Consider the following 57,671-nt stretch of genomic DNA (forward strand, 5'->3'; position numbering starts at 1 on the left):
TCAACCAGGTGCAATCGCACAGTGGACTCCTCCTGGCCGAAGGAGCCCTCAGCGCCGAACAAGTCCGCGCACTGCCCCGGGCCCGGCACGCCCTCACCGCCCGGCTCGCTCCCTGCCTGCCGGCCCTCACAGAAGCCTTCTCCGTCCCCGAAGAACACCTCGCCACCCTGCCCATGCTGACAACCCCCTGACCACAGCCCCTGGACCACCACCGGACCGGCCCACACCGGGCAGAGTCGCCCCCGGCAAGGAACCACGGCTCTGCCCGGACGCAGGAGTCGGCCTGATCGTTGGGACCAGCCGTCCTGGCCCGAGACCTACAGGGTGTCCGGTTCAGCGGTCTAGAGGCCGCCCAGTCCGGCTGGGTCGTCCGGTCGCCAGGTCGAGGGTTCGGCTCGGCGAAGGACCCGTGCGAGGTCGAGCGGCATGCCGGGGCTGGACAGGCCGTCGGTGGCCACTGCGCGCAGAGCTGCCGCATCGCGGAGGGAGGGCAGTGTCTGCGGACCTTCGTGATCAGAAGTCCGTCCGGCCGGAGTTGCTTGCTCGGAGAGGACCCGTCGTCCCTCGTCTGTCGGTCCGGTGGGCAGCGGTTGCGCGCCGACCCGGGCCAGGGTGAGCAGAGCGGGGAGCACGGCGCCGGCCGCGACGGCCGAGGCCAGGCCCGCCTGGTCGTTGTGGCTCGTATCCCAGACCACCAGTGCGGCCATGGAGAAGAAGGCCGCCCCCGCGGCCAGGAGGATGAGGGTGCCGAGCCAGCTCTCGACTCGGGCACGCCGTGCGGGGTGAGCGATCAGTCCTTTCCGGGCGAGGCCGTCGCCGATCCTGCGGACGGCCACACTCCTCTTCGTCCGCTTCTCCACCCTCCTCGGCCGCACCGACCGGCCCCGTCGGCAAGCTGCGAGGGCGGCCTTTTCGACAGAGTCGTACACCTCCGTGGCAGTGGTGGCGGTCCCGGTCAGGACGATCCGGTCGTTCGCGACGCCGATCAGACCAGCCCGCCACAGAACCGCGATCGCGGCCTGTGCCACCCGTCGACGCCCACCGCACAAGAACGCGAGCTCGTAGAGAGGCAGCTCCACCGGCCCCGGGGACGCCGCCACCGGCAGTAGCCGCAGCCGCCTGCGAGCGCATACGACGCCAAGGACTGCCCATCCCACGAGGCACCAGGCACAAAGCGCACAGCCCACCCACATGCCATCCACCCCCGGTCCCGCATTCTCCCCCGCTCGAACACACCCCGCCAAGAGGAGCGGACCGGCAGACCGCCCTGCTGGCCACCAGATGGCCAGCGCCCTCTTGCACACGGCGAACGCCTACGTCGCCGCGGCTCTCTCCTGTTGCCATGGAGGCACGGATCACAGAGGTCCCTGCCGAGGGCGTGGAGCTCCCCGGTTTCGGTGCCGTGTTACGTGTGAAGGTTCGTCCGGGGCTGGACAAGGCCGTGCCGGCCGCCGGTGTCGCCATGCTGATGGTGGCGACCGTGGCACTGAGACTTGTCGAGAAGGGCGACTCGGGGGTGGATGACAAGCTCGGTGACCTGCTGCCGGGGGTGGTGGCGAAGGATCTGGTGACGCGGGCCGACGAGATCACGGTGCGGCAGCTGATCCGGCGCAGGCTGACCGAGGGCAGACCGCAGGCCGCGGTGTCGGCGGGCGTCATGGTGTGTCGCCGGAGTAGTGGAAGCGGCAACTGACGCCTGGCCCCGGGTGGCGGGGCTCGCCGGGGCGCGGGTCGTACAGGGCGCGGCCGCCGGGCCACCGGGAGAGCTCGGTGGTCAGGGCGACACCGGCGTCGACATCCTCGGTCCGCCAGCCGTGGATGTCCAACAGCAGGCCGTCCAGCGGACCGCCGACCAGTACGGCGTAGGTCCGGTGCGGGAGCGGGCCGGGATAGGGGTCGTCGTGCTCCGCGCCGTAGACGCGGCCGTTCAGCAGCTGCTCGTCTCCGTTCATCCGATCAGCCTCCCAGCCGCCACCGACAACCGGCCGACGTCGGCGGGCCCGCCCGGGCCGAGCCTGGGGCAGCGCGGTCAGCGCCCGTCGGCCCTTCGCCCGGGACGACGTCCACGGCACAGTCACGGTCGCCTCGATCCGGCTTCGGCTCCGCCCCCTGTTAGCCGGTCGTGCCGTCGAGTATCTCGCGCAGAATGTCCAGGTGGCCGTTGTGGCGGGCCGTCTCCTCGGTGAGGTGGAGGAGGATCCAGCGCAGGTCGACGTGGAGGCCGTTGCGGATGGTTCCCTCGGCCCGCTTGTCCAGGTCGTTCCCCGCGACCAGTTCGCGGTAGCGGGCGCTCTGTTCCGCGTACTCGTCGAGCAACTGCGTGAGGGGGAAGTCGACGGCGATACGCATCTCGCGGTCGGGGTCCTCGTCCGTCATGGGAGCCCGGTCTTCCTCGCCGAGGAAGACCACCTGGAACCAGTAGTACTCGACCCAGCGGAGATGGTTGATCACTCCGCTCATGGTCATCAGCGGTGAGCCCGGCAGGAGCGCCTTACGGGCGTTCTCCGCGGAGACCCCGGCGCACTTGGCGCGGGCGGTGTCCCGTGCGTAGTCGAGGAACGTGGTGAGCTGGGTACGCTCGTCCCATGCGGGCGGCGTGTCGTTGATTGTGGTCATCGCGCAGAGCGTCCCCGATCACCGCGCCCGCTGTCGAGGCGTTTATCGACGGACTCCACCTGCTCGCCACCCAGCGCCTTCTCCAGCGGGGAGCCACAGCGACGACGGGCCGCCCGGTTCGAGCCGCCGGACAGGCCCTAGTCTCCCCCGCCTCCATCACCGCCCCCGTCCCCGCCGTCTCCCCCGTCGCCACCGTCGGAACCCCAGCCGTCCCCGCCGCCCGGTTCGTTGTCGTCGCCACCACTGCCCAGGTTGCTGAACCAGGGACGGTCCCAGGCGTCGTCGGTGGCGACCGGCTCGCCGGAATTGGTGTGCGGGCGTCGGAGCCGGAAGCGGGCCGTGCCCGTGTTGTCGCCGAGGCCGAAGGTGACCGCGAAGGCCTGGGCCAGGACGGTGTCGAGGGGGTCCGTGCTCTCGTAGTGCACGGCGGCCAGGGGCAGCAGCACCGTGCCGGGTTCGAGGTCGGGGCGGCGCGGTGGTTGCCGTATCAGAGCGACCCGTCGCTCGTCGCGCAGCAGCCAGGAACTCTTGGAGTCCGCCCGTCGCAGCTCCCAGACCCCCTGGGGCAGCCGCGCCCGCGCATAGCTCTTGGTCTTGCGCAGCTTCTTCCGCAGGACGAGCACGGCCGATGTGTCCCCGACGTTCATCCGCAGCCCTTGCGCCTGGTCGGCGGTACTGCTCAGCAAACCGCGCGGCGCCCGTATCCGAACGCGAGGAACACCCGGCCCCCACACGTCCACGCGCACCAGTCGGCGGTCCACCGCCACGCTCACCTGGCCGGCGGGCCCATGCGCGTACCGTCGGGCCATCCACAGCGGTACGTCCTCCGCCCGCGCCTGCTCCGCCAGGGCACGCACCCGCTCGGGCCCGCCGCAGTGCTGTACCGCCAACGATCCGATTTGCCGCGCGAACTCGGCCGCCCGGCGTACTTTCACGGGCACGGCCGTACCGGTGACGCGGGTGACCGGTACGAGGCCGCCGCCGGCGGCCAACTGGTCCAGCGGACGTTCCGAGCCGCCGCCACCGAGCCAGTGGCCGCGCTGGAACGCCTCCGCCATGGCCGGCAGGTTCAGCTCGCCCAGCGGCGTGACGTTGCCGCCTCGACGTAGGGTTTCCTCCGTCAGCACAACGGTCCGCGCCAGCGGATTCCACGACTGTTCCTCATAAAGCGCCTGGCTCATGCCATCCCCCGTGTCCGTGCAGTACGGCGACCGAGCTTATCGGGCCCTGAGCCGGACCGGCCGGGGCAGCGCCCGAGGGTGGACACTTCTCCCCCGCCGGGCGTTGCCTGATTTCTGTGGGGGATGCCGCCACCGTCTTGGCACCGGGCGTGGAGCCCACTGGCCCGCCGCAGTGCATCAGGATCCGGGAGTCGGGACCCGGCTCCAGCAGGAACCCCATCACCATCATCACGCACGAAAATCCGATCGGCCGAGGACCTTCAGCTCACCGAGGACACGTTCGAGGTGGCCTGTCCAAGGGGACGACTCTCCCGAACAAGAACCCGGGCCGCCACCGCTCCAGAAGACGACGTCCTTCTACGCCCCGGCCCTGATGACCGACCCAGTCAGCTTTCCCATCCAGTGCCGGGCTTCGAAGAGGGGTGTGGTGGCGCCCCCTATGGGCTCGAACGACAACTTTCGCTTTTCCAGTTCCTCGCTCTCCTGGAAGGACAACGAAGGAGCACTCTTGGTGCAGCCCGATGGCTGCTTGCTGTCGGCGAGTTCCGCGGGCGCGGTGCGCAGCAGGGTCGGCTCCTGGGAGAACACCTGCGCCTTGTACACGCACTTCTCCCCCATTTCGCTGATGGACACAAGACGGATGTCGCGTTTCGTCGCCCCCCGCCCCATGGTGACTTCGAAGCGGTAGGTGCCGTCCTGTCCCCGGCCGTTCCACGAGCCCCGATATTTCTGCGGCAGCGCGCCCTTGGCGGGCGTTGCCTTTTCGAACGTGTCAGGTTCGTAGAGGGTGTTCCCGTCGTTGCGGTGATCGTAGTAGCCCGTGTCGTCCTCCCACTCGTAGTTCCCGTCCCATGTGGCTACGAACGCCCCCGTACCGTCCAGGACGGAGGAGCCGTAGTCCTCGGTGTTGTGCTCGCACTTGCCCGCCTCGGACTTGGGGCTTGCGCTCTTCAACCGACTCGTGCCGAGCTTGATCGAGTCGCTTTTGGAATCGGTGATGGTGCTGTCCCAGACGCACAGCCGGTCCTCGTTCAACACGGAGTACTCGGCGGTGTCCTCCGCGCCGATGACCAGTCGTGCCGTCACCCCCTCTATGGGGACACCCCGGTTGTCCTTCAGATCGAGAGCCGCCTCCCAGCTTCCCCGCAACGTTTTCGGAGCACTCAGCGATGTCCCGCTCTGCCACGGACGGAGCGCGAGCAATCCGCCGATGGCGACGAGGGCCACGGCGACTGCCGCCCCCGCGACGACGGCCGGGCGGCCTCGCCGATCCAGGGTCTGCGCCGGACCGTCGTGCGGGCGTGCTGTCTCGTCGTGTTCCCGCCCGACCGTGTGCGCGAGCGCGTCCGGCGGGGAGGCCGTGGGCGGTTGCACAGCCCGGGGTGTGGGCGCAGGCCTGGCAGGCACCGGCGGAGCGGGGCCTTGGTCCGACGCGAGGACCGTGCGCGGGCGCAGTGGGTCGAAGTCCAGCAGCTGCGCGGCGTGCCGCCCCAGCTGAGCGAGCAGCACGCCCGGTAGCCATTCAAGGGCCTCTGCCGTGGTGGTGCGGGCGGCCACCTGCTCCGGCGTGGGGCGCTGTGCCGGGTCCTTCCGCAGGCAGTCCCGCACGAGGTCGAGGAGCGCCTGCGGCAGCCCGTCCAGGTCCGGCTCTTCCTCGGCGACCCGGAACAGCTGGGCGTGCAGCCCGTTTCCGATCGACCCGAAGGGCTGGCGCCCCGTGGCGGCGTAGGCGAGGACCGAACCCAGGCAGAACACATCGGAGGCGGCGGTGACGTGGAGCCCTCGCACCTGCTCCGGCGACATGAAGCCGGGCGAGCCGATCACCATGCCCGTGCGGGTCTGCAGGCTGTCCCCACTGACGGTGTCCAACGCCCGGGCGATACCGAAGTCGATGACCCGGGGCCCGTCCACGGTGACCAGGACATTGGACGGCTTGAGGTCGCGGTGGACGAGGCCCGCCTCGTGGATGGCCCGCAGGGCGCGCGCGAGCCGGTTGGCCAGGACCCGCACCGACTGCTCGGGCAACGGCCCGTGCTGCTCCGCCACGACGGCGTGCAGATCGGGCCCGGGGACGTACTGCGTGGCGACCCAAGGTGTCTGCGCATCCGTGTCCGCGTCGAGCACCGCCGCGGTCCAGGTCCCTCCGACCCGCTTCGCCGCGGTGACCTCGCGTGCGAACCGCGAGCGGAATTCGGGGTGCTGGGCGAACTCGGTCTGCACGACCTTGACCGCGACAGTGCGCCCGCCTTCGGACCGGGCGAGGTAGACCCGGCCCATGCCGCCGGCACCCAAGCGTGCGATGAGGCGGTAAGGGCCTATGTGGGGCGGGTCTTCGGCGGTCAGCTGATCCACGAAGAGGGAGAGTAGCCCAACTCCCCGACGGCCGTGTCCGTCGTGCGCTCAGAGGTCGTTTTGACCGACATGCGGCGACCCGCCTGTGCGAAGGTGGGCAACGGCCCGGGAGCGGGTAGGTGGCACACCCCTCGGACAGGTGGACAGGTGGACATGAACGACAAGGACATCGCGGCCTTCACCGCCCTCGCGGATCCCGCCGTGTATGTGGTCACGGTGGCGGTGGACGGACAGCGAGCCGGCTGTCTGGTCGGCTTCGCGAGCCAGTGCTCGCTGAGCCCCGTGCGCTTCTCCGTGTGGCTCTCCAAGGCCAACCACACCTACCGTCTGGCCCTGGCGGCGGACACGCTCACGGTCCACCAACTGCCGAGGAACCGGCTCGACCTCGCCGAGCGCTTCGGCTCCGAATGCAGCGCCGAGACCGACAAGTTCGACGGCTTGGCGTGGTCCGAGGGGGCGGAGGGCACGGTCGTCCTGACCGACGCTCTCGCCTGGTTCACCGGGCGTATCCACGACCGGTACGACGGGGGCGACCACGTGGCCTTCGTTCTCGACCCGATCGCCGCCCACACCAAGGCGACCATGGACGACCGGGACGGCCGGGCCGTGCTCACGCTGCACGACGCGGGCCACATCACCGCAGGTCACCCGGCCTGACCCAACGCGGCGCCACCGCCCGGAAGCCCTCGACCCACAGCGCCCACCCTCGCGGGTCCCGACGCGACGCTCACCCCGCCGGGCGGCGCCACCGTCCCTCTGCCCCGGCAGAGCCGACGGCATCGCCGGCACCGTCTCGCCCGAGCCGCGCCAGACGCCGCAGCGCGGGCAGTGCCCCGGTGATCGCGCGGCGCTCCTCCGGAGTGAGCAGCGCGATCAGCGGCGTCAGCTGCTCGGCCCGTTCCCCGCGACGCGACTCGCCGACGTCCCGACCCTTTTGGGTGATGCGCACCAGAACGGCGCGGCCGTCGCGCGGGTCACGTCCGCGTTCCACGAGGCCGTCGCGTTCCAGGCGCTTGACCAGCTGGGTGAGCCCCGGCTGGCTGAGCTGTTCGCTCGCGATCAGCTCGGTCAGCCGTTTCGGGCGGTCGTCGCAGGCCAGGGCGTCAAGCACCGACAGCGTGCTGAACGCGTGGTTTCGCCGACGCGGCAGGCGGATGTAGAAACGGTTGAACTCCTCGACGACGTCGATGAACTGAGTCACATTCAGATCGTTCCAGGAGGCACGCACGCGGGGAGCCTATAGCTTGCGGAGTGGCGATGTATTGATAACTTACAGAAGTTGCTTATGGTGTTCTGGGTGGCCGCCGTTGCGGCGCGCCGCGACATGCCCGGCTGCCCTCTCTTCACCGTGGAGCCCCCAAAACCGTCGTGAGAGGAACGCATGACTGTTCGTGTAGGTATCAACGGCTTCGGCCGCATCGGGAGGAACGTCTTCCGGGCGGTCGCCGCCCGGGGTGCGGATGTGGAGATCGTCGCGGTCAACGACCTGGGCGACGTACCGACCATGGCCCACCTGTTGGCCTACGACTCGGTCCTCGGCCGCTTCCCGGAGGAGGTCACCGCCGAGCCCGGCGCGATCCGGGCCGGCGACAAGACGGTCAAGGTCCTCGCCGAGCGCGACCCGGCCCAACTGCCCTGGGGCGACCTGGGTGTGGACGTCGTCATCGAGTCCACCGGCATCTTCACCAAGGCCGAGAAGGCCCGCGCGCACCTCGACGGCGGCGCCAAGAAGGTGATCATCGCCGCGCCCGCCGACGGGGAGGACGTCACCCTCGTCCTCGGTGTCAACGACGACGCGTACGACCCGGAGCGGCACGCGATCATCTCCAACGCCTCCTGCACCACCAACTGCCTCGGCGTCCTCGCCAAGGTGCTGCACGAGAGCGTCGGCATCGAGTACGGGATGATGACCACCGTCCACGCCTACACCCAGGACCAGAACCTCCAGGACGCCCCGCACAAGGATCTGCGCCGCGCCCGCTCGGCGGCGATCAACGTGGTGCCGACGTCCAGCGGCGCGGCCAAGGCCATCGGTCTGGTCCTGCCCGAACTTAAGGGCCGGCTCGACGCGTTCGCGCTGCGCGTCCCCGTGCCCACCGGATCCGTCACCGACCTGACGGTCACCACGAGCCGCCGCACCACCGTCGAGGAGATCAACGAGGCGTACGCCAAGGCCGCCGCCGGCGCGTACAAGGGGCTGCTCTCCTACACCGAGGCCCCCATCGTCAGCTCCGACATCGTCACCGACCCGGCCTCCTGCATCTACGACGCCGGTCTCACCCGGGTCATGGGGCCGCAGGTCAAGGTCGTCGGCTGGTACGACAACGAGTGGGGCTACTCCAACCGCCTCATCGACCTGGCCCTCAAGGTCGGCACCTCGCTCTAGGGCCTGCCGACAGCCCGGGGGTCCGTCGACGGTGCGCCCGGCTCGAGCCGTCGCCGCAGCGGGGTCTTGAGCCGGGCGGTCACCACCGGGTCTGATTGCCGGAGTCCGCGCGACGGGAGAGCGCGGGGAGCGCCTCGGTCCCCCCTGGACCGCCGGTCCGCGAAGTGGTCACCCTAGAAAAACAGCGCACACTTATATAATCTCGTTGACGCATTGATGGTCGGCGCCTCGCGAGGGGTACGCGGTCCGCACCAACTTTCCGTGACGCAATGGCGCGTCTTGCTCCGACATTTCCGCGACCTCGGCGTTGCCGGCTCCGTCGACCTGTCCAGGAAATTGCCTTTGCTGTCGATCCGGGGTGCTTCCAGAAGAATGCGGGAGATCCTCGGGGAAATGAGCATGCCCGCATGAAGGAACTTCCGACGCTCCCGTTCGACAATCCGTCCGTCATGGGCATCGCGCCCCAAATGCGCGCACTGCAGCAGGAGGGGCCGATCACCAAGGTGCGGGCCGCCGGTGAGGACGCCTGGCTGGTCACCCGCTACGACGAGGTGCGCACCCTGCTCGCCGACCGCAGGCTCCGGCTCAGCAACCCCGACCGCGAGCAGTCGGCCAAGAGCGCGGCCAGAGGCTTCATGGTCGCCCTGATGGCGGGGGACGACTGCGACACCGAACTCGCCAGGCACGGACAGATGCGCGAGCTGCTCGTCCCGCTGTTCACCACGCAGCGGATGCGCCGCATGCAGACCCGGATCGAACACCATGTGGACGAGCTGCTCGACGAGTTGGCCGCCGCCGCCCCGCCGATCGACCTGCACCGCGCGCTGTCCTTCCCGCTGCCGACCATGGTGGTCTGCGATCTGCTCGGTGTGCCGCTGGCCGACCGGGAGCGGTTCGGTCAGTGGGCGAGGGGCACCTTCGACCACAGCGACGACCAGCACTCGGCGAACACCTTCAAGAAGGTCGTCGACTACATGATGGAGCTGGTGGCCCGCAAGCGGGCCGAGCCGGGCGACGACATCCTGTCCGAGCTGATCGCCGCCAAGGGCGGCACGCTGTCCGACTCGGAGATCGTCGACTTGGGCAGCGCCGTGCTGCTGTTCGGCTACGAGACCACCATCGTACGCATCGACCTGGGCACACTCCTGCTGCTGCGCAACCCCGTCCAGCGCGCGCAGCTCATTGAGGACCCCGGCCTCGCGCCGGCCGCGGTCGAGGAGATCCTGCGCCTGGGCGTCGGCGGCAAGGGGTCCAACGCGCTGATACCCCGCTACGCGCACAGCGACATCACCGTCGGCGACACGGTGATCCGGGCCGGGGACGCGGTGAAGCTCGCCATCGGCGCGGCCAACATAGACGAGCGGGCCTACCCCGCGGGCGACGTGCTGGACCTGCACCGGGACAGGCCCAAGTCACACCTGGCGTTCGGACACGGCGCCCGCCACTGCATAGGCCGCACGCTGGCCCGGATCGAGCTGACCGCCGTGTTCGAGAGGCTGTTCCAGCGGCTGCCGGACCTGCGGCTCGCGGTCCCAGAGGATTCCCTGCGATGGCAGGAGCACCGGATCACCGGCGGGTACGACGAAATCCCGGTGACATTCTGAGCGGTATCGGCAGAACCGTCGCACACCCGTCAGCGGAAACCACCGCGTGAAACGAACACCGCATACCGCAGGTGAGTTGACGACCCCTCAGGCAATTTGAGGGCTGGAAATGCATCGCCGGGCTATATAGGCTCTTGGTCGATCGTTTCGGGCCGTCGGTCCGCCCGGAGGTGTGACGCTCCTTTCCCCACGCGCCAGATATCACGAGGACAAGGAACCATGACGGACACTTTCAACGACTACGTCGACTGCACACCTCTTCTCGACGACCGTGAGGCCCTCGACCGGTTCTATGAAGAGCACGGCTATCTCTATCTCCGTGGCGCCCTGAACCGCGAACTGGTGCGGACCGCCGCCGAGCAGATGCTCCAGGGCCTGATCGCACTCGGCCACGCCGCGCCCGGCACCACCCTCGACACCCTTGCCATCGACTCCTTCGAGGCGGTCGACGAGGTGGCGATGCACGAGTACGTCAAGTACGACGAGCTGTGGAACCACCCCACGACCGTCAAGCTGTGGGAGCAGGTCTTCGGCGAGCCCGTCTTCGTCTTCAAGTCGACGACGATCCGCTACTACCCCTCCGCCGCGGGCTCCGCGGAGCCGAGCTTCCTGACACCGCTGCACCAGGACGGCTTCTACATAGGCCCCAACAAGGACTTCCGCACCGCCTGGATACCGCTGCTCCCGACGAGCCCCGACATAGGCGGCGTCGCCCTCGCCGACGGCAGCCACAAGAGGGGCCCCCGCGAGCACGTCGTCACCGAGAACTTCCGCCGCTTCGGCCACCCCGTGCGCGGCATCCCCGCCGAGGAGTTCGGCGCGGACGAGCAGTTGCTGTTCTCGCCCATGGCACCGGGCGATGTGCTCCTCTTCCACGCCTTCATGTGCCACAAGTCCATCCCGAACGTCTCCGTGGCCCCGGCCGGCATGCGGATGTCGATGGACACCCGCATCCAACCCGCCTCCTCGCACCGCGGGTTCAACTCCATGACGCCCTGGCCGGAGTCCGCCAAGGACGCCTCCAAGGGCATCCTGTCAAAGATCACCGGCACTCCGGCCACCGCCGAATGACCGAGTCACCCCCGCATCCGCCTCAACCGTCCCCCACGAAAGCCCGGGTAGGCAACGCATGACGAACCGCGAGGGCCCGCCCTCCGTCAAGGGGTCCGACGCGGCCCCGGAGCCCTTTGCCCGTAGGGAGCCGGACGCCTCGGGGCTCACCGGCATCGCCCTCGTGGTGGTGCTCACCGGCTACGCCCTGTCCATCGTGGACGCCTCCATCGTCAACGTGGCGCTGAACCCGATCAGCGACGACCTCCATGGTGGCCCCGCCGCACTGGAACTGGTGGTGTCCGGCTACGGCCTCACCTACGCCCTCGGCCTCGTGCTCGGCGGCCGGCTCGGCGACGCCTTCGGCAGGCGCCGCCTGTACGCCTACGGACTCGCCGCGTTCACCCTGACCTCGGCGCTCTGCGGGCTCGCCCCGACCATCGAGTTCCTCGTCGCCGCCCGGCTGCTCCAAGGCGCCGCCGCCGCCATGCTCGTACCGCAGGTGCTCGCGACGATCCAGGCGGCCACCCAGGGTCAGGCACGCGCCCGCGCCATCGGCATGTACGGCGCGACCGCCGCCCTCGGCATGGTCGTCGGACAGATCCTGGGCGGACTCCTCGTCTCGTTGGACGTCGGGGGAATCGGCTGGCGAGCGGTCTTCGCGATCAACGTGCCGATCGGTGTGGCCGCGCTGCTCGCCGTCCGGCGCGTCCCCGCGACCAAGGCGGACACCAAGCCCGGCTTCGACCCCAAGGGCACCGCCCTGTTCGGCCTCACCATGGTCTGCGTCCTCACCCTGGTCGTGGCGGGCCCCGACCTGGGCTGGCCGCTGTGGCTGTGGTCACTGCTCCTGGTCGCCGCGGCGAGTGCGCTGGCGCTGACCCGGGCCGAACGCGGCCTGGAGGCGCGAGGCGGCTCACCGCTGCTGTCCCCGACGGTGCTCTCACACGCGGGGATGCGCAGGGGCCTCGCGGCCATGGTGCCGTTCTCGGCCGGCTTCGGCGCCTTCCTGTTCGTCTACGCACTGGTCGCACAGGGCCACTTCGGCTTCGACGGCCTCGAATCCGGCGGCGGCCTGGCGCCGTTCGCCGTGGCGTTCTTCGCGGTGACCCTGTTCACCCCGAAGATCGCGGCGGCCCTGGGCGCCCGCATCGTCACCCTGGGCGCCTGCGTCCAGGGTGCGGGCCTGCTGCTCCTCGCGCTGGTCATCCGGTTCGGCTGGCCGCGCCCCTCCCTGACGCTCGTACTCGTCGGGATCGGCCTCTACGGCGTGGGCGCCGCGCTGACCGGGCCGACACTGTTCCGGATGATCCTCGCCGACGTACCCCCGGCCCAGGCCGGGATGGGCAGCGGTGTGCTGGTGACCAGCCAGCAGATGGCGACCGCGCTGGGCGCGACCGTGGGCGGAACCCTCTATCTCTCCATGAGCGACTGGCAGTCGACGATGCCTGCGGCCGTGGCCGTCCTCGCCCTCCTCGCAGGCTGTTCGATGATCGTCCTCGTGATCAGCCTGAAACTCCCTGACCCCAGGTGACACCGCACCCCGTGCACGACGCGTACTGACCCAGACCCTCTCGCAGGCAGCGGCGCGCCGTCCTTCGGCGTACCCGCGCACAGGAGTGGAGGCAGCCAAGTGCAGTTACGGACGGACACAGCCGTGGTGACCGGCGCCGCCAGCGGCATCGGACTCGCCCTCAGCGCCCGCTTCGCACAGGCCGGCATGGCCGTGGTCATGGCGGACGTGGCGGGCGGCGCGCTGCGCGCGCGGGCCGCCGAACTCACGGCGCGCGGCGCCCAGGTCACCGCCGTGAGCGCCGACCTGACCGACCCGGACGCCGTCGCGCACCTCGCGGACACCGCGTTCGACGTGCTCGGCGACATCGACGTGGTCTGCAACAACGCCGGGGTCCTCGGCCCCGTGGGGCAGCCCCTGTGGGAGGTGCCGCTGGAGCGGATGCGGCAGGTCTTCGAGGCCAACCACTGGGCGCACGTCCTGGTGTCCCGCGCTTTCATCCCCCCGCTCCTCGAACGCGGCAGGCCCGCCCACCTGATCCACACCGCCTCGATGTCCGCCTTCGCCGTCGGCGCGGGCAGCGCCGCCTACGCCGCCTCCAAGCACGCCGACCTCGCGGTCGCCCGCAGCCTGCGCGCCGATCTGCGGGACACCCCGATCCGGGTGTCGGTGCTGTGCCCGGGACGGGTCGACACCCCCATGGTCCAGGGTCTGACCGCGCCGCGCGGCGCGGGCGGCGACACCTCCGTGAGCGCCGAGGACGTCGCCTCACTCGTGTGGGAGGCCCTCGGCTCCGACCGCTTCTACCTCTTCAGCAACTCCGACGCCCCGCTGCGGCTGCGCGATCAGTTCGACGACGTATGGCGTCATGTCTCCCTTCCGCCCCCTTCCCCCGAGGAGGAGCTGTGGCACACGCCGAGAGCGACGACCGAAGCGATGAAACACTGACCATCGACCTGGAGGCGGTGCGGGAGAAGTACCGGCAGGAGCGCGACAAGCGCGTTGCCGGCCGCACCTACCAGTTCGCGCGCGGCGACTTCAGCGGCTACGCGCGCGACCCCTACACCGAGCGGCGGGAGCGCGAGCCCCTCACCGACGAGGTGGACGTCGCCGTCGTCGGCGCCGGCATCGGCGGCCTGCTGACCGGCGCCCACCTGCGCCAGGAGACCGGCCTCGACCGCATCCGGCTGATCGACGAGGCCGGCGACGTCGGCGGCACCTGGTACTGGAACCGCTTCCCCGGCGTCCGCTGCGACGTCGAGAGCTACATATACATGCCGCTGCTCGAAGAGACCGGCACGATACCCACGGAGAAGTACTCCACCGGACCCGAGATCTTCGCCCACCTCCAGCGGATCGCCCACCAGTACGACCTCTACCGCGACGCCCTCTTCCAGACCGCCGTCACCGAACTGCGCTGGGACGAGGCCGCCGAGAGGTGGCTGGTGAGCACCGACCGCGGGGATCTGTTCCGGGCGCGGTACGTGGCCATGTCGATCGGCCTGATGCACCGCCCCAAGCTCCCCGCCGTACCGGGCCTCGAGACGTTCGCCGGGCACTCCTTCCACACCAGCCGCTGGGACTTCGACTACACCGGCGGGGACAGCACCGGCGGCCTGACCGGTCTGAAGGACAAGACGGTCGGCGTCATCGGCACCGGCTCGACGACCATCCAGCTCGCCCCGCACCTCGCCGAGTGGGCCGAGCGGCTCGTCCTCTTCCAGCGCACCCCCGCCACCGTCGACGTGCGCGGCAACCGGCCCACCCCGCACGGCTGGGCGGACGGCCTCGAACCGGGCTGGCAGCAGCACCGGATGGAGAACTTCCACGCCCTGACCTCCGGCATCCCGCAGGACGAGGACCTGGTCCAGGACCGCTGGACCCAGACCACGGCCAAACTGGCCGCCGCGATCCTGCCGACCGGTGACACGGGCGGCGATCCGAAGGAGCGGGCGCTCGCGGCCGAGCGGGCGGACTTCCTCAAGATGGAGGAGTTGCGGGCCCGCATCGACAGCGTCGTCACCGACCCCGCGACCGCCGCCGCCCTCAAGCCGTACTACCGCGTGTACTGCAAGCGGCCCTGCTTCCACGACGGCTACCTCCACACCTTCAACCGGCCCAACGTCACCCTCGTCGACACCCAGGGGCGGGGCGTGGAACGGCTCACCGAGGCCGGGGTGGTCGCGAACGGGCGGGAGTACCCGCTCGACTGCCTGATCTTCGCCACCGGCTACGAGCACGAGTTCGCCGTCCCCTACACCGAGCGCGCCGGGTACGACATCGTCGGCCGCGACGGCGTGAAGCTGTCGCAGAAGTGGGCGGACGGGGCGCGCACCCTGCACGGACTCCAGGTGAACGGCTTCCCCAACTGCTTCATCCTCTCCAAGATCCAGGCAGGCCGGCACGTCAACATCGCCTACATGCTGGGCGAGCAGACCCGGCACCTCGCGTACATCGTCAAGAGCGTCGAGGAACGCGGGCACCGGGTCGTGGAGGCGTCGGAGGCCGCCGAGAAGGAGTGGGTCGAGGAGATCCTCCGGCTCGCCAGCAACGATCTCGACTTCCTGGAGAACTGCACCCCCGGCCTCTACAACAACGAGGGCGACCCGAGCGCGATGCCCCGGCTCAACTCCAGCTACGGCGGCGGCTCGGTGGAGTTCGTCGACATCCTCAGGCGCTGGCGCGCGGCGGGCGACCTCGCCGGCCTCGAACTGCGCTGACCACCCGACCCTTCTGCGAAAGGCGGCAACGCCCATGGACGTCACGCCGATACCCGGCGCCGCTCTCGGCGCCGTCGTGGACGGCGTCCGTGTCACCGGCGACATGGACAAGACCCGGATCGAGGAGATCCGGGCGGCGCTCGACGCGCACCTCGTCCTCGTCTTCCATGGCCACCCAAGGCCCTCCGACGAGGAGTTCCTGGCCTTCGGCCGCCACTTCGGACACATCCCGAAGACCGGCCTGACCAGCGGCGCCCACCCCGACCACAACGAGATTCTGATCGTCTCCAACCTGATGGAGGACGGCCGCAAGATCGGCGTCGGCGACGCCGCGTGGATGGACTGGCACACCGACTACTCCTTCCGTCCCCGCGTCTCCCAGGTCGGCTTCCTCGAAGCGCTGGAAGTGCCGGCCTCCGGTGGCGGACGGACCCTCTTCACCGACATGTACGCCCTGTACGAGTCGCTGTCGCTCGAAGAGCGCAGGCGCCTGCACTCCTACCGCGTCCGCCACGCCCTGCGCACCGGGTACGAGGAGACCATCGAGGAGAAGCTCCAGGGCGAGGTGTCCCTCGGCGAGAGAACCGAACCGATCCAGCCCGAGGACGGCACCTCCACCGTCCACCCGCTGATCGCCCGCAATCCGCGCACCGGCCGCCAGTCGGTCTACGTCAGCACCCTGAACACCAAACGGATCGTGGATCTCACCCCCGACGACAGCCGCGAACTGCTCGACGAGCTCCTCGCGCACGCGGGCAGACCCGAGTTCACCTACGCCCACACCTGGCGGCCGGGGGACATCGTCATGTGGGACCAGCTCGGCACCATCCACGCCAAGGAGGCGTTCGACCCGGCCGAACGGCGCGTCATGCGCCAGGTCGTCAGCATCTTCGACGACCCGACGGCCCCCTGGCGCGCGCAGGTCGCCGCATGAGCGCCCCTCCCGCTTTCCTCAGCCACAGCCGGGTCACCCTCACCCCGGCCCTGCGGGCCGCCGTCGACCGGCTCGACCGCCGCTCACGCCACCAGGCCGCCTACCACTTCGGCTGGATCACCGCCGGGGGCGCGCCCACCAGCGCCGACCCGGGAAAGGCCGTACGGCCCGCGCTCGCGCTCCTGTCGGCCGAGGCGGTCGGCGCGCCGCCGGAGGTCGCCCTGCCCGGCGCCGTCGCCGTGGAGCTGGTGCACAACTTCTCCCTCGTGCACGACGACCTGATGGACGGTGACGAGGAGCGTCGCCACCGGCGCACGGTGTGGAAGCTGTGGGGCCCCTCCAGCGCCATCCTGACCGGTGACGCCATGCTCGCGCTCGCCCAGGAGGTGCTCCTCGACAGCGGCTCGCCGACTGCGGCGCCCGCCGCCCGGCTCCTCGCGCGCACCACCCGGCACCTGATCCGCGGTCAGGTCCAGGACCTCGGCTTCGAGCAGCGCAGACACGTCACGGTCGAGGAGTGCCTCGACATGGCCGCCGGAAAGACCGGTGCGCTGCTGTCGGCGAGCGCCGCGATCGGCGCCGTGCTCGCCGGGGCAACGGAGACGACGGTGGACGCCCTCGCGCTCTACGGCGACCATCTCGGCATCGCCTTCCAGCTCGTCGACGACGTGCTCGGCATCTGGGGCGACCCGGCGGTCACCGGCAAGTCGATCCACTCCGATCTGCGTTCCCGCAAGAAGTCCCTGCCGGTGAGCCACGCCCTGAACCAGGAAGGGCCGCTCAGCGACGAACTGGCGAACTGGCTCGCCACCTCCGGCGACCCCGACGAGGAGGAGCTGCGGCGGGTGGCCGGCCTGATCGAGGGCGCGGGCGGCCGGGACTGGGCGCTGGCCGAGGCCGCCCGGCGCATGGCGCTGGCCGAGGACGCGCTGGGCGACGTCGACCTCGACGCCGGAGCGCGGGCTGAACTCGTCGCGCTCGGCCGGTTCGTCGTCGACCGGAAGGTCTGAACCCCGGCCGCCCCCCGCTCCGTCTCCGCCCTCTCCCCCGCCCCGCTCCGTACGCACACCCGACACCAGGGGCAGCGCCGCCCCGGTGCACCTCATCCCCCGAGCACCTCCGCGTGCCCTGTTCCACAGCCAGGGAGTCCCCATGCCCCAGGACGTCGACTTCTCCATACCGCTGCCCGGCCGCCGCAGCCCCGATCACGCCCGCGCCGAGGCCGAACACATCGCATGGCCCCGCTCCTTCGGCCTGATCACCAGCGAGGCCGCCGCGGAGCGCCACCGCAAGGGCGGCTACGCCGACCTCGCCTCCCGCTTCTATCCCTCGACCAGCGGCGCCGACCTCGACCTCGGCGTCGACCTGATGTCCTGGTTCTTCCTCTTCGACGACCTCTTCGACGGGCCGCGCGGCGAGGACCCGGTGCAGACCAAACAGCTGACCGACGTCGTGGCGGCCGCCCTGGACGGACCGCTGCCCGCCTCCGCGCCCCTGATCGCGCACGGCTTCGCCGATGTCTGGCGGCGCACCTGCCAGGGGATGTCGAAGGAGTGGTGCGCCCGCAGCGCCCGGCACTGGCGCAACTACTTCCAGGGCTATGTCGACGAGGCGCACGGCCGCCGCGACGCCACCCCCTGCGACTCCGCGAGCAGCTACCTCGCCATGCGCCGCCACACGATCGGTGTGCAGCCCACCGTCGATCTCGCCGAGGCCACCGGGCACTTCGAGGTGCCGCACCGGGTCTTCGACAGCGCCGTGATGTCGGCGATGCTGCGGATCGCCGTCGACGTCAACCTGCTGCTCAACGACATCGCCTCCCTGGAGAAGGAGGAGGCACGCGGCGAGCTGAACAACATGGTCCTCATCCTGATGCGCGAGCACGGCTGGCCCAAGAGCCGCAGCATCGCCCACATGCAGGACGAGGTGCGCGTACGCCTGGAGGAGTTCCTGCTCCTGGAGAGCATCCTGCCCAAGGTCTGCGACGCCTTCTCCCTCACCGCGGACGAGCGCGAGGCCGTCGAACGCTACCGCCTGGACGCGGTGCGGCCCGTCATCCGCGGCTCCTACGACTGGCACCGCTCATCGGGACGTTACGACGCCGAGTTCGCGCTTGCCGCAAGCCGCCAGGGGTTCCTCGAAGAACTCGGCAGCGTCCGCTGACAGACCACCACCCGAACCCCACCATCCCGAGGAGAACCCCCATGGCCCAGCAGACCACCCGGACCGAGCAGCAGACCTTCGTCGCGGGCACCGCACCCGGAGCCGTGCCCCTGGTCGGTCACGCCTGGCAGATGATGCGCCGTCCGCTGCAGTTCATGTCCTCGCTGTCCCGGCACGGCGACCTGGTGAAGATACGCCTGGGCCCCACCGAGGCCCACGTACCGACCCATCCCGCTCTCCTGCGCCACGTCCTGACCAGCGACAACGAGTACGACAAGGGCGGCATCTTCTACGACCGCGCCCGCGACATCGCGGGCAACGGCCTGGTGACCTGCCCCTACGCCGACCACCGGCGGCAGAGAAGGCTCATGCAGTCGGCGTTCACCCGCCCCCAGCTCAAGCGGTACGCGTCGGCGATGCACGCCGAGATCGAGGCGAGCGCGGAGCGCTGGAGCGACGGCCTGGTGGTCGACGCCTTCCCCGAGATGTACGGTATGGCCCTGCGCACCGTGGGCCGCACGCTGTACTCGACGCCGGTCAGCAAGGAACTGGCCGACAGCGTGGAGCGCGCCTTCGACGCCGTGCTCAAGGGGCTCTTCCGGCAGATGTTCCTGCCCGCGGCCGTACGCAAGCTGCCCGGTCCGGGCAACCGGCGCTACCGCGCCAACCTGGACTACCTGCACCGCACCACCCAGACGCTCATCGACGACTACCGCCGGGACGGCGTCGACCACGACGACCTGCTCTCCGCCCTCCTCGACTCCCGCGACGAGGACGGCGGCAGGCTCGGCGACCGGGAGATCCACGACCAGGTCATCACCGTGATGGCGGCCGGTACCGAGACGGTGGCGGCCACCCTCACCTGGATCTTCTACCTGCTCTCGAAGTACCCCCGGATCGAGCGGGAGCTGTACGCGGAGATCGACGAGGTCCTCGCGGGCAGGGCACCGGAGTTCGACGACGTCGCCCGGCTCCAGCTCACCGACCGCATCATCACCGAGACCCTGCGGCTGTACCCGCCCGCCTGGCTCTTCACCCGGCTGACCACCACGGAACTCGACGTCGCGGGGCTGCGGCTGCCGGCCCAGAGCACGGTGGTCTTCAGTCCGGCCGCGGTCGCGCTCGACGCGCCCTCCTTCCCCAAGGAGCGCCGGTTCGACCCCGACCGCTGGCTGCCCGAGCGGGTGACGCCGCAGGCCCGCCAGTCGTTCATGGCGTTCGGCACCGGCGCCCGCAAGTGCATCGGCGACCTGTACGCCCGCACCGAGGCGACCCTCGCGCTCGCCACCATCCTCAGCAAGTGGCGGGTCACCTGCGAACCGGGTGTCGACGTGCGCCCCGTCCCGCTCGCCACCGTGTACCAGCCGCGCCGCCTGCGCCTGCGGCTGACCGCCCGCACCCCGTGAGCGCGGTGACGCGCACGGCGGTGCGGGTCGCGGACGTCCGGAGCGGCTGAGCCCGTCGGCCCAGCCGCCCTCGTACCGCCTACCGCGCGCCGCCCGGGCGGCGCGCGGCGGCCCGCTGGGCCCTGCGGGAGACACGGCCCTCGGAGGCGGCGGCGGGGGCCGCGGCCGCCGCGTCCGGGGCGATGCCCAGTTCGCCGCTGAGGTCGGCGACGAAGGAGCGCACCGTCGGGTACTCGACGAACGCCGACGAGCGCACCGGATGGGCCAGTTCCTCGCTGAGCTTGGCGATGACCTCGATCAGGATCAGCGAGTCCAGGCCCATGTCGAACAGATTGGTGTCGAGGTCCACGGTCCGCGGGTCGGGCGTGCCCAGGACCGCGGCGATCTCCTGCCGGATGAACCCGGTGAGCAGCGCGCTCTTCTGCGCGTCCGTGGCCCCCTCGAAGCGGTCCCGCAGCGTCCGCGCGGTGGGCTCGGCGGCCGGTGCCGCGCCGCCGTGCGGCTCGATCCAGTGCCGTACGCGCTCGAAGGGATAGGTGGGCAGCGGCACCCGGCGTATCCGCTCGCCCTCGTGGAACGCCGCCCAGTCGACGTCCTCGCCCGCCGTCCACAGCCGCCCGACGAGCGCGAGCAGGAACTCGGTACCTACGGGCGCCGGCCCCTGCGGCAGCAGGGCGATGGCGGGCCGCCCGGCACCGGCGGCGTGCTGCGCGCCGATCTCTTCGAGGAGGCGCAGTGCCGCGTCGGGCAGCGCGGTGCGGTCGGCGGCGACCACGGGGGCGGTGATCCCCCAGCCGGCCAGGGTCCGGGCCGTGGCGTACTGGACGGCGAAGTCCGCCTCCGGGCTCTGCGCGCCCAGCAGTTCGTCGGCGGATGTCCCCAGCTCGGCGGCGCAGCGGTCGAAGTGGTCGCGGAAGGCCGCGGTCCGCGTGTAGAGGGCCGAGGCGTGTCCGGGCGTGCCGTCGCCGGGGGCCAGGTCCAGGACGGGCCGCTCGTCGGCGGGATCGGCGGTCAGGATCCGGTCGGCGTCGCCCAGGGCCAGGGCGAGCGCGGCGTCCCGTACGTCGCCGGCGACCAGTGCGCGCCGGTAGGGGTGCGTGCGGCGGCCGAGCGCCAGGGTCTGGGAGACGGCGGACAGGGCCAGGTCGCGGTCCTTGCGGAGCCGGCGGGCCAGCTCGGCGGCGGCCGTGTCGAGGGCGGCCGGGGTGTTGGCGGAGAGCACCAGGAGGCGGGGCCCGGCGTCCTCGGCGTCGGGGGTGGGGGTGAGGGCGGGCGGCTCCTCCACGATGACGTGGGCGTTGGTGCCGCCGATGCCGAAGGAACTCACGCCGGCCCGGCGCGGTGTGGCTCCCTCGGGCCACTGCCGGGTCTCGGTGACGACGTGGAAGGGTCCCGCCGCGAAGTCGATCTCCGGGTTGGGGGACTCGAAGTGGAGGCTGGGGACCAGCGTGCGGTGCCGCAGCATCAGGACCGTCTTGATGAGGCCCGCCATGCCCGCGGCCGTGTCGAGGTGGCCGACGTTGGTCTTGACCGAGCCGATCGCGCAGGAACGCGGGGCGAGGGTGCCGCCCTCGCGGCCGAAGGCCTGGTTGAGCGCGGCGATCTCGACCGGGTCGCCGAGCGGGGTCGCCGTGCCGTGGGCCTCCACGTACGAGATGGTCTCGGGGTCGACGTCGGCGATCTGCTGGGCCTCGGCGATGACGGCGGCCTGCCCCTGGACGCTCGGCGCGGTGTAACCGGTCTTGTCCGAGCCGTCGTTGTTGACCGCGGTGCCCTTGATGACGGCGTGCACGGTGTCGCCGTCGGCCAGCGCGTCGGTCAGCCGCTTGAGGACCACGGCGCCCACGCCGTTGCCGATGACGGTGCCCTGCGCCTTGGCGTCGAAGGCCCTGCAGTGGCCGTCCGGCGAGAAGATCATCCCCTCGTGGTGGAGGTAGCCCTCGCCCTGGTCGGCCTGGATGTGGGCGGCGCCCGCGACGGCCATCGCGCAGTCTCCCGAGAGGAGGCTGAGGCAGGCCAGGTGGACGGCCACCAGCGAGGTCGAGCACGCCGTGTTGGTGCTGACGCTCGGGCCGCGCAGGTTCAGCTTGTAGGAGGTGCGGGTGGCGACGAAGTCCTTGTCGTTGGTGATCATCATGCGGTAGCGGTCCACGGAGGACGCGGTCCGGTAGCGCTCGCCGAGGTTGTGCAGCAGGTAGGTGTTGAGGCCCACTCCGGCGTAGACGCCGATCTGCTGCTCGCCGCGGCGCGGGTCGTAGCCCGCTGTCTCCAGGGCCTCGTGCGCGCACTGCAGGAACTGGCGCTGCTGCGGGTCGATCAGCTCCGCCTCGTCCCGGGTGATGCCGAAGAAGCCGGCGTCGAACGTGTCGGCGTCCGCGAGCACCTGCCCGGCCTTGACGTACCGGTCGTCGGTCAGCAGGTGTTCGCCGACCCCCGCCGCGCGCAGCTCCTCGTCGGTGAAGTAGGTGAGGGTCTCCCTGCCCTCGCTCAGCACCTGCCAGAACGCGTCGGGGGTGTCGGCGCCGGGGAACCGACAGGCGAGCCCGATGACGGCGATGTCGGAGTCCCGGGCCTCGAATTCCTGCTGCTCTGTCCGCTGGTCGTCCATGTCTTCTCCTCAACCCACCTTGATACCGAGGTCCGCCGCGACCGCGCGCATGTCCAGGAACGTCTCCGCGATGAACCGCGCGCCGTCGTCGGTGGTGTCCATCTGCTTGAACAGCTCCACCAGCGCGGCGCGATGCTGCTCGCGGTCCCCCTCGCCCGCGGCTATCTCCAAAACCACCTTCTTCAGCTTCTCCTCGACCTCGGGCAGGTTCAGGGAGCGCGGGAACTTGATGCTGAAGGTGGAACGGTCGTAGTCCTTGTTGCGGCTCACCGCGCGCGTGTAGCTGGACGCGTTGAGCTTGTAGAACATGCAGTCCCAGTTCTTGAACGAGTAGTAGTTCAGGAGGGGGAACAGCGTGCAGTGCGTCTCCATCGGCGAAGAGGCGTACAGCCCCTTCTCCTTCAGCTCCGCCACCATGCGGTCGGGGTCGTAGTCGTGCCGCATGGCGATGAACGGAAAGACGATCTTGGGAAGTTCGTCGTCCTCGGCGAAGAGGATCTCCTCGATCGCGCCGTCGAAGAGTTCGCTCGCCAGCTCGGGCCCGAAGGACTTGTAGAAGCCGCGCACCACTTCCCTGACGTTCGACTCCATAGTGAGGATCTGCTGCGGATCGGCGCACAGGGCGATGTACGGGATGCGCTCGCGGAAGGCGTACAGGATGGCGCGGATCACGAAGAACGTGCGGCAGGAGACGCAGGGCAGTTTCTCGTCGAGGTACTGACCCGGTTTCTTCGGGCGCGGCCGGTTGAAGACGTCCCGCATCATCTTCTTGATGTTGTCGTCGTCCGCGTCCACCACGAACGTCGCCGGCAGCTTCTCCTGCGCCAGCTTGATGTTCTGCGCGGCGTGCGTGCTCTCGAAGGGCACGTCGAAGGTGTAGGCGAGCGTGCGCTTGCCGTATTCGTTGACGAACTTGTCCAGCATGTACGTGCTGTCCTTGCCGCCGCTGTACATGAAGAGGCAGTCGAACTCGCCGCGCGGATTGGGCGGCGCCGCCTGGAACTGGGCGAACACCTCGTTGGTGTACTTGTAGTTGACGATCAGGTCACCCGCGAAATCGAGGTTGCAGAGATTGCACACCTGCTGGTCGTCGAGGACGACCCCCGGGTGCCCGTCCTTGAGCGAGCAGATCTTGCAGCGGACGATGGTGGGTTCCACGGTGCCTCCTGGTGAGTGGTGTCGGCCCTGCGGCCTGCGGCGGGCTCAGCGTTCGGCGCCGGACCTGCGACGGCGCGCTCCGAGCAGCGATCTGTCCCGGCCGCCCTTGTGCCGCCCGCCCTCCGGCGGCCGGGGCGGGGCGCCGTCCTCGGCGAGGTGACGGGCCATCGCACGGATCGTCGGGTGACGGAACATGTCGAGCCGGCTCAGTGAGGGGCGCAGTTCCGCCCTGAGCCGCGCCACCACATGGGTCAGCCGCAGCGAGTCGCCTCCCGCGTCGAAGAAGTTGACGTCGGCGCCGACGTCCGCGAGGCCGAGCGCGCTCCGCCAGATCGCGGAGATCTGCTGCTCCAGCGCGCCGCGCGGCGCGGCGTCGGCCGAGTGCCCGTCGAGGGCGGCCGCGCCGTGCGGGGCGGGCAGGGCCCTGCGGTCCAGCTTGCCGTTGGGCGTCAGGGGTAGCGCGGGCAGCGGGACGACGGCCGACGGCACCATGTACGCGGGCAGCCGCGCCCGTACGTGGGCGCGCAGCTCGGCGGCGTCCGGGACCCGCGCATCCCCCTCGGCCACGGTGTAGGCGACGAGCCTGTCGCCGCCCGGCTCGTCGTCGCGCACCACCACCGCGGCCTGGGCGATGGCTGGGTGGTCGCGCAGGACGGTCTCGATCTCGCCGGGCTCGACGCGGTAGCCGTGCAGTTTGACCTGGCTGTCCACCCGGCGCAGATACTCCAGGCGGCCGTCGGGCAGGTGCCGCACCAGGTCGCCCGTGCGGTAGACGCGGCCGGGCGCGAAGGGGTCGTCGAGGAACCTGGCCGCGGTGAGGTCCGGCCGGCCGTGGTAGCCGTCGGCCACCCCGTCACCGCCGATGTACAGCTCCCCCGGGCTGCCGGGCGGCACGGGCCGCAGCCGCTCGTCGAACACGTACATCCGCGTGTTGGCGAGCGGCCGGCCGATCGTGACCGGCCGGCCCGCCTCGACGCGGTCGAGGGAGGACCAGATGGTGGTCTCGGTCGGCCCGTACATGTTCCAGACCCGGTCCGCCCGCCGCACCAGTTCGGCGGCCAGGTCGCCGGGCAGCGCCTCGCCCCCGCACAGGACGCTCAGCCCGGCGCCGCCCTGCCAGCCCGCGCCGATCAACATGCGCCAGGTGACGGGCGTCGCCTGCATGACGGTCGGCCGGTAGGCCTCGACCAGAGCGCGCAGCGCGAATCCGTCGGCGGCCGTCTCGGCGGGCGCCACCCGCACCTCGCCGCCCGTGACCAGCGGCAGGTACAGCTCGAGTCCCGCGATGTCGAAGCAGGCCGTGGTCACCGCGAGCAGGGAGTCCCGCGGGCCGAATCCCGGCTCCTTCGCCATGGAGCACAGGAAGTTGGTCAGGGCGCGGTGGCCGACCCTGACGCCCTTGGGCAGGCCGGTGGAGCCGGAGGTGTAGATGACGTAGGCGAGGTCCTTGGCGGAGGCGCGGTCGGGGAAGTCGTCCTCGACGTCCGCCTCTTGTGCCTCGTGCAGCTCCTCGCCAGGGCGGATCTCCACCGGCTGTGCCGGGCAGTCGGCGGGCAGCGCGGAGGAGAGCGCGGGCTCGGTGAGCACCAGGGCGGCGCCGGAGTCGTCGAGCATGTGCCGGATGCGCTCGGGCGGGTAGACCGGGTCGAGCGGCACGTACGCGGCGCCCGTCCGCAACACCGCGAGCAGCCCCGTGATCAGGTCGGCCGAACGGTCGAGGAACACCCCGACGAGGGTGCCGGGACCGGCGCCGAGGTGGGCGAGGCGGCGGGCGAGCCGGTTGACCCTGCGGTCGAGGCCGCCGTAGGTGAGGACGGTGTCGCCGAACCGGACGGCGGGTTGCTGCGGCCGCCGGGCCGCCCACTCGGCGAACAGCTGGTGCACGCACCGGTCGGCGGGGTAGTCGGCGGCCGTGTCGTTCCAGGCGTCGAGCACCAGGCGGCTCTCGTCGCCGGACAGCAGCGGAAGGAGCCCGGCGTCTTCGTCGGGCCGCTCGGCGGCCGAGTGCAGGAACCGCTCGAAGCGTGCCGCCAGTTGGTGGGTGGCGGCCGCCCTGCTCTCGTCCGCCGGGATGAAGGCGACGGCGCGGGGCATGTCACCGGGCCCGCCGATCCGTACGGTCAGGGCGGCCCCGGCCGGGCGGTGCGCGGTGCCGTGGCCGTCGCTCAGGTCCACGGTGACCGGCAGCGCGCTCGCCGCGAGCGCCGCTCGTCCGCCGGGGCCGGGCAGGCGCAGGTGCGCTCCGCGCAGCGGGGCGCCCCGCCCGGCCTGCTCGGCGAGTCGCCGGGAGACCGCTTCCGCGAAAGCCGCCAGGGAACGGCCCTGTTCGGCCTCGGGGGCACGGAAGGGCACGTCGGACATGAGGGGCCCGGTCGCTTCCGCGGTGAGGCGCAGCGCCACGTCGAAGCCGCCCTCGTCCTCCCCCGCCATCCGGCCGAGGAACCGCAGGAGTACGGCGAGCAGCCAGGCCCTGGCCTCGTCGGGGTCCCCGGCCGGGATGTCCGGCGGGACCGCGGCGCGGGCGAGGGTGCGGGTGCCGGACGGCTCCGCGGCCTCCGGGGCGGCCGGCCAGGGGACTTCGAGGGGCGCCCGGTCGGCGAGCAGGGGCAGCCAGTGCCTCTCGTGGCGCCGCGCGGCGCGGGCGGTGGTCGCCCACCGCTGCCGGGCCGCGTCGTCCCCTTGCGTGAACCGGTCGCCCGGACGCAGCCCCGCCACGGCCGACGGGTCGCCGTCCAGGTCGGCCAGGTCCCTCAGCCGTACGTCGAAGTCGGTGGTGGCGACGGTCACGACCGGGCCGTCGACGGCGACCACGGTGCCGGGCGGGCTCGTCGAGGGGCGGTCGGTGACCTCCGCGTTCCGTACGGCGAACAGGCGCTCGTCGAGGGCGAGGAGCGCGAGGCCGAACGCGTTGCGGTGCGGTCCGAGGTCGGTGGCGCGCACCAGGGCGCCGAGGCCGGCGGCGGTCCCGCGCCAGGAGAACAGGCCGCCGTCGGGCGGGCCGTCGTGGAGTCCGTGGTAGGTGCGCAGGGTGAGGTCCTGCGGGGTGCGGGTCTCGGTGCCCGCGGCCAGTTCCTCCACGAGCTCGCCGAAGCTGGCCGCCGCGGCCTCGTAGCAGGCGAGGTTGAGGGTGTACGCGGTGTCCTCGGGGCCGACCGGCACCGCCCGCTGCTTGAGCACGTCGCCCGTGTCGGCCTCGCGCTCCATGACGTGCCAGGTGACACCGTGCTCGGTGGCGCCTTCCAGGATGGCCCAGCTGGTGGCGTGCAGGCCGGCGTGCCGGGGCAGCGGCGCGTCGTGGAAGTTGACGGGCACCCGCTCGGGCAGTGCGAGGACCTCGTCGGACAGCATCCGCAGGTTGGTGATGCTGAACAGGTAGGCGAACCGCAGCGGACGCAGCCGCTGCGCGAGGCCCCGGCCCGGATCGACGACGCTGAGCCCGTGCTCGGCGGCCCAGCGGCGCAGCCCCGGGTCCTCGGCGACCACGGCGGCCACGTGGTGGCCCCGCGTCAGCAGGTGCTCGCCGCATTCGGCGAGCAGGGGCTCCTCGCCGATCAGGACGGCGCTGAAGGGTGTGGTCATCGCTGTTCCTCCTGGTCCTCGAGGACGCTGCTCAGCTGGCGCAGCAGGCGGTCCACCTCCGCGTCCGAGAGGCTGTCGACGATCTGCTCGATGCCGGGTTCTGGCCCGGCCGCGGTCTCGGTCCCGCCGGGCTGTGGCCCCGCACTCGTCCCGGGCCGCGGCTCGGGAGCGGGTTGCGGTGCGGGTGTCTTCGCGGCTCCGAGGGTGGCCAGGTGGCGGGCGAGGCGTTCGATGGTGATGTGCTCGAAGAGCAGGGTGGACGGCAGCGGCCCGTACTCCCGCTCCAGTTCCTTGGTGAGGCTGAGGACCACGAGGGAGTCGACGCCGTAGTTCTCGAAGGTGGCCCGGGGGTCGAGAAGGTCCTCGGGCATTTCGAGCACGCGGGCGAAGACCTCCCTGACCCGGCGTTCCGCTCCACCGACCGCGTCGGCGCCGGCGGGCCGCGCGGCGGGGTCCTCGTCGGCGGCCCGGGAGGTCGGCGCCGCTTGGGCGGGCGTGGCCGGGGCGGACACGGGCACGAAGCCGTCGCTCTCGGCGACCAGGACGCACTGATGGGTGCCGCCGTCCGGGCGCGGTCCCTCGGTGACGCGGCGGAAGCCGTTGTGGGCGAGGACGTCGCGCCAGGCCGTGGTGGAGAGGAGCGGGGAGCCGGGCAGCCGGTACTCCGCGTCCTCGAACAGCCACCAGCCGGTGGCCAGGCCGAAGATCAGGGACATCTGGTCGCGCAGTTCCACACCCTCGTTGAGCACCAGGACGCCGTTGGTGGCGAGGAGCCGCTTCGTGTGGGCCAGGGTGCGGTCGATGCTGGCGGTGGCGTGGAAGACGTTGGTGGCGAGCACCAGGTCGTGGGCGCCGGTCTCGACGCCCTGTTCCCCGGGGTCGCGTTCGATGTCCAGCGCCCTGAAGTCGGCGAAGGGGTGGTCGGCGGCGAAGCGCTTGCGGCCGTGCCGCACGAATCCGTCGGACACGTCGGTGTAGAGGTAGGCGACGTGGTCGCCGAGTCCGGCCGCCGCGAGGGCGCGCAGGACGCGGGCGCTGGTGCCGCCGGTGCCCGCGCCGACCTCGAGTACGCGGATCCGGTCACCGGGCCGCTCGCGCAGGCGCTCTTGTACGTAGCGCAGCACCGTGTCGGCGACCTGCTCGTTGCACCGGTCGGTGACGGGGTCGCCCGCGTAGACGGCCTCGACCAGGTCGAGTGAGCCGCCGGGGAAGAGCACGTCCATGTGTCCGCGCCGTCCGGTCAGTACGTCGGGCAGCGCGTCGACGCACCGCAGCAGCAGGGTCGTCACGGCTTCCGTCTCGGGATGACGTGCCGTCAGCTCGGCCACGGCCTCCTTCGGGTGGGCGACGCAGCGGCGCAGCTCCGGATCGTCGAGCGCGGCGGTGGTGACCAGCCCGGCGCCTTCGGCGCGGAGGTGGCCGCCGCGCAGCAGGACGTCGATCAGGAGGCCGAGGAGCCGTTCCTGCCCGGTGGCGACGCCGAGGCGGACGCGGAGCCCGTCGCGGGTGTGCCGTTCGCCGGGATCGCGCAGGACGCCCATGGTCCGCAGGGCGCCGACGAGGAGCCGCCGGGCGAAGGTCTCGACGTCCGCGGCCGCGGCGGTGCCGTGGCTGACCGCGCCCGTCACCGCGCGGCCGGGGGTCATCGGGGCGGATGGGGCGGGCCGGTGCGGCTGCGCCCTCAGCACGGTGTCCGGGTCGACGCCGAGGCCGGCGAGGATCTTCGAGTCGGCCTTGACGACGAGCGTCTGCGGCAGCGGACCCGACAGTGCCCGTTCGACGGCCGCCATACCCTCCGCCGCGCTGATGGGCCGGATGCCCGCGGCGGCGAAGCGGTCGAGGACGCGCTCCCGGTGGGCGTCGCCGGCGGCGTGCCAGTAGCCCCAGTTGACGGTGCGCACGGGGTAGGGCGCGGTGCGGGCCGCGGCGAGCGCCCACGCGTCGGCGACGTGGCAGCCCGCCGCGTATCCGGCCTGGCCGTGGTTGCCCTCCAGGGTGACCGCGGAGGAGTACAGCAGCACGAAGTCGGGCCGCTCGCCGCGCAGGGCGCGGAACATGCTCCACACGGTGTCCGCCTTGGTGTCGAGGGCGGTGCGCAGCTCGGCTTCGGACAGCTCCCTGATGGGCTTGTCGACGAGCACCATCGCGGAGTGGACGACGCCGTGGAGCGCGCCGAAGCGCTCCTTGGTCTCGTCGATCACTTGGCGCAGGGCCGCCGGGTCACCAGCGTCACACGGTACGTAGGAGACGTCGGCGCCCAGCTCCTCCAGTGCCGTGAGGTCGGCGCGGCGCCGTTCGTCCAGCGCCGCGCGGCCGACGAGGACCAGGCGGGCGCGGTGGGCGCGGGCCAGGTACCGGGCGGTGTCGCGCCCGAGCACTCCGAGGCCGCCGATGACGAGGTACACCCCGCGCTCGCGGAAGCGGGTCGGGGCGGCAGCCGGTTCGACCGCTTCGAGCGCGCGGACGCGCCGTACGCCGCCGCGCAGCGACACGGCACGGACCTTGGCCCGCGCCGGCTCGTGGACCAGCGCGGCCGCCGCCGCGTCGAGTTCACCGCCACGCACGTCGAGGCAGGCCGCGGTGAGCTGCGGGAACTCCTTGGCCGCGACCTCGCAGTAGCCGACGAGCCCGGCGGCCGCCGGGCGCAGCGCGTCGTCGTCCCCGAGCGGCAGGCCGTCGGCGGTGAGGACCTTCAGGGCCAGGGGCCGGTCGAGCAGGCCGGCCCGGTCGAGGCCGCGGACCAGCCGGTGCAGCGAGACGGTGCCGCGCTCCTGCTCCGCGTGCAGCCCGGCCCTGTCGTCCACCGGTTCGCGCGGTCCGCCGACGCCCAGGAAGTACACCAGGTCCAGGTGCGGGGCGCGGGCCAGGAGGTCGTCCGTGGCGCGCTCGTCCAGGCCGCCGTCGCCGACGGTCAGCCGCAGGTGCTCGGCGTCCGGGTGGGCGGCGCGCAGGGTGTCCACCAGCGCCGCGCAGCCCTCCCCTGCCACGGTCAGGACCGCCCGGGGCGCTGCCGTGTCCGCGACGGCGAGCGGCGCGACCGCCCAGCGGGGCCGGTAGTCGATGGACGGCTCCGGCTTCGGTTCCCGCAGGGCCAGGCCGAGGACGCGTACGCATACCCGGCCGGCCGTGTCGGTGACGGTGACGTCGAACCGCCGCGAGCCCAGGTCGCGGACGTGGGACCAGCCTTCGTCGGGCAGGGCCGCGTGCAGCTCCACCCGGTCCGCGGCGTACGGCAGCAGCGGCCGGCCCGGCGCACCGCCGTCGGCGAGCAGCAGGGCCAGGGGGTGCAGCGCCGCGTCGAGGGTGCCGGGGTCCAGCGGCCGGCCGGCCGCGCCGGAGTGCTCCCGCGGCCGGCGCAGCCGGGCGAGGGCGGTGCGCTCACCGGTCCAGGCCTGGGTGACGCGGCGGAAGTGGGGGCCGTAGGGCAGGCCTTGGCGGCGCAGGCCCTCGTACAGCTCCTCGTGGCTCACCGGGTGCGGGCAGTCCGCCTTGAGCAGGTCGATGGGCAGGGGTTCGGGGCGTTCGGGCGCGGTGGCGAGGACCTGGCCCAGCGAGTACACGGGGGCGTCGCCGGTGGACGGCGCGGTCAGGCGGTAGTCGAGCGCCGGGGCGGTGTCGGACTCTGTCGTGGCGAGGGTGACGTCGGTGCCGGTGTCGGCCACCACGAGCGGGGCGAGCCAGCGCACGTCGCTGAAGACCCGCGCCGCGTCCGCGCCCAGGGCGTCGGCCACCAGGTCCAGGTGGCCGACACCGGGCAGCACCGCACGGCCGCCGACCACGTGGTCGCGTACGACCGGGTCGGTGGGCGCGAGGGTCAAGGTGGTGTCCGCTGCTCGGGGCGGCGTCGGCCGATCCGCCGTCCGGCGGGGCGGCACAGGAGCCTCGGTCGGTTCCCTGCGGGTGACGGGCAGCCAGTGACGCGGGCGCTCGAACGGGTAACTCGGCAGCGGGAGCGTGCGGCAGCCGCCCGCCGCGAACTCCTCCAGTGCCGTCCAGTCGGCGAAGGCGCCGGAGACCCAGAGCCGGGCGAGCCGGGTGTGGTCCCCCGCTGCGGCGAGCGTCCGCAGGAAATCCGGGCCCGCACCGTCGGTGAACACCTCGGCCAGCGCCGTGTGCTGGTCGGCATTGCCGGTGATCGCCGAGGCGACGCTCGCCCCGTCGGCGAAGGCGGCGAACTTGTCGGCGGCGTCGTCGATGTCGGAGGCCGGGAAGGCGAGGCGTTCGGGCAGCGCCTCGCGGCCGACGCGCAGGGTGTGGCCGGTGTCGGCGAGGGCCGGGCGCTCCCGGCGCAGATGGGCCGCCATCTCGGCGGCGTAGGCGCGCAGCCGCTCCGGGTTGCGAGCGGAGAGCACGAGCAGTTCGGGACCGGGCGACGGGGCGGCGGGCCGCTCCTCGGGGGCGCGGTACTCCTCCAGGATCACGTGCGCGTTGGTGCCGCCCGCGCCGAACGAGCTGACGCTCGCCCTGCGCGGCTGCTCGATCCTGACCCCGTCCGTCTCGATGACGGGCCGCGCCCAGTCGGTGAGCGTGTGCTGCACGCGCAGCGGTGACCGGTCGAAGTCGATGATCGGGTTGGTCTCCTCGGAGTGCAGCGAAGGCACCAGTTGGCCGTGGGAGAGCTGGAGCACGGCCTTGGTGACGCCCGCGATGCCCGCGGCGCCCTCCAGGTGGCCGATGTTGGACTTCACCGAGCCGAGGGCGATGGTGCCCGGTCGGCGGGTGGCGTCGGCGAAGGCCTGGTGCAGGGCCGTGTGCTCGATGGGGTCGCCGAGCGCGGTGCCGGTGCCGTGCGCCTCGACGTAGCCGATGGTGCGCGGGTCGATGCCCGCGCGGTCCAGGGCCTCTTCGATGAGGGCCTGCTGCGCCTGGGGGTTGGGCACGGTGTAGCCGCCGGTGCGGCCGCCGTGGTTGACCGCGGTCGCCTTGATCACCGCGTGGATGTGGTCGCCGTCGGCGACGGCCTCCGAGAGCCGCTTGAGCAGCACCGCGCCGACGCCCTCGCCCGGCACGTAGCCGTCGCCGCCCGCGCCGAAGGAACGGCAGCGGCCGTCGGTGGAGAGCATCCGCATCCGGCTCAGGTGCGCGTACTTCGAGGGGTGCGCGGAGACGTTGACGCCGCCCGCGACGGCGTAGCGGCACTCTCCCCTGCGGACGCTCTCGCAGGCCTGGTGCAGGGCGACGAGCGAGGCCGAGCAGGCGGTGTCCACGACGACGCTCGGGCCGCGGAAGTCCCCGAAGTAGGAGACCTGGTTGGCGATGGCCGAGCGGTTGGCGAGGACCGTGTGGTGGTTGCCCCGCGCGGCCTCCTCGGCGGCGAGCTGGGCGTAGTCGCCCCACATCACGCCCGCGAAGACGCCCACGTCGCGGCCCTGTCCCCCGAAGCGGGGGCGCGGCAGGCGCGAGGGCGGGTAGCCGGCGTTCTCCAGCGCCGACCAGGCGGCCTCCAGGAACAGGCGCTCCTGGGGGTCCATCAGCTTGGCCTGGGAGGGCGGGATGCGGAAGAACAGCGAGTCGAAGGCGTCGACGTCCGCCAGGAAGCCGCCCCACTTGCCGTAGCTGGTGCCGGGGGCCGCGTGGTCGGCGGCGAAGTGCGCGTCGGCGTCCCAGCGGTCGCGGGGTACCTCGGTGACCGCGTCGTGGCCGCGGCGCAGGTTCTCCCAGAACTCGGTGAGGTCGCGGGCGTCCGGGTAGCGGCCGCCGATGCCGATGATGGCGATGTCGTCGTCGCCCGCGGGCTGCCGCGGGGGCGCGGCGGGGGCTGCGGGGCGCGCCTCGGCGGCGGCCACGGGACGTGCCTCGGCGGCGACCGGCGGCTTCGGGGGCGGGGCCTCCGTGGGGAACAGCCGCCGGGCGGCGTCGGGGTGTTCGTCCAGCAGGTGGGCGGCGAGGTCGTGCACGGTGCGGTACTCGAAGAGCAGGGTGCCTCGGGCGCCGGGGAAGTCCCGGTCCAGGTGCTGGTTGGTCTCCATGACCAGGACGGAGTCGAGACCGTAGGCGTCCAGGGCGGTGTGGTCGTCGATGCGCTCCGCCGAGAGGCCGAGCACGTGGCCGAGCAGGGCGCGCACGTGGTCCCGCATGCGGTCCAGCAGGGCGGGAGCGGGGGTGGCCGGGGCAGTGGCGGGACGCGCGGCGTCGGCGGTGTTGTCACCGTGTGTCGTCGCGAGCGGTCCCGTGGTGTGCGGCGGGCGCGCGGGCACTCCGGCCGGGCCCGCCGCGCGCGGCGACAGCGCCGCGTCCACGGCCTCCGGGTCACCGACCGCGGGGACGAGCCGGGTCCGCCCCGTGCGCCAGGCCAGTTCGAGGGCCCGCAGCCCCTCCTCCCCGGTGAACTCCCGCATGCCCGTGCGGTGGCGGTAGCCGGCCCGCTCCTCCTCCCCCATCAGGGCGTCCACGCCGCCGATCCGCCAGAGCGGCCAGGCCAGGGAGAGGGTGCGGCCCGCCGCGCGGCCCTCGCGGACCCGGCGGTCGCGCAGGTCCGCGTAGGAGTCGAGGAACCGGTTCGCCGCCGCGTAGGCGCAGGCGCCGAAGTCGCCGACGACCGAGGCGATGGAGGAGAAGACCACGAACAGGTCGAGCGGTTCGTCGGCGGTGAGCGCGTCGAGCAGCCGGACCCCGTGCGCCTTCACCGACAGCAGCTCGGCGAAGCGGGCGGCGTCCGCCTCCAGGAGGGAGCACTGGTCGGCGGCGCCCGCGAGGTGGAAGACGCCGTCGAGATGCCCGAAGCGCTCCTTGGCCCGCGCCACCGCGACCCGCATGCCCGCCGCGTCCGCGGTGTCGGCCGCCGCGAGCAGCACCTCGCCGCCGAGCGCGACGAGTTCGTCCGCGGCCTCGCGCGCCGCGGGCCGGTCGGCGGAGCGGCTGACCAGCACGAGCCGCGCCCGGTAGGTGGACGCGAGGTGGCGGGCCAGTTCGCGTCCGATGCCGCCCGTGCCGCCGGTGACGAGGTAGGTGCCGCCCCGCTTCAGCGGGACGGCGGCTCCGGGGTCCGGCACGTCGGCCCTGCGCAGGACGCGGACCTGGCGGCCCGCCGCCGAGTGGCGGACCTCCGCCCCGCCGGGACGGCCGCCCTGCGCCAGCTCGGCGTCCAGCAGGGCCGGCAGGCCCGGCCGGCCGGCGCCGGTCACGGTGAACAGTTCGAAGCGCGGCAGCACCCCGGCGAGGGAGAGCGCGAAGCCCGCCACGGCCTCCTGGTCGGGGCAGGGACCCTCCTGCGTGTCGGCGAGTACGTAGGCGCAGCGCACCCGGCCGGGGAGGCGGACGGCGTCCAGGGCGAGGGCGAGGGAGCGCAGGGAGTGCAGTCCGCGCGCGAAGGCGCCGTCGAGCGCGGCCTGTGCCTCGGCGGAATCCCCCTCGCGCCCGTAGTCGACGGGCTCGGCCGTCAGGCCCCACAGGTGTACGACGTCGAGCGAGCGGACGCCGTCGTGTGCCAGGTCCGCGAGGAGCCGTTCGAAGTCGCCGGGCCGCGCGGGGTCGACGGCGTACCGGTCGGGGCCTGTCCTCGCGAACTGCGGCGCCACGCGTACGTCGATGACGCGCCGCCCGCCGGTCGTCCCCGCCAGGCCACGGGCCACCTCGTCGTCGTCCCCGAGGACGAGCACGGCGTCGGCGCGGGGAGCGGCGCCCGCCTCGAGGGCCTGGTCCTGCCAGACCTGCTCGTAGAAGAAGGGGGCGTCCTGCTGGGCGAGGTGACGGCCGCCGAAGTTGTCGATACGGACCAGTTCGGCCCCCGAGTCGTCGAGTACGCGCAGGTCGAACTGCCGCCCGCCGGCGGCTGCGGGCCGCCGGGCGGGCACGGCGTGCGCATGGCACCTGCGCGGCAGCGGCCCCGGCGTCCGGATCTCCAGCGCGCCGAGGTGGAAGGGCACCGCGAGGCTCCCGCTCTCCTGCGGCGACGGCGAAGCCGCCCAGTGGCAGGCCCGCAGCGCGCCGTCGAGCAGGGCGGGTGGCAGCGGCGAGGCGCCGTCCTGCTCGGGCAGCGTGAGGGTGAGGAGCGCGCCGCCGTCGCCGAACCTGGCCTCCTCGATGACGTCGAAGGCCGGGCCGTAGGCGAAGCGGGCGCCCTGGTAGGCGGCCTGGACCGCCGCGCGGTCCCTGACCTCGGGGCAGCTCGCGCGAAGGGCGGCGAGGTCGGTGGGGGCCGCGGCGGGAGCGGTGGGGTTCGCGTACACCGTGCCGCGCACGTGGACCGTGCGCCCGGTTCCCTGTCCCCGTGCCGTCCAGACGGTGAAGGCCAGTGCGCCGTCCGTGTGCTCCGGCCCGTCGCCCGTGCGGGTCAGGCCGACGTGCACGTCGACGCTCTGCCCGTCCTCGATCACCACCGGCCGGCCCCACAGCACGTCCCGCAGGCCGAGCGCGTCGTCGAGACCGGCGAGACGGGCCGCCGCGCGGGCCATCTCCAGGCAGACCGCCCCGGCGAGCAGGGCCCGCCCCTCGATGACGTGGTCGCGTACGAGCGGTTCACCGGCCCGGAAGGTACGGCGGAAGCGGATCTCGTCGAGGGTGGACTCGTTGGCGTCGAGCAGCGGGTGGAGGCGGGAGGGCGCGCCGGCGGTGCTCCGGTCGGCGGCGGGCACCCAGTGGCGCTCACGGGCGAAGGGGTAGGGCGGCGCGGGGACGCGGCGGGGTTTCGGCCCCGCGGGGGCGATCCCGCTCCAGTCGGCCGACCCCTCACGTGTCCAGCGCGCGGCGGCGCCGAAGGCGGGGTCGTGCCCGCCCGGCTGCTCGGGCCCGGTGTCCGTGCCGGTCACGAGCCCGGGGCACGGGGCGCCCTGCTGGAAGGCTCGGAGCGCCCTGACGAGGGCCGCGCCGTCGTCGGCGACCACCGCGAGGCGTTCCGCCATGGTCTGGCGGCCGTGTTGCAGTGTGTGGGCGAGGTCTTCGGCGCGTACCTGCTCGCGTTCGGCGAAGTCGGCGAGGCGCCCCGCGTAGACGGCGAGCCGTTCCGTGTCCCGGGCGGAGAGCGGGAAGACCAGCGGTCGCGGGAAACGCTGGGCGGCGACGGGCCGCTCGGGGCGCTCCGGGCCCCGGTGGTACTCCTCGATGACCAGATGGGCGTTGGAGCCGCCCGCGCCGAACGAGCTGAGTCCGGCGCGGCGCGGCACCGGGCCGTGCTCACCGGCCGGTGCGGGCCAGTCGGCGGCCTCGCGCTGCACCAGGAAGGGGGAGCGCCCGAAGTCGATGTTCGGGTTCAGCTCCTCGGCGTGCAGCGAGGGTGCGAGGCGCCGGTGCTTGAACTGGAGCAGCACCTTGGTGAGTCCGGCGATGCCGGCCGCCGATTCGAGGTGGCCGATGTTGGACTTCACCGAGCCGATGGGCCACCGCCGGTCGTCCGCCTTCGTCGCCCCGAAGGCCTTGGCGAGCCCGGCGATCTCGATCGGGTCGCCCAGGGACGTGCCGGTGCCGTGGGCCTCGACGTAGCCGATGTCGGCGGGTTCGAGACCCGCCCCGCGCAGCGCGCGGCGCACGGAGTCGGCCTGGGCGTGCGGGCTCGGCACGGTGTACCCGTTGGTCCTGCCGCCGTGGTTGACGGCGTGGCCCCTGATCACCCCGTAGACGTGGTCGCCGTCGCGCTCGGCCGCGGCCAGCGGCTTCAGCAGCACCGCGCCGACCCCCTCGCCCGGCACGTACCCCGTGCCCCCGGCGCCGAAGGCACGGCACCTGCCGTCGGCGGAGACGAAGCGGCCCTGGCTGAGGAAGACGTATTTGTAGGGGTGCAGCGAGAGGTTCACCCCGCCCGCGACGGCCATCTCGCTCTCCCCGCCGCGCAGGCTCTCGCAGGCCAGGTGGATCGCGGTGAGCGAGGACGAGCACATGGTGTCGAGCGCGATGCTCGGCCCGTTCAGACCAAGGGTGTACGAGACGCGGTTGGCGATGGAGGCGAACGACGAACCGGTGACCCTGATGCCGCCGCGCTCGGCGTCCGCCGCGCCGTAGAGCTGGTACTCGCCGTACATCACGCCGACGAAGACCCCGACCGGGCGGCCGGACAGCTCGTCCCCGCGGTAACCGGCGTCCTCGAACACGTGCCAGGCGTTCTGCAGGAACAGGCGTTCTTGGGGGTCCATCAGCTCCGCCTCGCGCGGCGAGATGCCGAAGAACAGCGGGTCGAAGCGGTCCACGTCGCGCAGGAAGCCGCCCCACTTGGAGAAGGCGCGGCCGGCGGCCGACGGGTCGGGGTCGAAGTAGCGGCCGTGGTCCCAGCGGTCGGCGGGGATCTCGGTGACGCAGTCCCGGCCCTCGGCGAGGTTGTCCCAGAACTCGTCGAGGTCGTCGGCCATGGGGTAGCGGCCGGCGAGGCCGATGATGGCCACGGCGTCGTCGGCGTCGGCGGGACCGGGCCGGTGCGGGGCGGGTTCCGTGGTCCGGGCGGTGAGCGCCGGCCCGCTCTCCGCGCGGTCGGCCGAGGTGCTCGCGGGCGGTGCGGACCCGCCCGCCGGGCCGTTGGACGCTGCCGCCAGTTGCCCGAGCCGCCCGGCGTACTCCGCGACGAAGTACTCCGCCAGTTCCTCCAACGTGGCGTACTCGAAGAACAGTGTCTTCGGCAGGTCGTCGAAGTGCTTCTCCAGTTCGGCGTTGAGCTGGGTGATGACCAGCGAGTCGATGCCGTAGCGGTCGAACGGCACGCGCGGGTCGATCTCCCCGGCGTCGAGCTTCGTGCGCTCGGCGAGCAGTTGCTTGAGGAAGGTGGCGGCCCACGCGGCCAGATCGGTGCCGGACGGTTCGGCTTCCCCCGCTCCCCCGGTCGCGCGGGGGCGGCGTACGGGGACGGGTTCGAGCGCCGCAGCGACGCGGGCCAGGTCGCCGTGGCCGACGAGCAGCGCTCCGCCGTCGTGCCGCAGCGCCTGGTCGAAGGCGGCGAGAGCGGTGTCCGTGGGCATCGGGGACAACCCCGTACGCTGCCGCAGCGCCCGGACGGCGTCCTCGTCCTGGCGCATGCCGCCCGCGAGCCAGAGCGGCCAGCCGAGGGAGAGCGTGCGGCCGAAGCGGCTGCCGTCGGCCACCTGGGCCCGGCGGCGCTCGGCGAAGGCGTCGAGGTGGGCGTTGGCGTACGCGTAGTCGCTCTGGCCCGCGTTGCCGAACGCCGCGGCGATGGAGGAGAAGCAGACGAAGAAGTCCAGCGGGTCCTCGGCGGTGAGCCGGTCGAGGAGCCGCGCGCCGAGGGCCTTGGGGCGGACGACCTCGGTGAACTCCTCCCAGCTCTTGTGCAGCAGGTAGGCGTCGTCCAGCGTGCCCGCCGCGTGCACGACCCCGCGTATCGCCCCGTGCTCGGCGCGGACGGACTCGACGGCCGCGCGCAGGGCCGCCTCGTCGGTGACGTCCGCCCGGTGGAAGGTGACGGCGTGTCCAGCCGCGCGCAGGGCCTCGACGCGCTGGGTGGCCGCCGGGGCGGGCGCGGACCTGCCGAGCAGGGCGAGCGGGGCCCCGGTGCGCGCGGCGAGGTGCTCGGCCAGGGCCAGGCCGAGGCTGCCCGTGCCGCCGGTGATCAGACAGGCACCGTCCTGGAGCGGCGGGGCGGCGGTCTCGGTCGGGGGTTCGGTGCGGGCCAGGCGGCGGTGGCGCCGCACGTGTCGGACGCCGCCGCTGTGCCGGGTCTCGCTCTCGCCGTCGTCCAGGCGGGCCAGTTCGTCGACGAGCGCGGGAAGCAGTGTCGCGTCGGCGTCCAGGCCGACCAGGCGGTGGGTGAGGCGCGGGTTCTCCAGCGTGACGGTGCGCCCGAAGGCCGCGAGGGCGGCCACGGTGGGGTCCGCGCCGTGGGCGTCGGTGCGGTGGGCGACCAGCAGCGCGGTGCGGTCGCCGCCACGGCGTGCGAGGAGCGCCTTGGTCAGGGCGAAGACCGAGCGCGGGCCGTCGAGGTCGTGGCCGCCCTCGGCCGCCCACCAGGTGTGCAGCACCGTGGCGGGGGTGCGGCCGGTTCCGGCGAGCCGGTCGAGGAGCGCGGCGAAGTCCGCCTCGCGGTCCGGGTGCACGGTGTAGTGGTCGTCGTCGACCCGCGTGAACTCCTCACCGGGAGTGGCGAGGACCACCGCGGGGTCCGCGTCACCGGCGCCCCTGAGCGCTTCGAGCAGCGCGGTGCGCTGGGCGGGGTCGTGGGCGAGGAGGAGCCGCGCTCCGGCGGGCGGGGCCGCCGGGGTCTCGGGGGCCGCGGGCTGCCAGACGCCGGCGAAGAGGGCGGTCCCGGGCTCTTCACGGACGTCCCTGAGGGTGCGCACGGACAGGTCGCGCAGGCGGGCGAGCAGGTGTCCTTCGGTGTCGAGGAGGTCGACGTCCGCTTTGGTCTGCTTCTCCCCTCCGCCGTGGGCGGGCAGCGTGACGTGGGCGAGGCAGTGCCGGGGCAGCGGCGCGAACACGTCGAGGCCGCCGAGCGCGAGTGGCAGGTACGTGGTGCCGTCGTCCTCCCGGGCGGCGAGCAGGCCGACCACCGCGTGCAGCGCGGCGTCCAGCAGCGACGGGTGCAGGACGAAGTCGTCCGTGGCCCGCTCCCCCACCGGGAAGGCGTCGGCGGGCAGTTCGAGTACGCCCACTGCCTCGGCGTCGCCGCGGCGCAGCTCACGCAGGGAGCGCATGGCCGGGCCGTAGTCGAGGCCGCGGGCCCGCAGCAGGCCGTAGAGGTCCGCCGCGGCGAGCAGGTCGGGGCAGCGCGCCGTGAGGGCGGCCGGGTCCACCGGCGGCGGGGCGTCGGCGGGGGCCGTGCCGGACAGCTCGCCGCGGGCGTAGACCTCGGGCTCGCCCGCCGCCGTCCCGGCCGGGTCGGTGATCGCGAACCGTGCTCCGTCCCCGTGCGGGGTCAGCTCGACGTGCACGGTACGCGGTCCGTGCGGGAAGGGCAGCGGCCGTTCGAAGGAGACCCTGGCGAGGGAGCGCGCCCCGGTGGGCAGGGACAGCGCCCCCGCGGCGCGCGCCATCTCCAGGTAGCCGACGGCGGGCATGATGGCCCGGCCGTCGACGCGGTGGTCCGCGACGAAGAACTCGTCGCCGGTCAGGGTGGTGGCGTAGCGGTGCTCGGCCAGGGTCGAGACGTTGGCGCCGATGAGCGGATGCGGGCCCTGCACTACGTCCGCGCCCGTGCTGTTCGACGGCGGTTCGAGCCACACCCTGCGGCCCTCGAAGGGGTAGGTGGGCAGCGGGACACGGCGGCGCCGCTCACCCGCGTAGAACTCCTCCCAGTCCACCTCGGCGCCCTCGACCCAGGCGGTGCGCACGGCGTCCAGCAGGGCGCGGCCCGAGAGCTCCGGGCCCGGTGTGAACAGCCGCTGCTCGGCACCGTCTTCGGCCTGACCGGTCGCGCAGCCGGGCTCGGCGCGCGCACGCAGGGCGCGCACCGCCTCGGCGGAATCGGCGCAGATCACGGCGCGGCGGTGGCGGTGGGCCCGGCGGCCCAGCGCGAGGGTGTACGCGGCGTCGGCGAGGTCGGTGTCGGGGGCGGCCTCGAAGTGGTCGGCGAGGGCGTCGGTGAGGGCGTCGAGGGCGGTGGGGGTCCTGGCGGAGAGCACCAGGAGCTGCTCCTCACGCGCGGAGGGGTCGCCGGGGCCCTGCTGGGGGGCTTCCTGGAGGATCGCGTGCGCGTTGGTCCCGCCGATGCCGAACGAGCTGACCCCGGCCCGCAGCGGTCCCTCGGCCGTCCAGGGTTTCGTCTCGGTGCTGACGTAGAACGGGGTGGCGGCGAAGTCGATGGCCGGGTTGGGCCGTTGGTAGTTGAGGGTGGGCACGAGGGAGCGGTGGCGCAGCATGAGCGCCGTCTTGATCACTCCGGCGACGCCCGCGGCGGCGTCCAGGTGGCCGACGTTGGACTTGAGGGAGCCGATGGCGCAAAAGCCCGTGTCGGGCGTGCCGCGGCGGAACGCGTCGGTGAGCGCGGACACCTCCACGGGGTCGCCGAGCCGCGTCGCGGTGCCGTGCGCCTCTACGTAGGAGATGCTTTCCGGTTCCGTGCCGGAGACCGCGTGCGCCTCGGCGATGACGGCCGCCTGGCCCTCCTTGCCGGGGGCGGCGTAACTGACCTTCAGGGAACCGTCGTTGTTGGTGGCGGTGCCCTTGATCACGGCGTGGATCGTGTCGCCCGCGTCGAGTGCGTCCTCCAGGAGCTTGAGGACGACGATGCCCACGCCGTTGCCGAGGACGGTGCCGCCGGCCTGGGCGTCGAAGGTGCGGACCCGCCCGTCCGGGGAGAGGATCGCGCCCTCCTCGTACAGGTAGCCGCGTGTCTGGGGCAGCTTGACCGTCACGCCGCCCGCCAGCGCCATGTCGCACTCGCCGTTGATGAGCCCCTGGCAGGCGAGGTGGATGGCCACGAGCGAGGTGGAGCAGGCCGTCTGGACGCTGTAGCTCGGTCCGCGCAGGTCGAGCTTGTAGCTGACGCGGGTGGCGAGGAAGTCCTTGTCGTTGCCGACCATGACCTTGAAGTGGTCGGAGGTGGCGGTCTGGTCGATGCTCGGCAGGACGTGCTGCTGGAGGTAGGTGTTGATGGCGGCGCCGCCGTAGACGCTGATCAGCCCGTCGTAGCGGCGCGGGTCGTAGCCGGCGTCCTCCAGCGCGGTGTGGCAGCTCTCCAGGAAGAGGCGCTGCTGGGGGTCGATGACCTCGGCCTCCGCCGGGGTGAACTCGAAGAAGCCGGTGTCGAAGAGGTCGACGTCGGGCAGGATGCCGTGGGCTCGTACGTACGCCGGGTCGGCGCGCAGCGCGGCGGGTACGCCGGCGTCGGCCAGCTCCTCGTCGCTGAACCGGGTGATGCCCTCGCGGCCCGCGCGCAGCAGCTCCCAGAATTCCCCCACGCTGTCGGCGCCGGGGAAGCGCCCGGCCATGCCGACGATGGCGATGTCGTTCCCGGACACCTCGGTGGCGTCGTGCGAACTCACGGTCGTTCCCTCTTCCCTTGCTGCTCGGCCCTGTTCGGCTCGGAGTGCGGCTGCGGCCCGGTGTGCGGCCGGTTCGGCGGGTGTCCGGTTCGGCTCAGAGCGCGGCGAACGCGGCCGCGCGTTCGCGCAGAAGTGCCGCCGTCTCGGTCATCAGCTGCTCGGCGATCGCATCCACGTGCCGCGACTGCCAGGACTCCAGGACGGTGCCGCGCGCCCAGGAGTTGAAAGCGCCCATCGCGGGCCCGCAGTAGATCAGGTAGTCGACGGTCCTGCCGGGTTCGCCGCGGCGCGCCAGCTCGAAGCCGCGGTCGAGGTAGCTCCTGAAGGCGTCGGCCATCCGCCGCTTGGGGTCGCCGGACTGGGAGGCGGACGCGAGCGGGCCGCGCAGGAACTTCTCCTCGATCTGCCGGCGGGTCGGCGCGTCGAGGGCGTCGAGCGAGTCGTGGCGGCGCCACAGGTCGTGCAGCTTCGCGGCGCGCGCCGGCAGGAACACCCCGCGCTTGACGACCTGCGCGCGTACGCCGAGTTCGAACATCTCGGCGGCGGGCGCGAGGGCCACGTCGTGGACGTCCAGGGACTGGAGCAGGTCCTTGACCGCCGTACTGGTGTCCGCCTCGGGCGTGCACTGGTTGATGGACCCGGTGAGCACGAAGTCCGCGCCGAGGAGGAACGCGGCGGCGGCCGCCTCCGGGCTGCCGATGCCGCCGGCGGCGCCGACGTGCACCCGCGGCCCCGGTCCGGCCGCGGCGTCGCGCAGCCGGAGCACGGCGGGCAGCAGCGTGGTCAGGCTGCCGACGGCGTCGTACCAGCCCGAGCCGGTCTCCACGCACAGGTCGTCGGCCAGCGGCAGGTCCGCGTACCGCGCGGCGTCGTCCTCGCGGACCTGCCCCGCGTCGACCAGTTCGCGGACGAGCGCGGGCGGGGCGGGCGCGAGGAAGGCGGCGGCCATGTCGGTGCTCGACACCTTGGCGAGCAGCCGCCCGCCGCTGAGCCGGTACCTGACCAGGGCCGGGGTGATCCGCAGGAAACCGGAGGCCTCGACGGTGCGCACGCCTTTGCGCAGGAAGAGGTCGACCAGGGCCGACTCCCGGTCGGGGTCGGTGTGCTGGTGCAGCAGGTTGGCGCCGTAGGGCCCGTCGGCGCCGAGGCCTGCGCGCACCGCGTCCAGGCCCTTCCCGACCTCGTCGAGGGGGAGCCCGGCGGTGCCGAAGAAGCCCATGCCGCCCGCCTTCGCGAGCCGCACCAGGAGGTCGGCGCCGGACACGCCGCCGTACATGGCTCCCGCGAGGTAGGCGTAGCGCAGGCCGTAGCGCTCCCGGAACGCGGCGGCGCCGAGGGCCGCGGGGCCGCCGCCGTCCCGGACGCCTACGGGCTCGGCCCCCACGACCGGGGGCTCCACCATCCGGGGCTCGGCCCCCATGACCAGGGGCTCGGCCTCCGCCACCGCGGGCTCCACCTCCACCACCACGGGCTCGGCCCGCACGACCGGAGACTCGGCTTCCACCACCGCGGGCTCGGCCCGCACGACCGGGGACTCGGCCTCCGCCACGGCGGGCTCGGCCCCCGCAGTCGCAGGCCCCGCCTCCGCCACCGCGGAACCCGACTCCGCCACCGCGGACTCCGCCTCCACCACCAGGGGCTCCGCCTCCGCCCTGATCTTCGTGACGAGTTTGTCGAGGACCCGTCCCGGTCCCAGTTCCACGAACGTGAAGTCGCCCTTGCCCATGAGGTAGCGGATCGTGTCGGTCCAGAGCACGGGCGAGGCGATCTGGCGGGCGAGCTGCCGCGCCACCTCGCCGGGGCGGTAGGGCCGGGCGTCCACGTTGGCGATGACGGGCACGGCGGGATCGCGCAGGGTGAAGCCCGCGAGGAAGCGGCCGAACTCCTCGGCCGTCTCCCGCAGGTAGCGGGAGTGGAAGGGGGCGCTGACGTTGAGCTGGACGTAGTGCGCGCCGAGTCGCTCGAACACCGGCTTGGCCGCGGTGATCTGCTCGGTGGGCCCGGCCAGCACGAACTGGCCCGGGGCGTTGTGGTTGGCGATGTCCAGAGCGGTCAGGCCGTGCTCGGTCAGGGCCCGCTCGACGGTTTCGAGGTCGCACTTGAGGACGGCCGCCATCCGTCCGCCGTCGGCGCGGCTCATCAGTTCGCCGCGGCGGGCGACCAGGCGGAGCCCGGTCTCGAAGTCGAAGGCTCCGGCGGCGAACAGCGCCACGTACTCGCCGAGGCTGTGCCCGACGAAGTAATCGGGCGGCGCCGGGTTCCGGCGCTGCTCGCGCAGCCAGGCGAGGGCGCTGACGACGTAGAGGGCGGGCTGGGTGAACCGGGTGAGCTTCAGCTCGCGGCGGGGGTCCTCGAGGCACAGTTCGCGGATCGAGTAGCCGAGCACCGAGTCGGCGAGCGCGGTCTGCTCGGGGAACTCGTCGAAGAGGTCCTTGCCCATGCCCTTGGCCTGGCTGCCCTGGCCCGGGAATCCGTACACCTTCATGACGCCGTCCTTGGATACGGGGGGTGCGGGGAGTGCGGGGAGTGCGGACAGTGTCCGGCGCCGGGTGGCCGGCACGGCGGCGCGCACGGCGGCGAGGGAGCGGATGTCGTCGCCCAGCGGGCTCAGCAGCGGCAGCGACCGGGAGCGCGAGGACGCGGGCAGGCCGTTGCGGGTGAAGTTGTGCAGGGTGCCCGAGGGGCCGAGGTCCACGTACTGGAAGGGGCCGCGCCGTTCCAGCGCGGCCAGCGTTCCCGCGTACTCGATGGGCAGCCGGGTCGCCCGCCACAGGTGGTCCACCGTGACGCGGTCCACCTCGCCGCCGGTGGCGCAGGAGACGACGGGCAGCCGCGGTGCCTTCAGCTCGGCCCCCGCCATGACGGAGCGGAACAGCGGCTCGCCGGGGTCCATCCGGCGCGAGTGGAAGGCGTACGGGACGGGGACGCGGTGGCACACCACCTTGCGGGCCCGCAGCTCCTCCTCGGCGGCCACCAGGTCCTCGTGCGCGCCGGAGAGGACGAAGTGCCCCGGGTAGTTGCGGGCGGCGACCTCGGTGCGCTCCCGCAGCAGCGGCACGCGTGCGTGCAGTGCCACGTCGTCCAGTACGGCGAGCATGCCGCCGCCCGGCGCGGCGCGCAGCGCGGCGGCCTGGCGGACGAGCAGCCGCAGGCACTCCTCGGCGTCCAGGACGCCCGCGAGGACGGACGCGGTGAACTCGCCGAGGCTCGCGCCGAGCAGCAGGTCGGGCTCGATGCCGTCCGCGATGAGGGTCTCGGCGGCGGCGAGTTCGACCATGACGATCGCCGGGTGGGTGAAGGCGATGTCGTCGAACGGTTCGGTGCGGCCCCGGCCGGGCGCGTACAGGGCCGCGAGCACGGACTCGCCGAGCTCGTCCGCCGCCGCCGCGTCGAGGCGGTCCATGACGCGGCGGAACACCGGTTCCCGCTCGTACAGGGCCGCTCCCATCCCGCTGTACTGCGAGCCCTGTCCGGAGAACTGGAAGACGACGGGGCGGTTCAAGCGCGTTCACCGCCCTGCTGTTCGCGTATGTCCGCGACGCGGAACTCGCCCTCGTGGAAGACGCCGAGGCCGGGCGGTGCGGCGCGCTCCCGAAGGACGGCGTCGGCGAGTTCCCCCACGGTTCCCCCGAGTCCGTCGAGCATGGCTTCGAGCACGTTGTGCAGACCGAGCAGGAGCCGGGTGGCGGCGGCGTCGGTGACCTGGTCGCGGTGGTAGGACAGGTGCACGGTGACGACGTTGGTGGGGAAGACGTCGAGGCGCAGCGGGAAGCCCATCTTGGAGACGAAGAACGCGGTGCCCGAGCGCTCCATGGTGTCCACGCCGACGTTCTGGAACACGATGTAGCTCTCGCAGGGCAGCGTGCCGTGCGGCAGGTCGCTCCAGCCGAGGACGGTGTCCAGGGGCGTCGTCTCGTGGCCGCCCATCTCCACGAGGGCGCCGAGGACGTCCTTGAGGAAGGACCCCGCGTCGCACTCGCGGTCGAGGCGGGTGCGCAGCGGCAGGATGTTGAAGGCGGGGCCCACCATGGTGGAGAGCGCGTCGGGGTCGGCGACCGGTGAGGAGCGCCCCGCGAGGAGCACGCCGTGCGTGACGTCGTCGGAGGCGGTGTACGCGGCGTTGACCAGCGCCCAGGCGCCCTGGAACAGGGCGTTGAGCGGGAGGTGGGCGCGCTGGGAGAGGCGGCGCAGGCCGAGGGTGGTGTCCCGGTCGAGGGTGATGATCTGCCGGGCGCAGCCCTGCTCGGCGGGCTGTGCGGGCAGCAGGGCGCGGACGCCTTCGGACAGGGCGGTCGGCCGGGTCAGGCCGGCGAGGGCGCGCCGCCAGTACTCCTCGGCGGGCCGCGCGGGCAGATCTCGTACGCCTTGGACGAACTCCTTGAACGGCAGGCGTTCGGGGGCGGGCGCCGGGGTGCGGCCGGTGGTTGCCGCGTCGAGCAGTTCCTGGAGCCGGTCGGTGACGATCTCGAAGCTCCAGCCGTCCAGGCAGAAGTAGTTCAGGCTCACCACGACGAGCGCGGTCTCCGCGTCGAGCAGGGCGACCAGGTAGCGCAGCCCGGATGCGGTGCCGAGGTCGACGCCGCGGTCCCGGTCGGCGGCGAGGTAGGTCTCCAGGCGGGCGTCCTGCTCGGGTCCCGCGAGGCCGCGCCAGTCGGCGAAGGTCGTTTCCGGGGCGGCGTCCTCGTGCACCACCTGCACCGGCTCGGCGAGGCCGTCCCAGGCGAAGGTGGTGCGCAGCAGCGGGTGCTCGGAGATGAGCCGGCGGAAGCAGTCGACGAAGACGTCCTCGCTGAACGCGGAGACCTGGAGCAACTGCATGCGGTGTACCAGGAAGAGGCCGGGCTCGGGGCGCTCGCGCCACTCGCCGAGTGCCCACTGCTGGAAGGGCGAGAGCGGGTAGACGTCGACCACTCCGGGTGCTTCGGACAGCTCGCGCAGCGCCGCGTCGGCGTCCTGCCCGGGGGCGGTCCGCTGCTCGGGGGCGGTGGTGTCGGCGGTGGCCCGTTCGTCGAGGGCGGCGGCCAGGGCGGCGATCGTGCCGTGCCGGAAGACGAGCTGCGGGGCGAACTCCAGGCCGCGCTGCCTGGCCTTGGCGACGACGTGGATGGTGTGGATGGAGTCGCCGCCCAGCTCGAAGAAGTTGGTGTGCACGCCCACGTCGTCCACGCCGAGCACCTCCGCCCACAGTTCGGCGAGGACGTGTTCGGTGGGGGTGGTGGGCTCGGCGGCGGTGCCGTCGGTGTCGCCCTGTTCCGGCACCGGGGGCAGCGCGTCGCGGTCGAGTTTGCCGTTGACGCCGACCGGCAGGGTGCGCAGCGGCAGGAACGCGGCGGGCACCATGTAGTCCGGGACACTGTCCTTGAGGAAGCGGCGCAGGTCGCGGACCAGTTCGGCGCCCGCGCGGTCGAAGGCGGGGTCGTTCGTCAGGGGACCGGCCTGCCGGGGGTCGGGCAGGTCCAGGCGGTGGGTGCCGGTGCGGCTGAACAGGACCGCGTAGCTGCCGTCGGTGGCGTCGGGCATCCAGGAGACCGTGACGGCGAGGCCGGTGTCGGCGCCGAGGCGCCACCACTCCTCGGGGTCCACGTGGCCCGTGGTGTCGGTCGGGGTGTCGCGGACGAGTTCGCCGACGATCTCCTCGGCGTCCTTGTCGCGCAGCAGGGCTTGCCGGGTGTTGACGGCGGCGAGGCGGGCGTTGGGCACGCCGCGTACGACGAGCGCGTCGGGCCGCTCCTGTTCGAGGCGCCGGCGCACCTTGTCGAGGCCGACAGCGTCGGCCCAGTCGAGTGTGCGGATGTCCGTCTCGGGGGCGGGGTCCCGCGCCGTGACGCGCAGGACGGCGTCGTAGCGGTAGCGGGTCAGTTCGTTGTCGTGGCGGCCCCGGCGGAGCTGTAGGTCGATGCCGCCGATGGCGGGCCGCTCCTCGCGCAGGGCGGTGAAGAAGGCGGGGTGGACGAGGAGTTCCTGCTCCTGGCGGGTCCGGCGGGCGATGCGTCCGCGGAGGCGGCCGACGGGGAGCTTCGCCGTGGCGCGGCTCAGTTCGACGTCGGTGTGGAAGGTGTCGAGCAGGGCGAGGTTGCGCAGGTCGCCCACGAAGACGGCGCCGTCCCCGGTGAGGCTGTCCAGGGCCTGGCCGAGGACCTTGCGCAGGTAGGCGCCGTCGGGGAAGTACTGCGCGACGGAGTTGAGGATCACCACGTCGTACGGCTCCTCGTCGAGCCCCGCGCTCTCGTCGGCGGCGCGGTGCGAGAGGGTGACGCCCGCGAGGTCGGGGCGCTCGGCGAGCAGCCGGGTGCGCACGAAGTCCAGGGCGGCCGACGAGATGTCGGTGCCGTGGTAGCTCTCGCAGTGCGGGGCGATGCGCGAGAGCAGCAGGCCGGTGCCGCAGCCGATCTCCAGGACCCGTCGGGGTTCGAGGGCCAGGATGCGTTCGACGGTGCCGTCGACCCACTCCCGCATCTCCTCGGCGGGCAGCGGCTCACCGGTGTAGCTGCTGTTCCAGCTGACGATGTTGAAGTCCGCCTCGCGCGCTCCCGTGCCCCGCGCGTAGGCCTGGTCGAAGACCTCCGCCCACTCGGCGACGCGCTCGGCCATCGGGTCCTCGTCGTCGCCGGGGGCGGGCGCGGCGGGCGCGGTGTCGGGCACGACGTAGGCGACGAGCTGCTTGTGCCCCGCCTCGCGCGGGTCCTCGCGGGTGACGACGGCCGCGTCCAGGACGCCGGGGTGCCGGGTCAGGGCGGCCTCGACCTCGCCGGGTTCGATCCGGATGCCGCGCACCTTCACCTGGAAGTCGGCGCGTCCCCGGTACTCGATCGCCCCGTCGGGCAGCAGCCTGGCCAGGTCGCCGGTCTTGTACAGCCGCTCGCCGGGCGCGCCGAACGGGTCGGGGACGAAGCGCTCCTCGGTCAGCTCGGGCCGGTTGTGGTAGCCGCGGGCCACCTGGACGCCGCCGATGTGCACTTCGCCGACGACGCCGACCGGCACGGGGTTGAGCCGTTCGTCCAGGACGAGGACGCGGGTGTTGGCGATGGGGCGGCCGATGGGCACGACGCCGCGCTCGTCGCCGGGCACGCACTGCCAGGCGGTGACGTCGACGGCCGCCTCGGTGGGTCCGTAGAGGTTGTGCAGTTCGGTTCCCGGCAGCTTGGCGAAGAACCGCTCCTGGAGGGCGAACGGCAGCGCCTCGCCGCTGCACACCACGCGCCGCAGGTCCGCGCAGCGTCCGGCGAGGCCCTCGGCGCCCTCCTCCTGGCCGAGGAAGACCTGGAGCATCGAGGGCACGAAGTGGGCGGTGGTGATCCGCTCGGTGCCGATGACCTCGGCGAGCCTGGCGGGGTCCTTGTGCTCGTCGGGGCCGGCGACGACGAGGGTGGCGCCGGCCAGCAGCGGCCAGAAGAACTCCCACACCGAGACGTCGAAGCTGAACGGTGTCTTCTGCAGCACCCGGTCGGTGGCGTCCAGGCGGTAGCGGTCCTGCATCCACAGCAGCCGGTTGACGATGCCGCGGTGGGTGTTGAGGACGCCCTTGGGCTCGCCGGTGGACCCCGAGGTGTAGATCATGTAGGCGAGCGTGTCGGGGCCCGCCCCGTGCGCGACCGGTCCTTCCGGCTCCTCGGCGATCTGGGCCCAGTCGGCGTCGAGGGCGAACACCTCCGCCTTGGTGGGCGGCAGTCCGGCCCGCAGGTGCTCCTGGGTGAGCACGAGCATCGGGGCGGCGTCGTCGAGCATGAAGGCGCGGCGCCGGGCGGGGTGGTCGGGGTCGACCGGGACGTACGCGGCGCCCGACTTGAGCACGCCGAGCAGCGCGACGACCAGCTCGATCGAGCGTTCGGCGCAGACGGCGACGGTGCGCTCGGGGCCCGCGCCGCGGCCGCGCAGCCAGTGGGCGAGGCGGTTGGCGCGGCGGTCCAGTTCCGCGTAGCTCACCTCTTGGCCGCCGAAGACGACCGCGGGGGCGTCGGGGGTGCGGGCGGCCTGGTCGGCGATCAGGTCGTGCAGGCAGCGCTCCGCGCCCTCGAAGACCTGCGCGGTGTCGTTCCACTCCTCGACGATCCTGCGGCGGTCGGCGTCGGGCAGCACGGGCAGCCGGGAGACGGCGACGTCGGGCCGGGCCGCCGCGGCCTCCACCACGACACGGAAGGCGTCCATGAGGCGGCGCACGGTGGCGGGTTCGAAGACGTCGCGGTTGTACTCCACCTCCACCAGGAGCTCGTCGGCGCAGTCGACGACGCTGATCCACAGGTCGAACTTGGAGGTGGCGATCCGTACGCCCTCGATGGCCTCGATGACCAGTTCGTCGCCCGGCTTCAGTTCCCTGGCGGGCAGGAAGTTGAAGCAGACCTGGAACAGCGGGTTCTGCGACAGGTACCGCTCGGGCCGCAGGGCGTCGACCAGGACCTCGAAGGGCACTTCCTGGTGCTGCTGGGCGCCGTTGACGACTTCCTGGACCCGCCGCAGCACCTCGCGGAAGTCGGGGTCCCCCGCCATGTCCGTGCGGTAGACGAGGGTGTTCACGAACATGCCGATCAGCGGCTCGATGTCGACGTGGGTGCGGTTGGTCACCGGGGAGCCGACGGGGATGCCGCTCTGGCCCGTGTAGCGGTGCAGCAGGACGTTCAGCGCGCCGAGCAGCACGACGAACAGGCTGACGCCCTCGCGCCGGCACAGGGCCTGCAGCTCGTCGCGCAGGGCGGCCGGGTAGACGTCCCTGAGGTCACCGCCCTCGAAGGTCTGGACGGGCGGCCGGGGCCGGTCCAGGGGCAGCTCCAGGTTCTCCGTGCCCTCGCCCAGTTGGCGCCGCCAGTACGCGAGCTGGTTCTCCAGGCGGTCGCCGGAGAGGTACTCGCGCTGCCAGACGGCGAAGTCCGCGTACTGCACGGCCAGTTCGGGCAGCGGGGAGGGCCGGCCCGCGGCGAACGCCTCGTACAGCGTGAAGAGTTCCTGCCAGAACAGGCCGAGCGACCAGCCGTCGACGACCACGTGGTGGGCGTTGAGCAGGACCACGTGCAGGTCGGGGGCGAGCCGGTAGAGGGTGACGCGCAGGAGCGGGCCCGTGGCGAGGTCGAAGGGTCGGCGGCCCGCCTCGAAGACCAGCGCGTCGAGCCGCGCCGGATCGTCGGTGAGGTCGACGAGCTCGACGGGGACCTTGACGTCGTCCACGATCTCCTGCCACGGCTCGCCGTTCTCGCTGGGCAGGCGGGTGCGCAGCGACTCGTGCCGGCGCACCACCTCCTCGGCGGCCCGCTCCAGGACCTCGCGGCGCAGCGGCCCGCGGACGCGGAAGCTCATCGGGACGTTGTACGCGGGGCTGTCGGGCACCATCTGGTCCAGGAACCACAGGCGGCGCTGGGCGTAGGAGAGCGGCGGGCGGTCGTCGGCGGGGCGGCGCGGGATGCGGGTGGTCCCGGACGTGCGGGCCGCGCCGCTGAGCTTCTCCAGCAGGGCCCGCTTCTGCGGGGACAGCCGCGCCTTGCGCGAGGTGGCGAGATCTTCGCGGGACATTGCGGGGGAACTCCTTGGTGGTCTCGGCGGTGTCCTGGCTCTCGCCGTTTCACGCGAGCGGCGGGCATACGGTCCGGTTCACGCGAGCAGGGTGGTCACACTCTCCTCGGGCAGCTCGTCGATGCGCTCGATCAGCTCGGCCTCCAGCATCTGGACCATGTCGGCCAGGGTGCGGGCCTGGAACAGCTCGCCGAGGTCGAGTTCGATGGGGAAGCCGCTCTTGAGCCGGGAGATGATCTGGGTCGCCAGGATCGAGTCCCCGCCCACTTCCTGGAAGTCGTCCTCGGGGCGGACCGAGGTGACACCGAGCACGTCGCGCCACGCGTCGGCCACCAACTCCTGGAGCGGGCCGCCGGACGGCTCACCCGCCGCCGCTCCCGCCGCGACGGCCGCACCGGCTTCGGCGGCCTCGGCGGGCGGTTGCGCCACGGGGCGCGCGGCGCTCGGGGCCGGGGCGTCGGGCAGCGCCCGCACGGGCTCCCCCGCCTCACGCGCGCCTGCCAGTTCCGCGAGGACGACGGCCTGGTACGCCTGGTCCTCGCGCACAGGGGCCGGCGTGAGGGCACGGACCGCGCGGAAGCCGCCGCGCTCCAGGGCCTGGCGCCACAGGGAGACGCTGAGCAGCGGGGAGCCCGGGATGCGGCAGTCGTCCTCATACGCCCACCAGCCGCCCATCAGCCCGAAGGTGAGGGTGAAGAAGTCCTGCGCCCGCGTGGTCTCCAGGAGGATCAGCACGCCGCCGGGGCGCAGGAGCTGCCGGGCGTGGGCCAGGGTGTCGTCGACGCTGCGGGTGGCGTGCAGCACGTTGCAGGCGAGGACGAGGTCCTGGCCGCCCGCTTCGAAGCCCTGCCCGACGGGCGCCGACTCGATGTCCAGCGGCGCGAAGGTGACGTAGGGGTGGTCCTTGCCGTACTGGTTGCGCCCGTACTGGGTGAAGCCGCGCGAGATGTCGGTGTAGACGTAGCTGAGCCGCCCGTCCGAGGCGTCGAGCGCGGGCAGCACCTTGGCGGTGGTGCCGCCGGTGCCTGCGCCGATCTCCAGGACGGAGAGGGTGGCCCCGGGGTCGCGTTCGCGCCGCGCCCGGACGTAGCGGGCGACGAGCCCGGCCACCAGGCCGTTGGTGTCCCCGTCGCTGTGGTAGACGGCTTCCACGGCGTCGAAGGAGCCGCCGGGGAAGAGCACCTCGTGCGCCTTCTTGCGGCCGGTGAGGACGTCGGGCATCTCTTCGAGGCAGAGCGTCAGGAGGTGGAAGTAGCCGTCCATCTCGGCGTACTCGGCGGTCACCTCGCGCTTGAGGCGGGCCAGTTCGCTCTCGTCCCAGGTCAGCCGGCCGGGCTCGGCGACGAGGTCGGTGGTGAGCAGGTCCTCCCCCTCGGCGCGCAGGTAGCCGCCTTCGGTGAGGACGCCGAGCAGTCCGTGGAAGAGCGCCGCGTGCTCGTCCACGACGCCGAGCCGGCTCACCAGTTCCGCCTCGGTGTACCGCTCGCCCGCCGCCGCGAAGACGTCCATGCGGCGCAGCGAGGCGAAGAGCATCCTGCGGCAGACGCCGGTCAGTTCGCGCACCATCACGTCGGAGCGCAGCGCGGCTTCCAGGTCCCCGGCGGCCGGGTCGGACCGCAGGTGCTCGGCTGCGGCGGCGTCGAGGTCGGCGAGGACGGAGGGCACGGCGTTCGCCGCACAGGCCGTACGGGCGCCGCCGCGGTCCGCCGGGCCCGGGGCGGTGCCATCGGCCCAGGCGTGCGGGAAGACCTCGCGCGCGAAGGGGTGTCCCGGCAGGGCGACGCGGCGCGGTGCGGTGCCGGTGTGCAGGCGGGGCCAGTCCACCGGGGCTCCGGTGACCCAGGCCGCCGCGTACTCGTCGACGTCGCGGCCGGCGGGACGGGTCGCGGGGCGGCGTTCGGCGGCCCGGCCGCTGTAGGTGCCGGGCACCGCGGCGGCGCCGTCGGCGAACGCGTCGAGGCGGCCGAGCAGTTCGTCCGTCGACGTGGCGGTGACGGCCAGGCGCTCGGCGAAGGCCTCGCGTCCCACCTGCAGGGTGTACGCCACGTCCCCGAGCGCGAGCCGGCCCGGCTCGGCCGCGCGCAGGTGGGCGGCCAGCGCGGCGGCCTTCTCGCGGAGCTGGTCCCCGCTCTTGGCGGAGAGCGGTACGACCATCCGGCGCTCGGGCGTGGGCAGGGCCGCGGGGCGGGCGTCCAGGTGCTCCTCGATGACGACGTGCGCGTTGGTGCCGCTGTAGCCGAAGGAGCTGACGCCGGCGACGCGGGGCTGATCGGCCTCGCGGTCCCAGTCGGTGAGTTCGCGGCTGACGTAGACGGGGCTCTCGTCGAAGTCGGCGTGCTTGTTCTCGGTACGGAAGTTCGCCGCGGGGGGCAGTTTGCCGTGCCGCATGCACAGCAGCACCTTGATGGCGCCGAGGACACCGGCGGCGCCCATGGTGTGCCCGATGTTGGCCTTCACCGAGCCGACGGCGCAGAACTGCCTGCGGTCGGTGAACTCCGCGAACGCCTCGGTGAGGCCGTGCACCTCGATCGGGTCGCCGAGGCTGGTGCCGGTGCCGTGCGCCTCCACGTAGCGCAGGCGGGCCATGTCGACGCCGCTGCGGCGGTAGACGTCGCGCAGCAGCGCGCTCTGGGCGGCGGAGCTGGGCGAGGTGATGCCGGAGGTGCGGCCGTCCTGGTTGGTGGCGCTGCCCCGGATGACGCCGAGGATCCGGTCGTTGTCGCGCACCGCGTCGGACAGGCGCTTGAGCACGAGGGTGCCGACGCCCTCACCGACGAGCATGCCGTCCGCCTCGGCGTCGAAGGGGCGGCAGGCCCGGCCCGGCGAGACGGTGCCGAGGGCCTCCATGGTGACGAAGGTCCCGGGGTGGTTGGCCACGTACACCCCCGCGGCGAGCGCGAGGTCCGACTCGCCGTCGAGGAGCAGCCTGCGGGCGATGTCGACGGCGACGAGCGAGGACGAGCAGGCGGTGTCGACCGTCATCGCGGGGCCGCTGAGGTCGAGCTGGTAGGCGAGGCGGGCCGCCATGATGCTGGTGTCGGCGCCCATCAGGGCGTGCGCGGAGTACTCCGCCTGGGGCGCGAGACCGGTGCTGCCGACGATGGTGGCGACCGCGCGGCCGCGCAGCGCGGAGGCGTCCTGGGCGGCGTCCTCCAGTGCGTGGTAGCAGGATTCCAGCAGCACGCGCTGGGCGGCGTCCATCGCGGCGGCCTCGCGCGGGGCGATGCGGAAGAACGCCGGGTCGAAGCGGTCGCTGTCGGCCATCCGTCCGTAGCGCGGCGCGGCGACGTCCGGGAAGTGTTCCTCGAGCAGGGCGAGCGCCACCGGGTCGTCGACCTCGGTGGTGCGGTCCTCGCCCGAGGCGATCACCTGCCAGAGCTCGTCGGGGTTGTTCGCGCCCGCGGTGCGGCAGTGCATGCCGATCACCGCGACGGCCTCCGGCGGGGTGGAGCGGTCGAGCCGGTCCGACACGCGTACGGCGAGCCCGTCGAGGTCACCGGCTTCGCTGACCGCGCTGGTCGGGAGCGTGGTGCCGAACCGGGAGTTGATCTCCTCGGTGAGCGCCACGGCCGCGGCGAGGTCGAGGCCCAGCTGATCGAAGGGCGTGCCGGAGACCCGCTCGGGGGTGACATCGAGGACACGGGCCGCGAGTTCCGACAGCGCCTGCTTGACGTGGGGCGACATTGACTTCGTATCTCCTTCAGCTCCGCGGGGCGCGCGGCGGCGCGGTGGTCTCGGCCAGGTGTGCCCGGTTGGTCCGCAGACGGTCCTCCGTGCTGCCGGAGGCCGCCTTGCGCAGGTGGAAGAGGCGGCGTGCGATCCAGCCGCGCCGCAGCGGCTCCGCCAGGTCGGGGTCGGGGGTGTTCGCCGCGGAGTCGTCGGGGTGCGTCTCCTCGACCACGAAGCGGTTGTGCGCGAAGACCTCGGCCCAGGTGGCGGCGGTGGGGACGCTGATCCCGGCGCCGGGGTCGACCAGGTCACCGCTGAGCGTGCACAGGTAGTCGGCCAGGAGGAGTCGGCCGCCGTCCACGACGGCCGCGTCGAGCCGGGCGAGGAGCGCCTGCTTGTCCTGCACGCGGTAGCCGGCGTCGATGCCGTACGCCAGGTCGTACTGGCCGAGGAAGGGGTCCAGCGGCCCGCTCCGGTGGAACAGCCCGACCCGGCCGTCGAGACCGCGCCGGCCGATGTCCCGCTGGGCCCGGTCGGCGAGCTCCTTGTCGCACGTCGCGCCGTGCACGATGAGCGCGGGGTGCTCGACGGCGAGCCCGACGAGCGAGGCGGCGTCCCGGCAGCCGAAGTCGAGCACGGCGCCGAGGTCTTCCAGACCGGCGGAGGCGAGGAGGGGGTGGTCGGTGAGGGGGGTCGGGGCGGGGGCGGGGGGCGTCGCCGCAGGGTCCGGCCCGGGGGCGGGGGCCTGGGCGGGGGTGGAGTCAGGGGCCGGGGCCGTCGCCGCGGGCTCCGGTTCGTGGACGGAGATCGGGGCTGGGGTCGTCGCCGCAGGCTCGGCCGATGGCGGCGCGGGTGCGAAGGCGGGGGCGAAGGCCGGTGCGGAGGCGGAGGCGGGTGCCGACGCGGGTGCGGGTGCCGAGGTGGGTGTTGGTGCCGAGGTGGGTGCCGGCTCGGCCACCGCCTGTGCCTGGGCCGTCGCTTCGGCCGTCACCCCGGCCACGGCCTCAGCCGTCACCCCGGCCACGGCCCCGGCCGTCGCCCCGGTCGCGGCCTCACCCGTCGGCTTGGGCCGGTTGCCGCCCTTACTCCCGGCCGTCAGGCGACGGCGCAGATACGCCGCCAGGGGTCCCGGTGCCGGGTGGTCGAAGACGAGGGTCACGGGCAGGCGCAGGCCCGTCACGCGGTTGAGGCGGTTGCGCAGTTCCACCGCGGTCAGGGAGTCCAGGCCCAGTTCGACGAAGCCGGTGTCGGGGCCGATGGTGGCCGGGTCGGTCACCAGGACCGAGCCGACCATCTCGCACACCAGCTGGAGGAGCAGCGTGAGCTGTTCGTCGGGGGCGAGACCGGCGAGCCCGTCGACGCCCCTGTCCGGCCGGTCGGCGGTGACCGCGGCCGTCCGCGGCGCGTCCCGCAGCAGGGCGCGGTGGAGCGGGTGGCCCTCCCCTGACTCCGCCTGCGCGCGCAGCGCCGCGAGGTCGAGCCGCATGGGGACCTGGAGGGGTTCGTCCGCGCCCCGGGCCAGGTCGAACAGGGCGAGACCATCCGCGGAGGGCAGGGGCAGCAGCCCGCCGCGGGCCATCCTGCCCGTGTCACCCTCGCTCAGGTGCTTCGTGAGGCCCGTGGCCTGCTCCCAGTACCCCCAGGCCAGTGAGGTGCCCGGCAGCCCCGTCGCCCTGCGGTGCTGGGCGAGGGCGTCCAGGAACGAGCTGGCGGCCGCGTAGTTGGACTGCCCGGGGTTGCCGAGGACGCCGGCCGCGCCGGAGAACATCACGAACTCGGCGAGGTCGCTCTCCCGGGTCAGCTCGTGGAGGTTCAGGGCACCTTCGGCCTTGGGCCGCAGGACCCGGGTGAGCCGCTGGGGGGTCAGCGCGTCGAAGACCCCGTCGTCGAGGTCCCCCGCGGTGTGCACGACGGTGCCGAGCGGATGCTCGGCGGGGATGGCGGCGAGCACCTCCGCGAGCCGCTGCCGGTCGGCGACGTCGCAGGCCACGACGGACACCTGCGCGCCCTCGGCCCGGAGTTCGGCGGCCAGCTCGGCCGCTCCGGGCGCGTCGGGGCCGCGCCGGCCGAGCAGCAGCAGGTGCCGGGCGCCGCGCTCGGTCACCAGGTGCCGGGCGAGCATGCCGCCCAGGGTGCCCGTACCGCCGGTGATCAGGACGGTGCGGGCGGGGTCCGGGCGGCGCGGCACGGTCAGCACGATCTTGCCGACGTGCCGGGCCTGACTCATGAACCGGAAGGCCTCGGGCGCCCGCCGCAGATCCCAGGCGCGCCGGGGCAGGTGGGTCAGGACGCCCCGTTCGAAGAGGCCGACGATCTCGGCGAGGATCTCCCCGATGCGGCGCGGCCCGGCGTCGACGATGTCGAACGCCCGGTAGCGCACGG

At 72.9% G+C, this 57,671-nt stretch carries 27 protein-coding genes (2 of these 27 cut by a window edge); 13 read left to right on the forward strand and 14 right to left on the reverse strand.

Features of this window, described 5'->3' with window-relative positions:
* On the forward strand, positions 1 to 191 hold the final stretch of the coding sequence (locus tag ACZ5GP_RS00235) for an acyl-CoA dehydrogenase family protein (protein WP_468748587.1). The gene continues 1,609 nt to the left of window position 1, outside the view; 191 of the gene's 1,800 nt are visible here — the last part of the coding sequence; its start codon lies beyond the left edge, outside the window; its stop codon occupies positions 189 to 191.
* Positions 192 to 341: 150 nt separating this feature from the next.
* On the opposite strand, the gene ACZ5GP_RS00240 is transcribed toward ACZ5GP_RS00235, so the two are convergent.
* Complete coding sequence (locus ACZ5GP_RS00240; protein ID WP_468748588.1) at positions 342 to 1,193, reverse strand: TIGR04222 domain-containing membrane protein; 852 nt, start codon at positions 1,191 to 1,193, stop codon at positions 342 to 344.
* Between the two features lie 218 nt (positions 1,194 to 1,411).
* On the opposite strand from ACZ5GP_RS00240, the gene ACZ5GP_RS00245 reads away from it, so the two are divergent.
* Positions 1,412 to 1,693: a hypothetical protein gene (locus tag ACZ5GP_RS00245; protein WP_468748589.1), complete on the forward strand. Its 282-nt coding sequence runs from the start codon at positions 1,412 to 1,414 to the stop codon at positions 1,691 to 1,693.
* Here the strand turns inward: ACZ5GP_RS00245 and ACZ5GP_RS00250 are convergent.
* From ACZ5GP_RS00250 to ACZ5GP_RS00265, 4 genes are all read right to left on the reverse strand, one after another.
* On the reverse strand, positions 1,656 to 1,952 hold the full coding sequence (locus ACZ5GP_RS00250; RefSeq protein ID WP_468748590.1) for a hypothetical protein: 297 nt from the start codon (positions 1,950 to 1,952) through the stop codon (positions 1,656 to 1,658). The two genes, ACZ5GP_RS00245 and ACZ5GP_RS00250, sit on opposite strands and share 38 nt — an antisense overlap.
* Positions 1,953 to 2,112: 160 nt before the next feature.
* The gene (locus ACZ5GP_RS00255) at positions 2,113 to 2,616 is read right to left on the reverse strand and encodes a DinB family protein (RefSeq protein WP_468748591.1); all 504 of its coding nucleotides are present in this window, start codon (positions 2,614 to 2,616) and stop codon (positions 2,113 to 2,115) included.
* 137 nt (positions 2,617 to 2,753) lie between these two features.
* The gene (locus tag ACZ5GP_RS00260; RefSeq protein WP_468748592.1) at positions 2,754 to 3,797 is read right to left on the reverse strand and encodes a hypothetical protein; all 1,044 of its coding nucleotides are present in this window, start codon (positions 3,795 to 3,797) and stop codon (positions 2,754 to 2,756) included.
* Between the two features lie 357 nt (positions 3,798 to 4,154).
* On the reverse strand, positions 4,155 to 6,149 hold the full coding sequence (locus ACZ5GP_RS00265) for a serine/threonine-protein kinase (protein WP_468748593.1): 1,995 nt from the start codon (positions 6,147 to 6,149) through the stop codon (positions 4,155 to 4,157).
* 153 nt (positions 6,150 to 6,302) lie between these two features.
* Here ACZ5GP_RS00265 and ACZ5GP_RS00270 point away from each other — a divergent pair, with 153 nt between their 5' ends.
* Positions 6,303 to 6,806, forward strand: coding sequence for a flavin reductase family protein (locus tag ACZ5GP_RS00270; protein ID WP_468748594.1), 504 nt, complete (start codon positions 6,303 to 6,305; stop codon positions 6,804 to 6,806).
* A gap of 70 nt (positions 6,807 to 6,876) precedes the next feature.
* Here ACZ5GP_RS00270 and ACZ5GP_RS00275 read toward each other — a convergent pair whose 3' ends face one another.
* A complete protein-coding gene (locus tag ACZ5GP_RS00275; RefSeq protein ID WP_468748595.1) occupies positions 6,877 to 7,377 on the reverse strand; it encodes a MarR family winged helix-turn-helix transcriptional regulator in 501 nt (166 codons plus the stop codon).
* A gap of 153 nt (positions 7,378 to 7,530) precedes the next feature.
* Here ACZ5GP_RS00275 and gap point away from each other — a divergent pair, with 153 nt between their 5' ends.
* From gap to ptlI, 10 genes are all read left to right on the forward strand, one after another.
* Positions 7,531 to 8,535, forward strand: a complete 1,005-nt coding sequence (gap, locus tag ACZ5GP_RS00280; RefSeq protein ID WP_468748596.1) for a type I glyceraldehyde-3-phosphate dehydrogenase — start codon at positions 7,531 to 7,533, stop codon at positions 8,533 to 8,535.
* Between the two features lie 407 nt (positions 8,536 to 8,942).
* A complete protein-coding gene (penM, locus tag ACZ5GP_RS00285; protein WP_468748597.1) occupies positions 8,943 to 10,139 on the forward strand; it encodes a pentalenolactone synthase in 1,197 nt (398 codons plus the stop codon).
* Positions 10,140 to 10,358: 219 nt separating this feature from the next.
* Positions 10,359 to 11,210, forward strand: coding sequence for a 1-deoxypentalenic acid 11-beta-hydroxylase (ptlH, locus tag ACZ5GP_RS00290; protein WP_468748598.1), 852 nt, complete (start codon positions 10,359 to 10,361; stop codon positions 11,208 to 11,210).
* A 58-nt stretch (positions 11,211 to 11,268) separates the two neighbouring features.
* On the forward strand, positions 11,269 to 12,723 hold the full coding sequence (locus ACZ5GP_RS00295) for an MFS transporter (RefSeq protein WP_468748599.1): 1,455 nt from the start codon (positions 11,269 to 11,271) through the stop codon (positions 12,721 to 12,723).
* Between the two features lie 99 nt (positions 12,724 to 12,822).
* Complete coding sequence (ptlF, locus tag ACZ5GP_RS00300) at positions 12,823 to 13,650, forward strand: 1-deoxy-11-beta-hydroxypentalenate dehydrogenase (protein ID WP_468748600.1); 828 nt, start codon at positions 12,823 to 12,825, stop codon at positions 13,648 to 13,650.
* Between the two features lie 17 nt (positions 13,651 to 13,667).
* On the forward strand, positions 13,668 to 15,422 hold the full coding sequence (ptlE, locus tag ACZ5GP_RS00305; protein WP_468749060.1) for a neopentalenolactone/pentalenolactone D synthase: 1,755 nt from the start codon (positions 13,668 to 13,670) through the stop codon (positions 15,420 to 15,422).
* Between the two features lie 34 nt (positions 15,423 to 15,456).
* Positions 15,457 to 16,356: a neopentalenolactone/pentalenolactone F synthase gene (gene ptlD, locus ACZ5GP_RS00310; protein ID WP_468748601.1), complete on the forward strand. Its 900-nt coding sequence runs from the start codon at positions 15,457 to 15,459 to the stop codon at positions 16,354 to 16,356.
* Entirely contained in the window at positions 16,353 to 17,366 is a 1,014-nt protein-coding gene (locus ACZ5GP_RS00315; protein WP_468748602.1) for a polyprenyl synthetase family protein, read from the forward strand. The genes ptlD and ACZ5GP_RS00315 overlap by 4 nt, the downstream gene beginning before the upstream one ends.
* A gap of 142 nt (positions 17,367 to 17,508) precedes the next feature.
* Positions 17,509 to 18,519, forward strand: a complete 1,011-nt coding sequence (gene ptlA, locus ACZ5GP_RS00320) for a pentalenene synthase (protein WP_468748603.1) — start codon at positions 17,509 to 17,511, stop codon at positions 18,517 to 18,519.
* 41 nt (positions 18,520 to 18,560) lie between these two features.
* On the forward strand, positions 18,561 to 19,925 hold the full coding sequence (gene ptlI, locus ACZ5GP_RS00325; protein WP_468748604.1) for a pentalenene oxygenase: 1,365 nt from the start codon (positions 18,561 to 18,563) through the stop codon (positions 19,923 to 19,925).
* Positions 19,926 to 20,004: 79 nt separating this feature from the next.
* Here the strand turns inward: ptlI and ACZ5GP_RS00330 are convergent, their stop codons facing one another.
* From ACZ5GP_RS00330 to ACZ5GP_RS00365, 8 genes are all read right to left on the reverse strand, one after another.
* The gene (locus tag ACZ5GP_RS00330) at positions 20,005 to 22,533 is read right to left on the reverse strand and encodes a type I polyketide synthase (RefSeq protein WP_468748605.1); all 2,529 of its coding nucleotides are present in this window, start codon (positions 22,531 to 22,533) and stop codon (positions 20,005 to 20,007) included.
* A gap of 9 nt (positions 22,534 to 22,542) precedes the next feature.
* Positions 22,543 to 23,691: an adenine nucleotide alpha hydrolase family protein gene (locus ACZ5GP_RS00335; RefSeq protein WP_468748606.1), complete on the reverse strand. Its 1,149-nt coding sequence runs from the start codon at positions 23,689 to 23,691 to the stop codon at positions 22,543 to 22,545.
* 45 nt (positions 23,692 to 23,736) lie between these two features.
* On the reverse strand, positions 23,737 to 27,270 hold the full coding sequence (locus ACZ5GP_RS00340) for an amino acid adenylation domain-containing protein (protein WP_468748607.1): 3,534 nt from the start codon (positions 27,268 to 27,270) through the stop codon (positions 23,737 to 23,739).
* Positions 27,267 to 42,122: an SDR family NAD(P)-dependent oxidoreductase gene (locus tag ACZ5GP_RS00345; protein WP_468748608.1), complete on the reverse strand. Its 14,856-nt coding sequence runs from the start codon at positions 42,120 to 42,122 to the stop codon at positions 27,267 to 27,269. The genes ACZ5GP_RS00340 and ACZ5GP_RS00345 overlap by 4 nt, the downstream gene beginning before the upstream one ends.
* A 94-nt stretch (positions 42,123 to 42,216) precedes the next feature.
* Entirely contained in the window at positions 42,217 to 45,624 is a 3,408-nt protein-coding gene (gene fabD, locus ACZ5GP_RS00350) for an ACP S-malonyltransferase (RefSeq protein WP_468748609.1), read from the reverse strand.
* Positions 45,621 to 51,620: a non-ribosomal peptide synthetase gene (locus ACZ5GP_RS00355; protein ID WP_468748610.1), complete on the reverse strand. Its 6,000-nt coding sequence runs from the start codon at positions 51,618 to 51,620 to the stop codon at positions 45,621 to 45,623. The genes fabD and ACZ5GP_RS00355 overlap by 4 nt, the downstream gene beginning before the upstream one ends.
* A 78-nt stretch (positions 51,621 to 51,698) precedes the next feature.
* Positions 51,699 to 55,304 carry a beta-ketoacyl synthase N-terminal-like domain-containing protein gene (locus ACZ5GP_RS00360; protein ID WP_468748611.1) on the reverse strand — a complete coding sequence of 1,202 codons (3,606 nt, stop codon included), beginning with the start codon at positions 55,302 to 55,304 and terminating at the stop codon, positions 51,699 to 51,701.
* A gap of 16 nt (positions 55,305 to 55,320) precedes the next feature.
* Positions 55,321 to 57,671 carry the 3' end of an SDR family NAD(P)-dependent oxidoreductase gene (locus tag ACZ5GP_RS00365; protein WP_468748612.1) on the reverse strand. Its footprint extends 6,949 nt past the window's final position, so the window shows 2,351 of its 9,300 coding nt (coding positions 6,950-9,300); its start codon lies off the right edge, out of view; its stop codon occupies positions 55,321 to 55,323.

Source organism: Streptomyces sp. NPDC031466 (genome assembly GCF_055581265.1).

Bases quoted from the DNA above. Each gene is read 5' to 3' on its own strand.
- penM (WP_468748597.1), top strand. From the start codon at position 8,943: ATGAAGGAACTTCCGACGCTCCCGTTCGACAATCCGTCCGTCATGGGC.
- ptlI (WP_468748604.1), top strand. From the start codon at position 18,561: ATGGCCCAGCAGACCACCCGGACCGAGCAGCAGACCTTCGTCGCGGGC.
- ACZ5GP_RS00270 (WP_468748594.1), top strand. From the start codon at position 6,303: ATGAACGACAAGGACATCGCGGCCTTCACCGCCCTCGCGGATCCCGCC.
- ACZ5GP_RS00260 (WP_468748592.1), bottom strand. From the start codon at position 3,797: ATGAGCCAGGCGCTTTATGAGGAACAGTCGTGGAATCCGCTGGCGCGG.
- ACZ5GP_RS00355 (WP_468748610.1), bottom strand. From the start codon at position 51,620: ATGTCCCGCGAAGATCTCGCCACCTCGCGCAAGGCGCGGCTGTCCCCG.
- ptlA (WP_468748603.1), top strand. From the start codon at position 17,509: ATGCCCCAGGACGTCGACTTCTCCATACCGCTGCCCGGCCGCCGCAGC.
- ACZ5GP_RS00240 (WP_468748588.1), bottom strand. From the start codon at position 1,193: ATGTGGGTGGGCTGTGCGCTTTGTGCCTGGTGCCTCGTGGGATGGGCA.
- ACZ5GP_RS00340 (WP_468748607.1), bottom strand. From the start codon at position 27,270: ATGACCACACCCTTCAGCGCCGTCCTGATCGGCGAGGAGCCCCTGCTC.
- ptlH (WP_468748598.1), top strand. From the start codon at position 10,359: ATGACGGACACTTTCAACGACTACGTCGACTGCACACCTCTTCTCGAC.
- ACZ5GP_RS00295 (WP_468748599.1), top strand. From the start codon at position 11,269: ATGACGAACCGCGAGGGCCCGCCCTCCGTCAAGGGGTCCGACGCGGCC.
- ACZ5GP_RS00315 (WP_468748602.1), top strand. From the start codon at position 16,353: ATGAGCGCCCCTCCCGCTTTCCTCAGCCACAGCCGGGTCACCCTCACC.
- ACZ5GP_RS00360 (WP_468748611.1), bottom strand. From the start codon at position 55,304: ATGTCGCCCCACGTCAAGCAGGCGCTGTCGGAACTCGCGGCCCGTGTC.
- ACZ5GP_RS00330 (WP_468748605.1), bottom strand. From the start codon at position 22,533: ATGGACGACCAGCGGACAGAGCAGCAGGAATTCGAGGCCCGGGACTCC.
- ACZ5GP_RS00250 (WP_468748590.1), bottom strand. From the start codon at position 1,952: ATGAACGGAGACGAGCAGCTGCTGAACGGCCGCGTCTACGGCGCGGAG.
- gap (WP_468748596.1), top strand. From the start codon at position 7,531: ATGACTGTTCGTGTAGGTATCAACGGCTTCGGCCGCATCGGGAGGAAC.
- ACZ5GP_RS00255 (WP_468748591.1), bottom strand. From the start codon at position 2,616: ATGACCACAATCAACGACACGCCGCCCGCATGGGACGAGCGTACCCAG.
- ptlD (WP_468748601.1), top strand. From the start codon at position 15,457: ATGGACGTCACGCCGATACCCGGCGCCGCTCTCGGCGCCGTCGTGGAC.